This is a genomic window from Acidiphilium acidophilum (genome assembly GCF_033842475.1).
Lineage (GTDB): Bacteria > Pseudomonadota > Alphaproteobacteria > Acetobacterales > Acetobacteraceae > Acidiphilium > Acidiphilium acidophilum.
Genome location: NZ_JAWXYB010000018.1, coordinates 1125497 through 1180046, shown reverse-complemented (window position 1 = coordinate 1180046; position 54550 = coordinate 1125497). Strand labels below are relative to the sequence as shown.

The 54550-nt window shown below is 63.5% G+C and carries 61 protein-coding genes, 1 tRNA gene and 1 riboswitch (2 of these 63 cut by a window edge); of the genes, 21 read left to right on the top strand and 41 right to left on the bottom strand.

Going from position 1 to position 54550, the window contains the following annotated elements; genetic code table 11:
• Together SIL87_RS08325 and SIL87_RS08320 are read right to left on the bottom strand one after the other, a co-directional pair.
• A protein-coding gene (locus tag SIL87_RS08325; protein ID WP_319613710.1) for an HlyD family type I secretion periplasmic adaptor subunit crosses the window boundary here: on the bottom strand, positions 1 to 97 show its start. Its footprint begins 1355 nt before the window's first position; 97 of the gene's 1452 nt are visible here — the first part of the coding sequence; its start codon is at positions 95 to 97; its stop codon lies beyond the left edge, outside the window.
• Positions 63 to 2306: a peptidase domain-containing ABC transporter gene (locus SIL87_RS08320; RefSeq protein WP_319613709.1), complete on the bottom strand. Its 2244-nt coding sequence runs from the start codon at positions 2304 to 2306 to the stop codon at positions 63 to 65. The genes SIL87_RS08325 and SIL87_RS08320 overlap by 35 nt, the downstream gene beginning before the upstream one ends.
• Positions 2307 to 2629: 323 nt before the next feature.
• Between SIL87_RS08320 and SIL87_RS08315 the strand changes: the two genes are divergently transcribed.
• Positions 2630 to 3133 carry a GNAT family N-acetyltransferase gene (locus SIL87_RS08315; RefSeq protein ID WP_319613708.1) on the top strand — a complete coding sequence of 168 codons (504 nt, stop codon included), beginning with the start codon at positions 2630 to 2632 and terminating at the stop codon, positions 3131 to 3133.
• Positions 3134 to 3169: 36 nt separating this feature from the next.
• On the opposite strand, the gene motA is transcribed toward SIL87_RS08315, so the two are convergent.
• The 11 genes from motA to dapA form a co-directional block, all read right to left on the bottom strand.
• Positions 3170 to 4039, bottom strand: a complete 870-nt coding sequence (gene motA, locus SIL87_RS08310) for a flagellar motor stator protein MotA (RefSeq protein WP_319613707.1) — start codon at positions 4037 to 4039, stop codon at positions 3170 to 3172.
• Between the two features lie 39 nt (positions 4040 to 4078).
• Entirely contained in the window at positions 4079 to 5140 is a 1062-nt protein-coding gene (locus SIL87_RS08305) for a flagellar motor protein MotB (protein WP_319613706.1), read from the bottom strand.
• A gap of 68 nt (positions 5141 to 5208) precedes the next feature.
• Complete coding sequence (locus SIL87_RS08300) at positions 5209 to 6186, bottom strand: threonine ammonia-lyase (protein WP_319613705.1); 978 nt, start codon at positions 6184 to 6186, stop codon at positions 5209 to 5211.
• The gene (locus tag SIL87_RS08295) at positions 6183 to 7658 is read right to left on the bottom strand and encodes an ArnT family glycosyltransferase (RefSeq protein ID WP_319613704.1); all 1476 of its coding nucleotides are present in this window, start codon (positions 7656 to 7658) and stop codon (positions 6183 to 6185) included. The genes SIL87_RS08300 and SIL87_RS08295 overlap by 4 nt, the downstream gene beginning before the upstream one ends.
• The gene (locus SIL87_RS08290) at positions 7613 to 8707 is read right to left on the bottom strand and encodes a glycosyltransferase family 2 protein (protein ID WP_319613703.1); all 1095 of its coding nucleotides are present in this window, start codon (positions 8705 to 8707) and stop codon (positions 7613 to 7615) included. Before SIL87_RS08290 ends, SIL87_RS08295 begins: the two co-directional genes overlap by 46 nt.
• A gap of 10 nt (positions 8708 to 8717) precedes the next feature.
• Positions 8718 to 9203: a peroxiredoxin gene (locus tag SIL87_RS08285; RefSeq protein WP_319613702.1), complete on the bottom strand. Its 486-nt coding sequence runs from the start codon at positions 9201 to 9203 to the stop codon at positions 8718 to 8720.
• 33 nt (positions 9204 to 9236) lie between these two features.
• Entirely contained in the window at positions 9237 to 9758 is a 522-nt protein-coding gene (locus SIL87_RS08280) for a GNAT family N-acetyltransferase (RefSeq protein ID WP_319613701.1), read from the bottom strand.
• Between the two features lie 40 nt (positions 9759 to 9798).
• A complete protein-coding gene (locus tag SIL87_RS08275) occupies positions 9799 to 10473 on the bottom strand; it encodes a molybdopterin-dependent oxidoreductase (protein ID WP_319613700.1) in 675 nt (224 codons plus the stop codon).
• Between the two features lie 10 nt (positions 10474 to 10483).
• A complete protein-coding gene (locus SIL87_RS08270) occupies positions 10484 to 10939 on the bottom strand; it encodes a cupin domain-containing protein (protein WP_319613699.1) in 456 nt (151 codons plus the stop codon).
• 154 nt (positions 10940 to 11093) lie between these two features.
• Positions 11094 to 11576, bottom strand: a complete 483-nt coding sequence (gene smpB / locus SIL87_RS08265; protein WP_319613698.1) for an SsrA-binding protein SmpB — start codon at positions 11574 to 11576, stop codon at positions 11094 to 11096.
• Positions 11576 to 12454: a 4-hydroxy-tetrahydrodipicolinate synthase gene (dapA, locus tag SIL87_RS08260; protein ID WP_319613697.1), complete on the bottom strand. Its 879-nt coding sequence runs from the start codon at positions 12452 to 12454 to the stop codon at positions 11576 to 11578. The genes smpB and dapA overlap by 1 nt, the downstream gene beginning before the upstream one ends.
• A gap of 91 nt (positions 12455 to 12545) precedes the next feature.
• Between dapA and SIL87_RS08255 the strand changes: the two genes are divergently transcribed.
• From SIL87_RS08255 to SIL87_RS08240, 4 genes are all read left to right on the top strand, one after another.
• Positions 12546 to 14537 carry a lytic transglycosylase domain-containing protein gene (locus SIL87_RS08255; RefSeq protein ID WP_319613696.1) on the top strand — a complete coding sequence of 664 codons (1992 nt, stop codon included), beginning with the start codon at positions 12546 to 12548 and terminating at the stop codon, positions 14535 to 14537.
• Positions 14534 to 14992, top strand: coding sequence for a phosphatidylglycerophosphatase A family protein (locus SIL87_RS08250; RefSeq protein ID WP_319613695.1), 459 nt, complete (start codon positions 14534 to 14536; stop codon positions 14990 to 14992). Before SIL87_RS08255 ends, SIL87_RS08250 begins: the two co-directional genes overlap by 4 nt.
• Positions 14989 to 15462, top strand: a complete 474-nt coding sequence (locus SIL87_RS08245; protein ID WP_319613694.1) for a CinA family protein — start codon at positions 14989 to 14991, stop codon at positions 15460 to 15462. The genes SIL87_RS08250 and SIL87_RS08245 overlap by 4 nt, the downstream gene beginning before the upstream one ends.
• A gap of 105 nt (positions 15463 to 15567) precedes the next feature.
• Complete coding sequence (locus SIL87_RS08240) at positions 15568 to 16128, top strand: fasciclin domain-containing protein (protein WP_319613693.1); 561 nt, start codon at positions 15568 to 15570, stop codon at positions 16126 to 16128.
• On the opposite strand, the gene SIL87_RS08235 is transcribed toward SIL87_RS08240, so the two are convergent.
• Positions 16106 to 16912 (bottom strand): COG4705 family protein, encoded by an 807-nt coding sequence (locus SIL87_RS08235; RefSeq protein WP_319613692.1) that lies wholly within the window; start codon positions 16910 to 16912, stop codon positions 16106 to 16108. The genes SIL87_RS08240 and SIL87_RS08235 overlap by 23 nt on opposite strands.
• A gap of 133 nt (positions 16913 to 17045) precedes the next feature.
• On the bottom strand, positions 17046 to 17885 hold the full coding sequence (locus tag SIL87_RS08230; RefSeq protein ID WP_319613691.1) for an aldo/keto reductase: 840 nt from the start codon (positions 17883 to 17885) through the stop codon (positions 17046 to 17048).
• Positions 17886 to 18089: 204 nt separating this feature from the next.
• On the opposite strand from SIL87_RS08230, the gene SIL87_RS08225 reads away from it, so the two are divergent.
• On the top strand, positions 18090 to 18356 hold the full coding sequence (locus SIL87_RS08225; RefSeq protein WP_319613690.1) for a DNA ligase-like domain-containing protein: 267 nt from the start codon (positions 18090 to 18092) through the stop codon (positions 18354 to 18356).
• Entirely contained in the window at positions 18325 to 18942 is a 618-nt protein-coding gene (ligD, locus tag SIL87_RS08220) for a non-homologous end-joining DNA ligase LigD (RefSeq protein WP_319613689.1), read from the top strand. Before SIL87_RS08225 ends, ligD begins: the two co-directional genes overlap by 32 nt.
• A 5-nt stretch (positions 18943 to 18947) precedes the next feature.
• Here the strand turns inward: ligD and SIL87_RS08215 are convergent, their stop codons facing one another.
• The 3 genes from SIL87_RS08215 to SIL87_RS08205 all read right to left on the bottom strand — a co-directional run bounded on the left by SIL87_RS08215 (position 18948) and on the right by SIL87_RS08205 (position 20938).
• The gene (locus tag SIL87_RS08215; protein ID WP_456304840.1) at positions 18948 to 19124 is read right to left on the bottom strand and encodes a hypothetical protein; all 177 of its coding nucleotides are present in this window, start codon (positions 19122 to 19124) and stop codon (positions 18948 to 18950) included.
• 61 nt (positions 19125 to 19185) lie between these two features.
• Positions 19186 to 19953: a competence/damage-inducible protein A gene (locus SIL87_RS08210; protein WP_319613687.1), complete on the bottom strand. Its 768-nt coding sequence runs from the start codon at positions 19951 to 19953 to the stop codon at positions 19186 to 19188.
• A 7-nt stretch (positions 19954 to 19960) separates the two neighbouring features.
• Positions 19961 to 20938 carry a bifunctional GNAT family N-acetyltransferase/(deoxy)nucleoside triphosphate pyrophosphohydrolase gene (locus tag SIL87_RS08205; RefSeq protein WP_319613686.1) on the bottom strand — a complete coding sequence of 326 codons (978 nt, stop codon included), beginning with the start codon at positions 20936 to 20938 and terminating at the stop codon, positions 19961 to 19963.
• A 101-nt stretch (positions 20939 to 21039) separates the two neighbouring features.
• Between SIL87_RS08205 and SIL87_RS08200 the strand changes: the two genes are divergently transcribed.
• The 4 genes from SIL87_RS08200 to SIL87_RS08185 are packed head-to-tail and all read left to right on the top strand — an operon-like array spanning position 21040 to position 23835.
• Positions 21040 to 22290, top strand: a complete 1251-nt coding sequence (locus SIL87_RS08200) for a glutamate-5-semialdehyde dehydrogenase (RefSeq protein WP_405055220.1) — start codon at positions 21040 to 21042, stop codon at positions 22288 to 22290.
• Positions 22287 to 22886 carry a nicotinate-nucleotide adenylyltransferase gene (locus SIL87_RS08195; RefSeq protein ID WP_319615938.1) on the top strand — a complete coding sequence of 200 codons (600 nt, stop codon included), beginning with the start codon at positions 22287 to 22289 and terminating at the stop codon, positions 22884 to 22886. Before SIL87_RS08200 ends, SIL87_RS08195 begins: the two co-directional genes overlap by 4 nt.
• Positions 22887 to 22945: 59 nt before the next feature.
• Positions 22946 to 23389 carry a ribosome silencing factor gene (gene rsfS / locus SIL87_RS08190; protein ID WP_319613684.1) on the top strand — a complete coding sequence of 148 codons (444 nt, stop codon included), beginning with the start codon at positions 22946 to 22948 and terminating at the stop codon, positions 23387 to 23389.
• Entirely contained in the window at positions 23389 to 23835 is a 447-nt protein-coding gene (locus tag SIL87_RS08185) for a 23S rRNA (pseudouridine(1915)-N(3))-methyltransferase RlmH (protein WP_319613682.1), read from the top strand. Before rsfS ends, SIL87_RS08185 begins: the two co-directional genes overlap by 1 nt.
• Before the next feature lie 46 nt (positions 23836 to 23881).
• Here the strand turns inward: SIL87_RS08185 and SIL87_RS08180 are convergent, their stop codons facing one another.
• Positions 23882 to 24442 carry a hypothetical protein gene (locus tag SIL87_RS08180; RefSeq protein ID WP_319613681.1) on the bottom strand — a complete coding sequence of 187 codons (561 nt, stop codon included), beginning with the start codon at positions 24440 to 24442 and terminating at the stop codon, positions 23882 to 23884.
• Between the two features lie 269 nt (positions 24443 to 24711).
• Between SIL87_RS08180 and SIL87_RS08175 the strand changes: the two genes are divergently transcribed.
• Entirely contained in the window at positions 24712 to 26139 is a 1428-nt protein-coding gene (locus SIL87_RS08175; RefSeq protein ID WP_319613680.1) for a hypothetical protein, read from the top strand.
• A gap of 52 nt (positions 26140 to 26191) precedes the next feature.
• Positions 26192 to 28588, top strand: coding sequence for a glycosyltransferase 61 family protein (locus SIL87_RS08170; RefSeq protein ID WP_319613679.1), 2397 nt, complete (start codon positions 26192 to 26194; stop codon positions 28586 to 28588).
• Here the strand turns inward: SIL87_RS08170 and SIL87_RS08165 are convergent.
• The 3 genes from SIL87_RS08165 to SIL87_RS08155 all read right to left on the bottom strand — a co-directional run bounded on the left by SIL87_RS08165 (position 28570) and on the right by SIL87_RS08155 (position 31977).
• Positions 28570 to 30129, bottom strand: coding sequence for a glycosyltransferase family 2 protein (locus tag SIL87_RS08165; protein ID WP_319613678.1), 1560 nt, complete (start codon positions 30127 to 30129; stop codon positions 28570 to 28572). The genes SIL87_RS08170 and SIL87_RS08165 overlap by 19 nt on opposite strands.
• Positions 30130 to 30142: 13 nt before the next feature.
• Complete coding sequence (locus SIL87_RS08160; RefSeq protein ID WP_319613677.1) at positions 30143 to 31042, bottom strand: hypothetical protein; 900 nt, start codon at positions 31040 to 31042, stop codon at positions 30143 to 30145.
• A gap of 242 nt (positions 31043 to 31284) precedes the next feature.
• Entirely contained in the window at positions 31285 to 31977 is a 693-nt protein-coding gene (locus tag SIL87_RS08155; RefSeq protein WP_319613676.1) for a class I SAM-dependent methyltransferase, read from the bottom strand.
• Positions 31978 to 32948: 971 nt separating this feature from the next.
• Between SIL87_RS08155 and SIL87_RS08150 the strand changes: the two genes are divergently transcribed.
• Positions 32949 to 33215 (top strand): GIY-YIG nuclease family protein, encoded by a 267-nt coding sequence (locus SIL87_RS08150; protein ID WP_319613675.1) that lies wholly within the window; start codon positions 32949 to 32951, stop codon positions 33213 to 33215.
• 70 nt (positions 33216 to 33285) lie between these two features.
• Positions 33286 to 33360, top strand: a tRNA-Met gene (locus tag SIL87_RS08145).
• A 95-nt stretch (positions 33361 to 33455) separates the two neighbouring features.
• Here SIL87_RS08145 and metG read toward each other — a convergent pair.
• From metG to SIL87_RS08105, 8 genes are read right to left on the bottom strand one after another with little or no spacing between them, the layout of a single operon-like run.
• Positions 33456 to 34991 (bottom strand): methionine--tRNA ligase, encoded by a 1536-nt coding sequence (gene metG, locus SIL87_RS08140; RefSeq protein ID WP_319613673.1) that lies wholly within the window; start codon positions 34989 to 34991, stop codon positions 33456 to 33458.
• Positions 34988 to 35968, bottom strand: coding sequence for a DNA polymerase III subunit delta' (locus SIL87_RS08135; protein WP_319613672.1), 981 nt, complete (start codon positions 35966 to 35968; stop codon positions 34988 to 34990). Before SIL87_RS08135 ends, metG begins: the two co-directional genes overlap by 4 nt.
• A complete protein-coding gene (gene tmk, locus SIL87_RS08130; RefSeq protein ID WP_319613671.1) occupies positions 35965 to 36606 on the bottom strand; it encodes a dTMP kinase in 642 nt (213 codons plus the stop codon). Before tmk ends, SIL87_RS08135 begins: the two co-directional genes overlap by 4 nt.
• Entirely contained in the window at positions 36603 to 37517 is a 915-nt protein-coding gene (locus SIL87_RS08125) for a septal ring lytic transglycosylase RlpA family protein (protein WP_319613670.1), read from the bottom strand. Before SIL87_RS08125 ends, tmk begins: the two co-directional genes overlap by 4 nt.
• Positions 37514 to 38515, bottom strand: coding sequence for a lytic murein transglycosylase (locus SIL87_RS08120; protein WP_319613669.1), 1002 nt, complete (start codon positions 38513 to 38515; stop codon positions 37514 to 37516). Before SIL87_RS08120 ends, SIL87_RS08125 begins: the two co-directional genes overlap by 4 nt.
• A 54-nt stretch (positions 38516 to 38569) precedes the next feature.
• Entirely contained in the window at positions 38570 to 39232 is a 663-nt protein-coding gene (locus SIL87_RS08115) for a DsbA family oxidoreductase (RefSeq protein ID WP_319613668.1), read from the bottom strand.
• A gap of 50 nt (positions 39233 to 39282) precedes the next feature.
• The gene (locus tag SIL87_RS08110; protein ID WP_319613667.1) at positions 39283 to 41232 is read right to left on the bottom strand and encodes a putative bifunctional diguanylate cyclase/phosphodiesterase; all 1950 of its coding nucleotides are present in this window, start codon (positions 41230 to 41232) and stop codon (positions 39283 to 39285) included.
• On the bottom strand, positions 41222 to 41836 hold the full coding sequence (locus SIL87_RS08105) for a heme NO-binding domain-containing protein (RefSeq protein ID WP_319613666.1): 615 nt from the start codon (positions 41834 to 41836) through the stop codon (positions 41222 to 41224). The genes SIL87_RS08110 and SIL87_RS08105 overlap by 11 nt, the downstream gene beginning before the upstream one ends.
• 199 nt (positions 41837 to 42035) lie before the next feature.
• Positions 42036 to 42140, top strand: a riboswitch (TPP riboswitch).
• Positions 42141 to 42185: 45 nt separating this feature from the next.
• Here SIL87_RS08105 and thiC point away from each other — a divergent pair.
• The 6 genes from thiC to SIL87_RS08075 all read left to right on the top strand — a co-directional run bounded on the left by thiC (position 42186) and on the right by SIL87_RS08075 (position 46743).
• The gene (thiC, locus tag SIL87_RS08100; protein ID WP_319613665.1) at positions 42186 to 44006 is read left to right on the top strand and encodes a phosphomethylpyrimidine synthase ThiC; all 1821 of its coding nucleotides are present in this window, start codon (positions 42186 to 42188) and stop codon (positions 44004 to 44006) included.
• 4 nt (positions 44007 to 44010) lie between these two features.
• Entirely contained in the window at positions 44011 to 44178 is a 168-nt protein-coding gene (locus SIL87_RS08095) for a hypothetical protein (protein WP_319613664.1), read from the top strand.
• Positions 44175 to 45296, top strand: coding sequence for a glycine oxidase ThiO (thiO, locus tag SIL87_RS08090; RefSeq protein WP_319613663.1), 1122 nt, complete (start codon positions 44175 to 44177; stop codon positions 45294 to 45296). Before SIL87_RS08095 ends, thiO begins: the two co-directional genes overlap by 4 nt.
• Entirely contained in the window at positions 45293 to 45499 is a 207-nt protein-coding gene (thiS, locus tag SIL87_RS08085) for a sulfur carrier protein ThiS (RefSeq protein WP_319613662.1), read from the top strand. The genes thiO and thiS overlap by 4 nt, the downstream gene beginning before the upstream one ends.
• A 1-nt stretch (position 45500) precedes the next feature.
• Positions 45501 to 46265: a thiazole synthase gene (locus SIL87_RS08080; RefSeq protein WP_319613661.1), complete on the top strand. Its 765-nt coding sequence runs from the start codon at positions 45501 to 45503 to the stop codon at positions 46263 to 46265.
• Positions 46266 to 46341: 76 nt separating this feature from the next.
• Positions 46342 to 46743 carry an ArsR/SmtB family transcription factor gene (locus SIL87_RS08075; protein WP_319613660.1) on the top strand — a complete coding sequence of 134 codons (402 nt, stop codon included), beginning with the start codon at positions 46342 to 46344 and terminating at the stop codon, positions 46741 to 46743.
• Here SIL87_RS08075 and SIL87_RS08070 read toward each other — a convergent pair.
• The 11 genes from SIL87_RS08070 to SIL87_RS08020 form a co-directional block, all read right to left on the bottom strand.
• A complete protein-coding gene (locus tag SIL87_RS08070) occupies positions 46692 to 47171 on the bottom strand; it encodes a DUF6691 family protein (protein ID WP_319613659.1) in 480 nt (159 codons plus the stop codon). The two genes, SIL87_RS08075 and SIL87_RS08070, sit on opposite strands and share 52 nt — an antisense overlap.
• Positions 47171 to 47608 (bottom strand): YeeE/YedE family protein, encoded by a 438-nt coding sequence (locus SIL87_RS08065; protein ID WP_319613658.1) that lies wholly within the window; start codon positions 47606 to 47608, stop codon positions 47171 to 47173. Before SIL87_RS08065 ends, SIL87_RS08070 begins: the two co-directional genes overlap by 1 nt.
• A gap of 4 nt (positions 47609 to 47612) precedes the next feature.
• A complete protein-coding gene (locus SIL87_RS08060; protein ID WP_319613657.1) occupies positions 47613 to 48506 on the bottom strand; it encodes an MBL fold metallo-hydrolase in 894 nt (297 codons plus the stop codon).
• Between the two features lie 196 nt (positions 48507 to 48702).
• Complete coding sequence (gene serS, locus SIL87_RS08055; RefSeq protein WP_319613656.1) at positions 48703 to 49998, bottom strand: serine--tRNA ligase; 1296 nt, start codon at positions 49996 to 49998, stop codon at positions 48703 to 48705.
• A 143-nt stretch (positions 49999 to 50141) separates the two neighbouring features.
• Positions 50142 to 50945: a twin-arginine translocase subunit TatC gene (gene tatC / locus SIL87_RS08050; protein ID WP_319613655.1), complete on the bottom strand. Its 804-nt coding sequence runs from the start codon at positions 50943 to 50945 to the stop codon at positions 50142 to 50144.
• A gap of 9 nt (positions 50946 to 50954) precedes the next feature.
• Positions 50955 to 51362, bottom strand: coding sequence for a Sec-independent protein translocase family protein (locus SIL87_RS08045; RefSeq protein ID WP_405055219.1), 408 nt, complete (start codon positions 51360 to 51362; stop codon positions 50955 to 50957).
• 98 nt (positions 51363 to 51460) lie between these two features.
• Entirely contained in the window at positions 51461 to 52024 is a 564-nt protein-coding gene (gene scpB, locus SIL87_RS08040) for an SMC-Scp complex subunit ScpB (protein WP_319613653.1), read from the bottom strand.
• Complete coding sequence (locus SIL87_RS08035; RefSeq protein WP_319613652.1) at positions 52021 to 52812, bottom strand: segregation and condensation protein A; 792 nt, start codon at positions 52810 to 52812, stop codon at positions 52021 to 52023. The genes scpB and SIL87_RS08035 overlap by 4 nt, the downstream gene beginning before the upstream one ends.
• The gene (locus SIL87_RS08030; RefSeq protein ID WP_319613651.1) at positions 52799 to 53494 is read right to left on the bottom strand and encodes a site-2 protease family protein; all 696 of its coding nucleotides are present in this window, start codon (positions 53492 to 53494) and stop codon (positions 52799 to 52801) included. Before SIL87_RS08030 ends, SIL87_RS08035 begins: the two co-directional genes overlap by 14 nt.
• Complete coding sequence (gene nagZ, locus SIL87_RS08025; protein ID WP_319613650.1) at positions 53491 to 54420, bottom strand: beta-N-acetylhexosaminidase; 930 nt, start codon at positions 54418 to 54420, stop codon at positions 53491 to 53493. The genes SIL87_RS08030 and nagZ overlap by 4 nt, the downstream gene beginning before the upstream one ends.
• Positions 54417 to 54550, bottom strand: partial view of an SPOR domain-containing protein gene (locus SIL87_RS08020; RefSeq protein WP_319613649.1) — the final stretch only. The gene runs 661 nt beyond the window's last position; 134 of the gene's 795 nt are visible here — the last part of the coding sequence; the start codon falls outside the window, past its right edge — the gene reads right to left on this strand; its stop codon occupies positions 54417 to 54419. The genes nagZ and SIL87_RS08020 overlap by 4 nt, the downstream gene beginning before the upstream one ends.

Here is a 54550-nt window from a genome sequence, read left to right as displayed (position 1 = left end):
GGCTGGCCAAAGCCAGCCCCATGCCACCCCCAGCGGCGCCACCCCCGACCGGGGCGGCGCGATCAGTCCCCTTGCGCAAGCGTGGGAGTCGGGGCATTGCGGCCTCCTTCAGGGTTCATGTGACGGTTCTGCTGGAGCCAGAGATGGCGGTAGATCGCGCAGCGTTCGACCAACTCGCCGTGTTTGCCGAGATCGATCACCTGCCCCGAATCCATGACCAGGATCTGATCGCATTCCACGAGCGAGGCCAGACGATGCGAGATGATCACCATGGTCCGCCCCCGCGCGATGCGCAGCAGATTGGCATTGATGAGTGCCTCGCTCTCGGGATCGAGGGCGCTCGTTGCTTCATCCAGAATCAGCAGGCGGGGGTCGGCAATGAGGGCACGGGCGATCGCAAGACGCTGTTTCTGGCCACCGGACAGATTGGGCGATCCTTCCTGAATGAAGGTCTCATATCCCTGCGGCAGGCGTTCGATGAACTCCTCGGCACCGGCAAGCCGCGCCGCTTTGATCGCGTCCTCGAAGCTGAGGCCGGGACGACCTGCGATGATGTTGTCACGCACCGATCCGCGAAACAGAAAATTATCCTGCAGCACGACACCAAAACTCTTGCGCAAATGGCGCAGATTGATCTCGCGCAGCTCGGTATTGTCGATCTTGACCGCGCCGGTGTACTCGCGATTGATCCCCTGCAACAACCGCGTGACCGTCGACTTACCCGAGCCGGACCGTCCGACGATGCCGAGCATGGTGCCTTCCGGAATTGCGAAACTGACCTTGTTCAGCGCCGGTGTCTTGGTCCCTTCATAGGTGAAGGTCACATTCTCGAAAGCGACCGAGCCGACGAACTGAGGTCGCAGCCCCGTCGTCAGCGCACGCCGCTCCGTCGGCCGATTGAGCACCTGGCCCACGATGGCCACCGCCGCGCGAGCCTCCTGAGCGTCCTGAATCAGCCGGGCAAACGACACCAGTGGACCGGCGACCCGACCACCGAGCAGCATGAACCCGACCAGCCCGCCGAGAGCGAGGGGATTCTGGGAGGTCACCGCAAGATAGCCGCCGAGCAGCAGGACACCGCCCTGAGCATAGCGCTCGAACGGCAGCGAGAGCACGACCGGCCAGTTCGACAACCGACCCATCTGGAGATTGAGCCGGCTGGTTTCCGCGACCCTGGTGTCCCATTCGTTCGCACGAACTTTTTCGAGAGCAAGCGCCTTGACCGTCCGGATGCCGTAAACGCTTTCGACCAGTACCGCGCCCTTGGCACTTTCCGCCGCGATGATCTCGCCGGTGAGCCGCGCGATCGCGGGCAGGAACGCCGTGATGATCACCGCGATGATCCCCGAGGCGATCAGGATGGTCCAGGCCAGAAAAGCATCCAGATAGAAGAGGATCGGCATGATCAGCGCGACCATGAACATGTCGATGAAGGTGGATAACAGCCTGCCGGTGATGAAATCGCGCACACGGTAGATCTGGGTTGTTTTGTAGGCCAGTTCGCCGGCCTGGTTCTTCTCGAAAAAGTCGATCGGCAAGGTCATCAAGCGGTCGAAAATCATCAAATTCAACCGCGCATCGATCCGGTTCGAGAGAATGACCAGCATCATCCGTCGCCCCCAGGTGAGCAGAGCTTCCCAGATCACGCAGACCACGAAAATCAGGGTCACCAGTATCAGCGTGTTGATGCTGCGGTAAACAATTACGGTATTGAGCACCACCATGATCATCAGGATCGGCAGAACCTGAAGGATGGTCAGCGTGATCGAACTGATCGCGACATCCCTGAGGATACGCTTTTCGATCAGAACCATCTTGAGGAGCAGGGAGAAGTTGAATGGCGGTTCGACCTGCTGCCCGTCGCGCTCGCCGCGCACCAGCAGCACGGCGCCATCCCACACCTGGCGGAGCTGAATTTCATCGACGGCCACGGGAGCCGACCCGACCGGCGCGCGCGGATCGCGCAGAAACACGATCGACCGCCCGGGATCGTTCGCCACCATCAGGGCCGCGCCACCATCGCGCAGCAGCAGAACGACCGGCGCTGTCGTTTCCACCTTCATCAGTTGGCGGAAATTCATCATGATCCCGCGCACCCAAAGCCCGGAATCCCGGAGCCAGTCGACCAGATGCGGCGAAGACGGTGCCGGCTCCTTGGGATCGAGCGTCAAGGTCTCGATATCGAGATCAACGCCGTGAAACCGGGCTGCGGCTTTTACCGCCAGAATGCGGACGTGCAGGGATTCCGTGTCGTCGCTACCGCGTTTGGACGAGTCGGGGCCGGGACTGTCGTTCGGGTCATTCATAGGGCGGGCTATCCCTTCCATTGGCGCGGCGGTCGCGCGACCGGTCGCAGATATGCATGGGGTTTCGTTGCGGCGCATACGCTTTGCCGCGTTGCAACAAACCAGAGTTGATCACAAAATTCAACGAAATAGATAAAATTCTCCAAAACCTGCGCGTCCATAGCACATCGCACCCCGGCTTCTATAGCTGAATATGGTTAAGTTGGTCTTACCGGACCGGCCAATCCCGTCGGTTTGCACGGGATGGTCTTGCCGGAAAGCCCCGGTCGCGGCATCAGAACCGAGAAACCACCTTTTATCGACCCGCCCGGAGCAAGCCCCTGATGGACATCCGTCCCGCAACGACCGACGACCTGCCGGCATGTCAGGCGATTTATGCCCATCACGTGCTGGAAGGCACCGGCAGTTTCGACGAGGTGCCCCCATCGCTGGAAGCCATGACGGCCCGGTACCGGCAGATCGTCGAGGCCGGACGATCGTGGCTCGTGGCCGAGGACGAAACCGGCCTGCTTGGTTTTGCCTATTACGACCAGTATCGACCGCGCACCGCCTACCGGTTCACCGCCGAGAACAGCGTGTATGTGCGCGAAGATGTCCGCGGCCAGGGCGTGGGCAAGGCCCTGGTTGCCCGATTGATCCGCGACGCGCGATCCTCCGGCTTCCGGCAGATGCTCGCGGTCATCGGCGATTCCGAAAACATCGGCTCGATCGGCGTCCACGCCAGCCTGGGATTTCAGCGCGTCGGCACCATGCGAGATGTCGGATTCAAATTCGGACGATGGCTCGATGTGATCGTCATGCAACGGAATCTCGATGAGGACGGCTGACCCCGCCACACGCGGTCTATCGGGTCTTTATCGGCATCACGCCCCCACCTTGAGATTCTGTACCGACTCCTCGAGTTCTGCGAAGCTCGGCATATACATGTTGGGCACCATCTTCCGGCCGATCTCGACGCTGACCTGCGGTGCATTCCCATGCAGATGAGCCACCAGAACGGCCCTGATGACCTCGAAATAGCGCGAATCTTCCTCCACGACGCCGCGAATCCGGGTCGATAGCGGGGCTGCGACCCCATAGGCCAGAAGGACGCCGAGAAATGTGCCGGTCAGGGCTTCGCCAATCATCTCACCCAGAATTGCGGGCGGCTGATTGATGTGCGCCATGGTCTTGATGACGCCGAGTACGGCGGCGACGATACCCAGTGCGGGCAGACCATCGGCCATGATCTGAAGCGTATGCGCGCCGTGAAGCTCCTCGACCAGCGTCTTGCGTAACTCGCGCGCCATCACGTCCTCGATCTGATGCGGGTCATCGGCATTCATCCCGACCATGCGCAGATAATCGCAGACAATGGCCGTCGCGTGATGGTTTTTCAGGATACGCGGAAAATGCTGGAATACCGGGCTTTCCTCGGGGCGCTCGATATGCGCTTCCAACGCCATCGCTCCCTTGGTCGATGCGAGCCGCACCAGATAGAACAGCAGACACAGCAGGTCGGTATAGTCGGTTTTCCGGAACGAACCGCCCTTCAGGACTTTCTTGAAATCCGCCAGAGTGTGCTTGATGTCATGCAGAGAATTTCCGGCAATGAAGGTACCGATCGCGGCCCCTCCGATCGTGATGAATTCCATGGGCATGGAACTCATCAGCGGCCCGATCGCGCCGCCGGTGAAGATGAAAACCCCGAATACGCAAACGAGGAGAAACGCGACACCTCCCAAACTCAGCATAATTCACCAGACAATTCAGATCGTTCAGTCCTTGTCGGGTCATGGCGCGGGAGCCCCATGGTTTTTGACCCCAGTGTCCGGTGCGGGTCGCAGCACCAGAATTGCAACACGCCGGTTGGCCGCCGCCTTCGGCTGGGCCGGTATCAGCAGCCGCCGATCGGCATAGCCGGCAACGGCGCTGATCAGCACTTTCGGCAGGCCGGACTGTTCCATCAATTGCCGCGTCGCGTTGGCGCGATCGACTGAGAGATCCCAGTTGCTGTGACCGGGAATGAGATACGGCGTTGCATCGGTGTAGCCGGAGATCCTGATCCGGTCACCGAGCCGTGCCAGAATTGGAGTGATCTTGCGGATCAGATCCTGCGTCATCGGGTTGGGCTCCGCCGAACCGAGCCGGAACATCGGCCGCTTGTGCGCATCCATGATCTGGATTTCGAGACCGCGCGGGGTCTGGGTAATGCTGATCTGATGCGAGACCGGCTTCAGCGCCGGGTCGGCGGCGATCGCCTGCTTCATCGCGGTGGCGGCGGCGGTGAACCGGCGCTGGCCCAGATTGCCCGCGGCAAGCCCGCCCGCGGCCAAAGCCGCAGCCGACGCCGGTACCGGAGCGACCGGTGCCATACTCGCTTGTTCAGCCGGCCCGGCTCCGGGATGCTGCGTACCCGGCTGTGGTCCGGACTGGTTTTCGAGTTGATTACCACTGACCGTCAATGGCCGGATCTGCCGCCCCTGCGGCACGTGAGGAACTGTGTGCGAGACGGGATTATGACCCACAGTCACCCTCACCGCCCCGAGATCGGAGGTCAGCGCCCCATGATCGAACGGGGTCCGCCCGCCAAACGGCTTGCCTTCGCCGGAGGCACCACGATTGAGCACATTCGCCTGGCTGAAATAATCGGCGAGCCCGATCCGCTGAGCCTGGGTCGTCGCGTTGATCAGCCACATGAGGAGGAAAAATGCCATCATCGCGGTCACGAAATCCGCGTAGGCGACCTTCCATGCCCCGCCGTGATGCGGCGCATCGACATTTTCATGCCGGCGGATGATGATATTGACCGCCTGATTACCTGCCTTGCCGGTTCGTGATTTCCGTATCGCCATCGAGTCTGCTCCGCCTTCGCAGCGCAGTATCGCGGGAGAAGATTAACGAAGATTGAATCGGCGGCGGCTCAAGCGATTTTAAGTGCCCGGACGAGGACGGCAGGATCGATATTGCCCCCCGATAACACCACCCCCACACGGAGCCCCGCCAGCGGCACCGCCCCGGTGAGCGCCGCGGCCAATGCCACGCTACCGCCCGGTTCGACGATCAGTTTCAACTGACCAACCGCAAAGCCGATCGCGCGCAGAATGGCGGGTTCGTCCACCGCGACCATGCCCGCGAGACGGCGGCGGTTGATCGAAAACGTCAAATCGCCAGGCGCCATCGCCATCAAGGCATCGCATAACGGCGAGCCCGTGCCGTCATTGGCGACGATGCTGCCCGCGCGCAGGGAGCGGGCGGTATCGTCCCAGCCCTCGGGTTCCACGCCGATCAACCGCGTGCGCGACGAGACGGCTTCCAGCGCGAGGGCGCAACCGGCGGTCAATCCGCCGCCGCCGGTGCAGACGAGAACGAGGTCGAGCGCCATACCTGCCGCCTCGGCATCCGCCACCAGTTCGAGCGCCAGCGTCCCTTGCCCGGCGATCACGTCCGGATGCTCGAAGGGCGGGATCAGGGTTGCACCGGTCTTCGCCGCGATCGCCTGCGCAATGGCGGCACGATCATCGGTGCGGCGGTCGTAATCTACGATTCGCGCCCCCCAGCGCGCGGTGGCGACCCGCTTGATCGCCGGTGCGTCGCCCGGCATCACGATCGTTGCCGTCATTCCGAGCGCCGCCGCCGCGCAAGCGACCGCCTGACCATGATTGCCCGAGGAATAGGCCACCACGCCGTGCGCCCGCACCGCCTCGGGCAGGTTGAGCAGGGCGTTCGTCGCACCGCGCAACTTAAAGCTGCCCGTGCGCTGCAACGGTTCGGCCTTCACGAACACCTGCGCGCCGGTTGCCTCATCGAGCACCGGCGAGCGCAGCGTCGGGGTGCGCACGATATGCGGGGCGATCAGGCGATGTGCGCGCAGCACATCATCCGGCGTCGGCGGCGTCATCGGGAGGGTCGCATCACGGCGGAGGGTTCGGTCGGCATGAACATCGCCTCGTAGATGGAATAGGTTTCGATCACGGCACCATGACGCAGACGCCGGACCGATGCCAGCCTGACAACATCGGTGAAGTTCGGCGCATCCGGGCGGGGCATGTAGGATGGCGCGACCAGCAGCAGACGGGTCGGCGTGCGCAGCCCCGGTCGGCCAAAATACTGCCAGCGCGCGCCGGTACCGGCTATGGTGAGGGAAGGCGGCGCATCATGCGCGAGTTCCGCGACCAGTCCATAATCGGACGCCGCGACGATGGCGAGATGCTGTGCCCGCGCCTCTTCCCCTACCGCCGCCGCCAGATGCCGCCAGCCGGCAAGCTGCAACGCGGTCGGATCGCGCCGGACTGGTAACGGCAGCGGCGCCGCGATGGCCTGAACATAGACCAGCGCGGACACGGTCGCCCCCAGGGCCGCCGCCGGAACCAGATAGCGCCGGGTGATCCGTGTCGCGACACCCGCGGCAGCCAGAGCGGCACCGGGGATCATGATCGCGGGCCAGTTCGGTTGCACCGCGCCCGAAACGACATGCTCGGCGAACACCGCGCCCGGCACCACCACGCTCAACCAGACCAGACTCGCCGCCGCCGTGCGGGTGCGCAGCGCCGCGATCACGCCGATCGTCGCCAGCAGGAAAATCCCCGGCGTGACCAGCCCGATCTGCCCGCCGACCAGAGCGGCAAAATTAGCAAACGCGTCTTCCGGTGCGAGATGCGTCGTCCGCCCCCCCTGCTTGGCGAAGCTGACCCAGTGATGCACCGCGTTCCACCAGACCACCGGCATGAACAGCGCGATCGCGAGTGCCAGACCGCACCACGGCAACGGGCGGCGTAACGCGGCCCGCCCTTGGGCAGTCACCAGCAGCCAGAGGCCGACCGCGGCAAGGATCAGGACGCCGGTATATTTCGACTCGAACGCGAGTCCCGCCATCGCCCCGGCGGCGAGAAACCACCGGTCGTCCCTGCTCGCGTGCCAACGCGCGGCGGCGGCGATTGTCGCGGTCCAGAACAGCAGAAGCGGCGTGTCCGGCGTCGTGATCACGGCTCCGGCGTTGAGCACCAGCGTCGCGTTCAGCATAATCGCGGCGATCAGCCCGGCTTTGCGATCGGGAAACAAATCCTCCCCGGCGCGCCAGATCAGCAAGGTGCCGCACGCCGCGCCCAGGGGCGAGAGTAGACGAATGCCGAGCGGCCCGTTACCGAGCAGCGCGGTTCCGGCGCGAATCCACACCGCGATCAGCGGCGCGTCGTCATAATAACCGGGCTGCAGATGCTGCGACCACAGCCAGTAATACGCCTCGTCAGGCGCCAGCGGCACCAGCGCCGCCGCCAGCAGCCGGATCAGGGTGACGCCGGCGAGAGCCGCGAGCCAGCCGTTCCGTGTCACCGCGCGCGCCAGACCAGCGTCGCCGAGACCGCGTAATTCCACACCACGCCGATCGCGGACCCGACCGCGCTGGCCGCAAGACCTGCGGTATCGCCGCGATACAGCGCGCGCGCGATACCGATATTGGCGACCGCACCCAGGCCGCACACCAGCATGAACAGCACCAGCCCCCGCCAATACGCCCCGCCCCGCAAACGGATCGTGCGGTAAGTCAGGCGGTTGTTCATCTCGAAATTGCCGATCATGGCTACGATCGTGCCGATGGTCTGTGCCGTCGCGAAATGAACCCCGGCGCGTCGCAGGATCAGGGTCACCAGCAGGTTCACCGCCATGCCGAACGCCCCCACCAGGGCGAAGGCGAGAAATCGCAACGGCACCACCCCGCCCAGCGCCCGATCGATCAGCAACCCCGCGAACTGGACCAGAACCAGAATATCGAGCTTGCTTTCCCCGGCCTGGCGCGGGCGAAACCGGTAGGGGATCTCGACCACACGCAGCGGCGCGCGTGCCGCCAGCATCAGATCGAGCAGGATCTTGAACCCCTGCCCGTTCAGGCGCGGCGTCAATGCCTCGAAGGTCGCGCGACGCATCAGGAAAAAACCGCTCATCGGGTCGTTGATCGGCGCGCGGGCGAGCATCCGGGCCAGCCGGATTCCGGTTGCCGAGAGCCGCTCGCGCAGCGGCGATGCCAGGCCCGCCGCGTCGCCATCGCCGACATGGCGGCTCCCGACCGCCAGATCCGCCCCGCCGCGCACGGCATCGAGCATCAGCGGCAGACGGCTCTCGTCATGCTGAAGATCGCCGTCGATCACCGCGACGAATTCCGCCGATGTTGCCAGCGCACCCTCGATCACCGCCGAAGACAGACCGCGCCGCCCGACCCGGCGCAGGCAGCGCACCCGCCGGTCGGTCAGCGCGATCCGCCGCACCTCGTCGGCCGTGCCGTCGGGACTGTCGTCATCGACGAACATGACCTCCCAGTCGATACCGGCGAGAGCCACATCGAGCGACGCGATCATCGGCGCGACGTTGGGCCGTTCACGGTAGCAGGGCACGACGACGCAGAGCGTCGGCCCCGGCGCGTCATTCATGGTCGATGGATCAGGCGTCCAGTGCCTCCAGCACCGCCTCGGCACGGCTGACATCGAACCCGCCAGCCTGTTCGACCGCGAGATGCGTCACCACACCGTCCTTCGCGATCAGGGCGAAGCGCTGGCTGCGCACGCCGAGGCCGCGTGCCACGAGGTCGAGTTCGAGGCCGAGCGCGCGGGTGAACATGCCCGAACCGTCGGCCAGGAAGGTGATCTTGTCGCGCCCGTTCTGGCTCGCCGCCCAGGCCCCCATCACGAACACGTCGTTCACCGCAAGGCAGACGATCTCATCGACGCCCTTGGCCTTCAGCGCGTCGTATTGGTCGAGAAACCCGGGCAGGTGCTTCGCGCTGCAGGTCGGAGTGAACGCACCGGGCACCGCGAACATCACGACGGTCCTGGCCGCGAACAGATCACCGGTATCGATTTCCTGCGGCCCGTCGCTGCCCGGTGTCATCAGCCTCATCGCCGGAATCTTGTCGCCAACCTTGATCATGATGCGCTTTCCTGAAAATTGATTGAGCCTCACCTAGCCGAAGCGGGGCCGTTCGTGAAGCATGGGCGCCCGGTCCGACAAGGCGTATTCGAACTCGATGACGCGATGCACCCGCACGCCGATATGGTGGTCGGGTGCATCGCCGATGGCGCGAAAGCCCAGCCGCAACCAGAATGCCAGCGCCGGTGCGTTCGCCTCAACGACGCCGAGCCGCAACGAAGCCGCGCCCTGCGCCCGCGCATGCGAGGCTAGTCCATTCACCAGCGATCGACCCAGACCCTGTCGACGAAACTCCGGATGGATCAGCAAGAGCCCGACATACCACACCCCCGCATCCGGATAATCCATCACGACGTCGAGCAAGGCGATCAGCCTGTCGCGGTCATCGCTGATTCCGAGTTTGAGCATCGAGGCGGTCGTGCGCCCCGGTGGGAGATCGTCGAAAAAGCAATCACCGTCGCGCGAGGTCGGCGGCAGGCCGGTCACCAACTCGGCATAATCGGCGCAGGCGATGGACAAGGCAGCCACCCGCCCGCGATCGTCCGGATCGCGCAAGCGCCCTACCGGCCAAGATCCCGAGTGAAAGAGCATCGCGTCAGCTATAACGCTCCTCCAGCCACGGATCGGCGCGGTTGTTGTACCCGCGGGTTTCCCAGAACCCCTGATGATCGGCGGTCGCAAACGTGATGCGCCGGACCCATTTCGCCGATTTCCAGAGGTAATATTGCGGCACTATCACCCGCAGCGGTCCGCCGTGCTGGCGCGAGATCGGCTTGCCCTCCCACGTATGAACCAGATAACAATCCGCCGCCGTGAACTGTTCGCGGCTCAGATTGGTGGTGTAATCGTCATGGCTCTCGAACAGCACATGGGTCGCCTCATCGAGCGGCCGCACCAGATCGACGATCGCGGCAACCGGCACGCCTTCCCAATGATTGTCGAAGCGCGACCATGTGGTGACGCAGTGCATATCACTCACACTGCCCTGCTGCGGCAGGGCCATCAGCGCGTCCCAATCCAGCGTCACCGGCTGATCCACCGCACCGTCGATCACCAGCCGAAACGCCGCTTTGGGGATTTCTGGCTGAATGCCGAGGTCGAGCACCGGCCAGTCGCGTACCAGATGCTGGCCCGGCGGCAGGCGCTGCTGATGCGGTGCCGTGGTTCCGGTCAGCCCCCGCCCCTCACGCGACCATTCCTCCTTGCGGCCGATCAGCTTGTCCTTGATCTGGCCGAACCGGCTCACGCCGTCATCCCCCGCTTCGGTCATGTCCCGCCCCTCAATGCGAATGCCGATGGATCGGATCGACCCAGGCAACCTCGCTCGGGGTCTCGACCGGGTCGATATCGAGGTTGACGACCACCGCCTCGTTATCCGAGCGCACCAGCATGCATTCCAGCCGCTCGTCGCTGCTCGCGTTGATTTCCTGATGCGGCACATAGGGCGGGATGAAAATGAAATCGCCCGGCCCGGCCTCGGCCACGAATTCGAGGTGCTCGCCCCAGCGCATCCGCGCCCGGCCCTTCACCACGAAAATCACGCTTTCCAGCGCACCATGATGATGCGCGCCAGTCTTGGCCCCGGGATCGATCGTCACAGTGCCGGCCCAGAGCTTCTGCGCACCGACCCGCGCATGATTGATCGCGGCAGCCCGGCTCATGCCGGGCGTCTGCGGCGTGTTGGGATCGAGCTGATCGCCGGCGATGACGCGAACGCCGTTATGTTGCCAGTCCATGGGTGCTCCCTGCAGATAGACGGAAGAAAGGTCTTCTTTTTTGCAAAAAAGAAGCAAAAAACTCTTGCTCACCTAGGCCCGTACCGTTCGTGCGCCCCAGCTCCGGAGAAATGAAAGTTGTTTGGTTCTTTTTTACAAAAAAGAACTGCTTCCTTCACCGGTTCCTCAACAACCTCGCCTTGTCCCGATCCCAATCCCGCTTCGCAACCGCCGCCCGCTTGTCATGCTGCTTGCGCCCTTCGGCGATCCCGAGCGTGACCTTGGCCATGCCGCGCGGGTTGAAATGCACGTCGAGCGGCACGACGGTCGATCCCTGGCGGGCGACCGCGCCGATCAGCGTATTGATTTCCTTGCGTTTGAGCAGGAGTTTGCGCGGCCCCTTGGTGTCGAAGCGCGACAGCACCCCGCCCTGATATTCCGGGATGTACATGTTGAACAGGAACATCTCGCCGTCGCGCTCCCCGGCGAATGCCTCGGTCAGCGTGGCACGGCCCATGCGCAGGGATTTCACCTCCGCCCCGCGCAGCACGATCCCCGCCTCCATCGTGCTGAGGATCGTGTAGTTGAAGCGTGCCTTGCGATTCTGCGCGGCGATGCCGTGCGAAATCAGCATCGACTTTTTCTTGGGCTCCGCCATCAGTTGATCAGCCCGGCCGAAACCATGGCCCGATGCATCCGCTCCCGCGCGGCGTCGCTGAGCGGTGCGAGCGGCAGGCGGCATCGCGCCGCGCCGTAGCCGAGCAGGGAGGCGGCATATTTCGCGGGCGCCGGATTGGTTTCGGCGAACATCGCATCGTGAAGCGGCAGCAGGCGCGCCTGAATCGCCATCGCCCCCGCCAGATCCCCGCGCTGCCAGGAGTTATGCAGTTCGGCGCAGAGGCGCGGGGCGATATTGGCACTGACCGAAATGCAGCCATGCCCCCCGGCGGCCAGAAAGGCGAGTGCGGTGTGATCCTCGCCGGAAAGCTGGCAGAAATCGGGCCCGCAGGCGGCGGTGGTATGGAGAGGGCGGGTGAGGTTGGCGGTTGCATCCTTCACGCCTGCGATGTTGCGGTGTTGCGCGAGCGTCGCCATCGTCGCCACGCTCATGTCGATCACCGAGCGCGAGGGAATGTTGTAAATGATCACCGGAATATCGATCGCATCGGCGATCGCGGTGTAATGCAGGATCAGCCCGTCCTGGGTCGGCTTGTTGTAATACGGCGTCACCACGAGCACGCCATCGGCCCCGACCGACTGGGCATGACGCGCGAGTTCGACCGCCTCCGCCGTCGCGTTGGAGCCGGCCCCCGCGATCACCGGCACCCGCTTCGCCGCGATACGCACGGTCAGTTCGACGACGCGCTTGTGCTCCTCATGGCTGAGGGTCGGCGATTCGCCGGTGGTGCCGACCGGCACGAGCCCGTGGGTGCCCTCGGCGATCTGCCATTCGATGAAACGTTCGAGCGCCGCCTCGTCGATGCTGCCGTCGTCGTGCATCGGGGTGATGGTCGCTACCAGTGAGCCGTGGAACATATTTGTCTCCGCAATTGCCCGCAACCTATTCTCCGCAACGTGCGGCGACAAGGTATGGGAGTGCCGACCCAGTCCTGCTAAGTGAGCGCGCATGACGAGGCTGACCACATTGTTCGCGATGGTTCTGGCGCTGGCCAATGCCGACGCTCCGCTCGCCCGCGCCGCGATCGTCCCCGCCCCCCCGCAGCCCGATCCGGCGCTGGTCCAGATTATGAACGATGTCCGGTCGAACGACTGGTCGGATGCCCAGACCCTCGCCGCCGCGCAGCCGGACCGGCTGTTGGCCAAGCTGGTGACCTATTTTCGCCTCCTCGATCCCGGCGAAGCGAGCGAGGGCGAAATCAGCGCCTTCATGACCCGCAACCCGGACTGGCCCGAGCAGGGCGTGCTGGCGCGCCGGTGGAGCGAGGCGCTCGCCGCCGATCCCGACCTTGCCACGGTCCGCCAGCAATGCGCCCGGCGGATGCCGGTGACGGCGGCGGGCAATGCCGCGTGTGCCGCCGCGTTCAATGCGGTCGAGCCGGAAAAGGCCGGGCGTTTCGCGCGCCGGGCCTGGGTGGAAGGGTATGCGAACCCGGCCGATGCGACCGCGTTCCTCGGCCGGTTCGGGCCGCAACTGACGCCGCAGACCAGTTGGGAGCGGTTTCAGAACCTCGCTCTCGCGGGCAACGACGCTGCGGCGCGGGCGACGCTGCCCTTGCTCGACACCTCCGATCGGGTGATGGCATCGGCCTGGCTCGCCTATGCCTCCGGCACCCCCGATCCCGTTGCGCTGGCTCAGTTGACCAACGCGCAGCGCGCAACACCGATCCTGTTTTTCGCGGCACTGAACGCGGCACCCGATCCGGCCTCGAAGCTCGCCCTCTGGCAAAGCCTGGGCCCGATCGCGGAGACGCAGGCAAGCGGGCTGGCGCGGGCGCTGTTCTGGGGCAAGCAGCAATCGCTGGCGCGGGATCTGCTCGGGGTCAACAATTTCAAAGGCGCCTATGCGCTGGTCGCCGCCGCCCGTCCGGTCAGCAAGCCGCAAATGGCGAGCCGCGATTTTCTGGCGGGTTTCATCGCCTTGCGGTTCCTGAACGACCCGACCCTCGCCCGGCCCTGGTTCATCGCCCTCAGCCATGATTCGACCGCGGTCATCACCCGGGCACGGGCGTTCTACTGGCTCGCGCAGACCGAAAGCGGCACAGCGGCCACGGCGGATCTGGTCAAGGCCGCCGCCTATCCGGACACGTATTACGGCCAGCTCGCCGCCTTGCAGATGGGCATGACCCCGGCTGCCCTCGGCGCCCGCATCCGCGCGATCGCCAATCCGCCGGTCACCGTGGCTCAGGAGGCGGGATTCGCCGAGCGCGACCTGCCCCAAGCGGCGGTGCTGCTGGTCGAAATGGGCGCACCGCGCCGGGCCCGCGCCTTCCTGTTCCGGATGGCGGAAGTCTCGCCGGGGTTCGATGCGCGCTACCTCGACGCACGGCTGGCCGACGGCATCGGCCAGGTTTCGACCGCGGTGATGATCGCCCGGCTGGCCGGCGTCGCCGGGGATATGCTGGTCGGCCTCGGCTGGCCGATCCCGCCTGGTCTGGTGCCGCTCGATCCCCCGGCGGGTGGCGTGGGACCGAGCGTGATCCTCTCGCTGATCCGCCAGGAAAGCAGTTTCGATCCCGGTGCCATGAGCGGTGCCGGTGCCGAAGGGCTGATGCAGCTTATGCCCGGAACCGCGCGGATGATCGCCACCCAATCCGGTCTCGGCCTGCCCGCCGCTGGACTGATGGGCGATCCCTCGGCGAATATCGCCCTCGGCTCGGCCTATTTCTCGACGCTGATGAGCCGGTTCGGCAACTGCCTGCCGCTCGCGATCGCGGCCTACAATGCCGGGCCGCGCAACGTGGAGAACTGGATCGCGACCAATGGCGACCCGCGCCTGCCCGCCGGCAACGGCGGGATCAACATGATCACCTGGATCGAGCTGATCCCGTTTGCCGAAACCCGCAACTACGTCCAGCGCGTCACCGAGGGGATCGTGGTGTATCGCGCCCTTGAAGGCAAAGCCGCGCGTGACCCGATCAGCCGTTGGCTCGCAAAATGAGGCGGCTCGCCACGGTCGCATCCTCCGGTCTCGGCATCGGCTTCGCGCCGTGGGCGCCGGGCACGTTCGGCTCGCTGCTCGGCCTGCTGATCGGGTGCCTGCTGCTCGATCATGGTCACGCGCCGCTGGCCGCCGGGATCGTGATCGCCAGCGTGATCGGGCTGATCGCGATCCCCCGCACCGGGCGCGCCACCGAAGACCCCGGCTGGATCGTGATCGACGAGGTCGCCGGCCAGATGATCGCCCTGCTCGGCCTGCCCTACCTGACCGGATCAGGCGTGCTTCTGGCGTTCCTGCTGTTCCGCCTGTTCGACATCCGCAAGCCCTGGCCGATCAGCCTCGCCGATGCCCGGCACGATGCGCTCGGCGTGATGGCGGATGACTGGATCGCGGGGGTGTTTGTGCTCGTCATTCTGCTCGTGCTGCGCCAGATCTGGCCGGGAGTCGGGTTGTGAGCGCAAAGGCGCTGGTCGCGCTGGCCACCGCGCGGGGGCTGCGCATCGCAACCGCGGAAAGCTGCACCGGCGGAATGATCGCCGCCGCGATCACCGATATCGCGGGATCATCCGCGATCTTCGGCTACGGGTTCGTCACCTATGCCAACGAGGCCAAGACCTCGATGCTCGGGGTCGATCCCGATGTCATTGCAGCCGAGGGAGCGGTGAGCGAGGCGGTCGCGCGAGCGATGGCGGCAGGGGCTTTGCAGAATTCGGGTGCCGATCTGGCGGTGGCGGTGACCGGCATCGCCGGCCCGGATGGCGGTTCAGCGCTCAAGCCGGTGGGCACGGTGTGGTTCGGGCTCGCGAAGCGCGGCGCGGTCGGCATCGCAGAGCGCGTGGTATTCCCCGGCGATCGAGCCGCGATCCGCGCAGCGACGGTGGATCATGCGCTGCGACTTCTGATGGCAGCGATAACCGCAAGCTGAATCACCGTCACGAAACCGTTGCGGCACCGTTGCATCCGGAACCCCGCCGCGCGGGTATTCCCTGCGTGGTCGACGTTGGGTCGATCTTTTTTCCGGAGAGACACGATGAAATTACGTACCATGCTGATCGGCGCTGTCGCCGCGTTGGCGATCGGCGGCACCGCTCTGGCCGCCATGGCGACCGACACCGTGATGGTCGGCGGCGCCGCGATGTATCCGACCAAGAACATCGTCCAGAATGCCGTGAATTCAAAGGACAACACCACGCTGGTCGCCGCGGTCAAGGCAGCCGGGCTGGTCAAGGCGCTCGAAGGCAAGGGTCCGTTCACCGTGTTCGCACCGACCAACCAGGCGTTCGACATGCTGCCCAAGGGCACGGTGCCGACCCTGCTGAAGCCGGCGAACAAAAAGGAACTCGCCTCGATCCTGCTCTATCACGTTGTGCCGGGCGATTTCACCTTCGACACGCTCAAGGCCGACATCGCGGGCCATGGCGGCGTCGCGAAGCTGAAAACCCTCAACGGCGCGTACCTCACCTTCAAGATGAACGGGCCGCACAACATCGAAGTGACCGACGCCAAAGGCGGCACCGCCGACATCATCATCTATGACGTCAAACAGTCGAACGGTGTGATCCAGGTGATCAATCGCGTTCTGATGCCGTGAACGATCGCTGCCGGCCGGTTCCATCCGGCCGGCGCGTGATCGCGGCGACGAGGATGACGATGACAACGGTCAGGATCAGACTCACGGCGGGCGTACCGTAACCAAGGCCGCCGATCGCGCGCGGCTTGTCGGTCCAGTCGGCGAAGGATGCGCCCATTGGCCGCGTCGCGATATAAGCGAACCAGAACGCGAAAATCTCGTTCCAACCGAACCAGCGGTAACCGATCACCGGGATCAGGAACACGATGGTGAACAGCACCGCCGACATCTCATAGCCGAGGCCGAGGCTGGAGGCAGTGAAATCTCCCGCAGCCGTGCCGAGGGCGAAGGTCGCGACCACCGTGGCCCAGTAGAACAATTCACGCCGCGTCGTGCAGATCGTGTGGATCGAAAGGCTCGATTCCACCCGGTGCCACAGGATCAGCACGATCGCGAGCGTTCCGCCGAAACCAAGGGTGGTCAAGGCATAGGGCACGCCGAGCACGATGTGGATGACATCGGCAATCATCGTGCCGAATATACTGATCATCACCACGACCAGCCAGTAGACCGGCGCAATGTAGCGCCGCACCGCGAGTTGCAGGATCAATGCTGCGGCAAATCCCACAAAGCCGGAGATCACCGCGAGATACGGGTTGACGTGAAACACCAGAAAATCCGACGTCGCCTCCCCCATCGCGGTGCTGAGGATCTTGATGACCCAGAACATCAACGTGATCTCGGGCACCTTGGTCAGCATCGGGCGGCGGTACACGGGGCGCAAGGCGGCAGCGGTCGAACTCATGCGTGAGGATCTCCTTCGACGGTCGGTCACGGATGTGCCGGGGTGGATAGACCATCGATGCGCCGCTCGCTGCCCCCCGGCCCGAACCGCGCGATCAAGTTTACGCGAGGGCGATCCCGGTCAAAGCATCGGCCTACAGCATCGCCAGCCGCTCCCGCGCGTGCGGCGGGGGATGCGCCGCATCGATTTCGGCAAGGTCCTGCGCGGTCAGTTCGATCGCCGCCGCCGCCGCGTTCTCGCGAACATGCGCGACGCTCGAAGCCTTCGGGATCGCGATGATCTTGCCCGATCGCAGGGACCACGCCAGCGCAATCTGGCCGGGCGTCGCTCCGTGCCGCTGCCCCACCTTGCGCAGCGCCGCCGAACGAAGCAGCCGCCCGGCCTGCCCGAGCGGCGAGTAGGCCATCACCGGCATCGCATGCGCGCTGCACCAGGGCAGCAGATCGAACTCGATGCCGCGTTCATCGGGGTGATAGAGCACCTGATCGGTGGCGCAATGGCGTCCCGACTGCAGGTCGGCGAGTTCCGTCATGTCATCGGTATCGAAATTCGAGACCCCCCAGTAGCGGATCTTGCCCGCCTCCCGCAGGCGCTCGAACGCCTCAACGGTCTCCGCCAGCGGGTGCTGGCCCCGCCAGTGCAGCAAATAAAGGTCGATATGATCGGTGCCGAGCCGCTCAAAGCTCGCCGCGCATGATTTCGCCACCCCGGTCGCCGAGGCATTGTGCGGGTAGACCTTGCTGACCAGAAACACCCGGTCGCGCTGCTCCTCGATCGCCCGGGCAACAAGGCGTTCCGATTTTCCCTCGCCGTACATTTCGGCGGTGTCGATCAGCGAAAGTCCGAGATCGATCCCGGCCCGCAGCGTCGCCACCTCGTCAGCCGCCCTGGCCGGATCGTCGCCGATATTCCACGTGCCCTGGCCGAGGGCGGAAATTGCCGTGCCGTCCGGCAGATCGACCATAGGGATCATGAAGGCCTCCGTTCGTTGTCCCCGTCTCATATCGAGCCGCGCCCCGACCACGCCAAGCCCCGATTTAACCGGCATGGCCGGATCGCCCCCACGCCTTGCCCCGTGCCCTTGCGCTGACAAGATAGCAGGGCGAAAGCGAGGATCGCGTGGCATCACGGGCAAGCTGCAAACGATATCTGCGCGTCGCGGAACTGACCTGTCCGGTTGACCCGCAGGGGTCTCGACTGGACCCATAAATTCGGCACGAACGTACCCGATGCCCTGAAGGCACTCGCCGTCGATACCGCGATCATCGACGGGGAAATCGTGGTCGAAACCCGCACCGGTGCGTCCGATTTCTCGGCTTTGCAGGCCGATCTGCACGATCACCGATCGGATCGTTTCACGTTCTACGGGTTCGATCGGTGGATTCACCGTCTCGTCGGCCTCGGCAAGCGCGGTGGGCTCGCTTATTCTCGGCGTCTATCATGACGGCGATCTCACTCCGGTCGGCCGCGTCGGCACCGGGTTTTCGGCTTCGATCGCGCGCGATCTGTTCAAGACGCTCAAACGCTTGGAGACCGACGACCCACCCTTCGCCGCCCCCCTCACCGCCGATGATGCCAGACAGGCCCGTTATGTCCGCCCCACGCTCGTCGCCGAAGTCGAATTCCGCGCCTGGACCGCCGATGGTCATCTCCGCCACGCCTCGTTCCGCGGCCTGCGCGAGGACAAGCCGGCCAGCGAAATCGTCCATGAAGCGCCGCAGGATCAAGCCGCCGCGAAACCGCAGCGCCGTACCATCACCCTCACCCACCCCGACCGAATCTATTGGCCCGATGATGGCGTCACCAAGGAAGGGCTCGCCGATTACTATGCCGAAATATGGCCCAGCATCGCCCCGTACATTACCGGGCGACCGCTCGCCCTGCTGCGCTGCCCGACCGGCATCACCGGGCCGCATTTCTTTCAGAAACACGCTTGGAAAGGCCTCAACCGCAACATCCGCCAGTTCGACGACCCTGCCGCCCCCTTGCCCGCCACGGGCGACAAACCACCCCGCGCCCGCAAGCGCTGACCCGTTCACCTCTTGCGGCTGCGCTCCGAGGTTTCCGCCTTCATGCTCTGGCGCAGCGCATCCATGATGTTCACCACATTCCCTGCCGGTTCCGGAGCGGCTTTGGGCTTTGGCGCCCGTTTGCGGCCTTTCTGGCGGGCGGCGATGATCTTATGCAACCGCTCGTGCAGGGGAGCAGCCAAGCCGAAAAACAGCCCGGAAAACAGCCCGAAAAACAGGCGGGATATTCACCCTTGGCCGGGGTTAAGCCGCCCCGGGCTCGCCACGGATCGGCACGATCCCCTGCCCGGCGATCAGCGATTCGGCTTCGGCAATCGCGGCATCGAGGGCGGCATCGTCGGTTCCCTTGGCAACGATCGCCACGCCACTGCCCGAGTCGCGGTAGAACGGGTAGCTCCCCAGATCGAGCATTGCGAACCGCGCCTGGATTTCCCCCAGCCCCGCCGCGATACTGCCTTCCTTCACACCGATACCGTGCACGGCCCGCATCGAGATCGGCGCGCCCCGGCCCAGCGCGGGTTCGAGTGCGGTGAACATCGACTGCATGATCCGCGGCACGCCAGCCATGACATGGACATTCCCGATCGAGAACCCCGGCGCGATCGTCATGCTGGTCGGAATCGGCACCGCGCCACGCGGCAATGTTGCCATGCGCTGACGCGCCGCGTTGAAATTCTCCGGACCCAGATGCGTTTCCATCGCCTCCCAGGTCGGTTGGTGTTTCTCCCACGGCACGCCGAAGGCGGCGGCGATGCATTCGGACGTGATATCGTCATGGGTCGGCCCGATGCCGCCGGTGGTGAACAGATTGTCGTAGGCGGCGCGGAGTTCGTTCACCGCGCGGATGATCCGCTCCGGCACATCGGGCACCACGCGCACCTCTTCGAGCCGGTGACCGATCGCGGCCAGACGTCCGGCGATGAATTTGACGTTGATATCCTGCGTCCGCCCCGAGAGGATCTCGTTGCCGATGATCAGGATCGCAGCGGTCGGATTGGCGGGTTCGCTCATGATATCCTCACAGAAAATCGCGCAATAACGGGATCAGCGGGCGGTCCGCCGGCGGCATCGGATATTCCTCCAGCCGCGCGGGATCGACCCAGGCCAGCGCCTGACCCTCACGCGAGGATGGCACCCCCACCCAGCGCCGGCACAGATAGAGCGGCATCATCAGATGAAAACTCTCATAAGCGTGCGAGGCGAAGGCGAAGGGCGCGACATCCGCTGTCTTCACGGCAATCCCCAATTCCTCGTCGAGTTCGCGGACCAACGCAGCTTCAGGCGTTTCACCCGGAGCCAGCTTGCCGCCCGGAAACTCCCACAGCCCCGCCAGTTTCTTCCCCGCCGGGCGCCGTGCCAGGAGGATTTTGCCGGATCGGTCGATCAGGGCACAGGCCACCACCAGCAGCAAAGGTCGGGGTCCCTCGTTCATGCTGTCCACCGGCTCGCGAAATGCCAGCACCTCCCGGGTAATCTCGAAATGCCGCACCGCCTGGCGAATACCGGGCCGGCTGATGAATTTTTCATGACCCGTCCCCGTCTCGGTAAATCCAGCGCGGCGCAGTACCGCCAGCGAGGCGGCGTTGTCGTCAGCGACGGTCGCCACCACCCGATCGATCGCGAGTTCGGCAAACCCCCAGCGCAACATGAGCAGCACCGCCTGCCGCCCATGGCCCCTGCCCCATGCCCGCCGCGCCACCCAATAGCCGAGTGAGGCGGCCATTCCGGACTTGTCGAGGCGCAGCCCGGCACAGCCGATCATGGTGCCGGCATCGTCGGTGATCGCGAACTGGTAAGCGATTCCTGCCTCGCGATCCGCAATCGCGGCGGTGATCCAGTCCCGTGCCAGGTCCGCCGGGTAGGGAAACGGTGCCTCCGGCAGCAAGCGGCAGATTTCCCAGTCGTTGATCAACTGGTGCAGTCGCGCGGCGTCACCCGCTTCGATCGGGCGCAGCGCGGTTTTGACACGCGGTTCGGGGAGCAGGGTATCGGACACGGGACTCCTGAGCTTCAGTTCGTGATACCCTGGGATAGCCGCTCCACCGCCGCGCCGAAAGAGCGGTTGATTTGCTTTCGGCCCCGGCGCAAATCTCGGATATGGACATGCTGGCAGAACCGATCGACTCATGGCTCCGTAACGCCTGTCGGGAGGCGCGGGACGCCGGGCGGCAACTGGCGCAGGCGCCGGCGAGGCAGCGAGATGCGGCGCTGGTGGCCGTTGCGGGGGCGATCCGCCGTCATCGAGAGGCGATCATGATGGCGAATGCGCAGGATATCGCGGCGTATTCCGGGACGGATGCGTTTCGGGACCGTTTGTTGCTCACGGAGCCCCGAATTGAGGCGATGGCCGCCGGGGTGGAGATCGTTGCGGGGCTGCCCGATCCGCTGGGGGGGGCGCTTGCTGAGTGGGAGCGACCCAACGGGCTGGTGATCAGGCGGGTGCCGCAGCCGATCGGGGTGATCGGGATGATTTATGAGAGCCGGCCAAATGTGGGGGCGGACGCTGCGGCGATCTGTTTGAAATCGGGTAATGCGGTCATTCTGCGGGGCGGGTCGGAAAGTCAGCATTCGGCGCGGGCGATCCATGAAGCAATCAGCGAGGGACTGCAGGAGGCGGGATTGCCTGGGTCTTGTGTTCAGATCGCGCCGACGACCGATCGGGAATTCGTTGCTGCCATGCTGAGGGCGACCGGGATGATCGACCTGATCATTCCGCGGGGGGGCAAATCGCTGGTCGAGCGGGTGCAGAGAGAGGCGCGGGTGGCGGTTCTGGCTCATGCCGAGGGGTTGAACCATACATATGTCGATCGCGGGGCTGATCTGGCGATGGCACGGACGATCCTGGCCAATGCCAAAATGCGGCGGACCGGGGTTTGCGGGGCGACCGAGACGTTGCTGATCGATGGGGCGGTGGCGGAGGCGTGGTTGCCGGTGCTGGTGGGTGATTTGCGGGCGCTGGGGTGCGATTGCCGTGGGGATGAGCGGGCGCGGGCGATTGTTGCCATGGGGGAGGCGGAATTCGATACCGAATGGCTGGATGCGGTGATTTCGGTGGGGGTGGTCGATGGGCTGGAGGGGGCGCTGGCGCATATCGGACGGTATGGATCGTCACACACCGATGCGATCGTGACGGAGGATGCCGAGGTGGCGGGGCGGTTTCTGGCGGGGATCGATAGTGCGGTGGGGATGTGGAATGCCTCGACCCAGTTTTGCGATGGGGGGGAGTTTGGATTCGGGGCGGAAATCGGGATTGCCACGGGGCGGGTTCATGCGCGGGGGCCGGTGGGGCCGGCGCAGCTGACGACGTTTCGGTATCATGTGGTGGGGACAGGCCAGGTGCGGCCCTGAGCGATCCGGTTCCGCGATTCGGGGATCGGCGTGGTTTGCGGATCGGGTTGCTGGGGGGGAGTTTCAATCCGGCTCATGCTGGTCATTTGCATGTGGCGCGGGCGGCGATGAGGCAGTTGGGGCTGGATCAGGTGTGGTTGCTGGTTTCACCGGGGAATCCTTTGAAGGCGGGGATGGCGATGGGTTCGCTGGAGGATCGGCTGGGGTCGGCACGGGGGATTGCGGATGGGCGGCGGATTCTGGCGACTTCGGTGGAGGCGGCGTGGGGGACGCGGTTTACTGCCGATACGGTGAGGGAATTACGAAGGCGGTTTCCCCGGGCGCAATTTATCTGGTTGATGGGGGCGGATAATCTGGCGCAATTGCCGCGGTGGGATCGGTGGCGGGAGATCGTTCGGGCGGTGCCGGTGGCGGTTTTGCCACGGCCTGGGGAGAAGCGGGCGGCTTTGGCGGGGCGGGCGGCGCGGGTTTTGAGGCATTTGCGGGTGAGGCCGGGGCGGTTGACGGGGCCGGTGGGGTGGGCATGGTTGCCTGTGCGTGAGAATCCGCTATCAGCCACTGCGTTGCGTGCTTTATCATCAGGAGAGCCATCATAACCCGTCCGCCGAGCCGTACTTCGAGTCCCCCTGCCGCGCCGCGCAAGCGCAAGGCGCCGGTGGTTGCCGAGATTTTGCCGAAAGTTCCCGGATCGCCGCGCAAGAAGGCGGTGGTGGCGGGGCCGAAACCGCGGGTGCGGAAGTCGGCCGAGGGGTCGCCTGACCTACTGGAGCGGATGCAGAAGGCGATCGTTTCCAGCCTTGAGGATGACAAGGCCGAGGATGTCGTGGCGCTCGATCTGGCGGGGCGGGCGAGTTTTGCCGATCGGATGGTGATTGCGACCGGTCTGGCGGATCGTCAGATTGCGGCGATGGCTACTCATTTGATCGAGAAGCTGGCGGAGCTGGGGGTCAAGCGGGTGCAGACCGAGGGGGCTGGCGGGTCGGACTGGGTGCTGGTGGATGCGGGTGACATTGTGGTGCATCTGTTCAAGGCGGAGGCGCGGGCGATGTATGCGCTTGAGAAAATGTGGGGGCCGGAGCTGGACGAGCCGGAAGGCTGATGCGGCTGGTTGCGGTCGGGCGGGAGAGTTCCGGGCCGGCGCAGGAGTTGTTTGTTCGGTATGCGAAGCGGGTTGGGCTTGAGCTGATCGCGCTGGCGGATGGGGTTGGGAGTCCGGGCGAGATCAAGCGGCGGGAAGCTGCGGCTATTTTGGGGAAAATCGCGGGGTCTGATTTCGTCGTCGTGCTCGATGAGGGCGGGGTGATGCCTGACAGTATGGGGTTTTCGCGGCTGTTTGCGGGGTGGGCGGAGCGCGGGCGGGTGGTTTTCGTGATCGGCGGGGCCGAGGGGCTGGATGGGGCGGTGCTGGCGCGGGCGGGGGTTGTGGTTTCGCTGGGGAGGCTGACGTTGCCGCACATGCTGGCGCGGGTGGTTCTGGCGGAGCAGTTGTATCGGGCGAAATGTATTCTGGCGGGACACCCTTATCACCGGGCCGGGCGGCCCTGATATTTGTTGCGATATCGTAACTAATTGGATGTGGGCGGGTGGTGGTTCAGGAGTGGGTGGTTCGGGGTTTGATCCAGGGCGGCCAGAAGCGGTTGCCGGGGGCGAAGGGGGTTGGGCGCGGGAGGATGCCGTTATTTGGGGGTTCGGGTGGTTTGGGGGGTTTGGGGCGGTTGGGGCGGGGGGATTGGGTGGGGGTGATGTCGCTATCGAGGTAGAGGCTGCGGGGGCGGGCGAGGCCGAGGCTGCGGCAGAGGGGGCGGAGGATGCGCCCGATGGTGGGGTTTGCCGCGATCAGGGTGGTCATTGCCGGGTCATCGAGGAGGAAGGCGAGTTCGGCGCGCGCGAGGGAGGGACCGGCGAGGATGCCGGTGATGTTCTGGCCGAGCCAGTTGAAGGCGGTGGGCAGGCGGTATTCGGCTTGGAAGAGGGGTTCGGGGGTTGGTTTGCGGGGGCTTGTGCGCGGGCGCGGGGCGCGGGGGCCGCGGGCGATGAGGCGGTTGAAGCGCTGCGACAGGCGGCAGATGCGCGCCCACATGATGAGGATGAGGGGCCAGGCGATGCCCTGCTCGCGCCCCTGGACGATGATGCACCGGCACAGGTAGGCCATGATCGTTTTGAAACGATCGGTAGGCGTCGCGTCGGGTGGGTAGGGGGTCCAGGGCAACATCGCGCGGAGATAAGCACGATGGGTGGGGGGTGAGAAAGGGGTTTGTTTACGGTTTGTTCGGCACGATCTTCCGCAAACCAAAGCTCCAATAGGCAAACCAATCCGCTAGTTTCTGCCGGTTATTTTGAATTCAATCCGCGGCCGTGCTATGTTATTCCAAGGCTGGTTGGGGCGCTTCAGAAAACATTGGGGAATCAACAGGCCGTGAAATGAAGCTGGCAACGCCTAAGGCACCTTCGCTCGGGATAACGATGTACGTTCTTACCACTATTTTCGGCACTATATTGGCGTTTGACGGCAAAAAAATGGGACTGGTCCACTGCGATCTCAAGAAACTAGGTCGTGATATACAGCCGATTTACTTGGACCGTAATCCAAAACCGCGGTTATTGTTGAAACGAGCGTCTGGTTATTATAGCAATATTCATTTAGATGCTCCCACCGGCTTTCGTAGCCTGCCGGGCGATGTCTTAGAGACTGATAGCGGAAAGTTCGATCATAGTCTTTCAATTAAAGGATCATCCGGATATGTAACATATCGTCCCGATGGCGGCATCAACGTTGATACACTAGAAAAATCTGACTGGGAAAGTTTTTATCCGGTTGATTCAGAATTGTTTGCGTATTTGCAGGAAATATCTTGGCACGACTGGGTTTTCTCCGCGAATAAGCTGCTTGCTCGTTCGAGTGAAATAGGATTCTCGGGATCTAACAAATTTCGAATTTCAGAGCTTAATCTGGATCTTGCCCAAGACAATCAATTTATGTCGATACGAAGGGACCACATAGGCAATGGAATTTTGTCCCTTGATCTCAATTCGAATGTATGGCGCTTTGATCGACTTAAACGGTACAATCCTTTAGTTGTGTTCGTCTTATTTGGTTCCGGTGAAATCGAAAAGCAGTTTATTTCAGCCGTCACCAGCCTTGTGAGAATTGGAAACTACAACGATAAAATACTTCTTATTACTGATAAGACGCCGCATGATATTGAAACACTCATGATATTACTCGGAAAAATTAATATAATGATCAAAATCGTTTCTGCGCTTGACAGGACTGATCAGGTTTCAGCTAGATTGATGCTGGCTGAAATTGATGAAATATCTGATCATCAACCTATTTTATATGCTGATCTCGATATTATATTCGATAACGATATTGAAAAATTCTTAGTTGACCTGCTTTTTTCAGACAAAATGACTGCACAGCAAGAAGAATTTCAAAATAGATTAGATGGTGCTTCTGTCGGTGCGGAACTGTTCAATGACGATCCCATTCAGGTAGAAAACACATTTGGTTTTAATTCTGGGCTTATGGGATTTCCAAACATGGAAATTTGTGCCTCGATTTTGAGCTCAACAAAGAAGCTATTAACTGAATACTGTCGGATTCATGGAAGAAATGGCCTAACTTGGGCGGATCAGGCCGCTATAAATTACGTTGCTGCAAAATTCGATGCCTTTGATCCTGAACCACTAACTCGATTAACGAGAGTTCCGTTTCATCATGACCAGTTTGACCAAAATGATCGGAGAGGATTTGTTCACTTTTGGCACTTTGGGCCAAATAGAGCTATCGCGATGACTAGATACTTGCAGAGTCTTCTAATGTCTAGCGACGTTTATCCCGCTTAAACATTTGAATTTATCGCTTTATAAATCCTCAACCAAAAAGGTATAAAAATATATGGCTGGTCTAGATTTAGTTACCGAAGATATTTTGGAATATGCTAGCGTAGAAGAAATAACCACTATCGTTCCTAACGATCTGTTTTATAATACACCAAATTCCAGAACTTTATTTTATAAAAGGTCAACTTGCTCATTTCCAAATTCAAATCTTCTTAATATTCCAAATAAAGATGTTTTGTTAACTGGACCGTTTTATTTTTATCCGCATATTGGAGAAGTACCGTCTGGATTTCCCACTACAACGACTTCTCCAGACTTGTATCTGACTCGCATCTCAGATGTGACGTGTGCTCCCGGCCAACTTGCAATGCTTTTACCTAAAAACTCTGAAGATCGCGCACCCAAAATTATTGGTACATCACTCTCCGATGAATATAGCCGTGGCAGCGTGTCAATCAACAAAATTGACGACGTTAAGTTCTCTTTGAAAATTTCGATTTCAAACCCTGAGTATGTGAAAGGGACATACTTATATTTTGACTGTATGCACGGAGATCATTTTGGACATTTTATTGTAGATATTCTATCAATGTTCTGGGCGATCGATTTCGCGAGAGATTTAGGCTTTTCCGACCTTAAAATAGCTATTTCTCAAAATTTATCTCCATATTTTAAGGATGCGTTAGCGTGCTGGGGCGTTCCGCCGGACTCCGTTTATCAGATTGAGCGGCCAGTTATTTTTGAGAACGTTTTGTTTGCAACGCGATCGTTTTTTACGCAAGGATATACTACGGAAGTTGCTTGTAATATCTGGAAAAAGGTTCGTGACTACTATAATTTAAACACAGGCCCTTCGGCAATTTATATTTCGAGGTCGGGAGTTAATAGTCGAAAACTAAAAAATGAAATCGAGGTTGAGGAGATTTTTCGTCAAAAAGGTTTTGAGGTTATACATCCAGAAAATTTAACTTTTCCTGAACAAGTTAATTTATGGGCAAATGCCGAGACTGTAGCTGGTCCAGCCGGTAGCAATCTATATGGTCTCGCCTTCCAACTTAATTTGAAGTCCTCTTTTATAATTTGTCCACCAGACTTTGTTCATGTACAAGAACTCATGCTGCAATCTGGATATTCGTCAAATACTTTCTTTTATTTTGGTGACTATTCTGATGGAAGCATTCATGGTTCTTGGTCGGTTGATATTCCTAATATGGAACATTATATCAATCGGTGGCTTCAGGAGCATACTGTGTATGCGCCCAATAAATTTAGTACGAAGATTTCATCCGTGCGGATCGAATCTATGGGCGGTTTTGCTAATAAAATGATCCAGTTTATGGTAGGAAATCGCATAAGCGCGTCGGTTCCAAGGTGTAGGTTAGTTCATGACGCGCTACTGGAATGGGGTATTACGTCATCTGAGTTCGATGGTGCGATCTCTAAGTCTGTGAGGTTCGGTCCAGGACGCCATAGGCTGGATATTGTGGGCATTACTAGTTGCCTTAATCGTGGTATGATCGATACTGTCGTAGTTGATAGCTACGCACAGCATTTCGACAATTTTCCAGATGTCGCTACGGCGCGACGTTTGTTTGTGACACCGTCGGCGTTGGATCATGTGCGGGGGTTCGGTGCGGATCGGTTAGTGATCAGCATACGGGGTGGGGAGATACTGGATGGGCGGCATCCTGATTATATTTTGCTGCCGCCGTCCTTTTATGAGGGGTTGATCGAACAGACCGGATTAAAGCCGGTGTTTTTCGGGCAGATCGAGGATAATGCGTATTGTCTGGCGTTGCGGGCACGGTTTCCGCGCGCGGAGTTTGTTGCGGGCCAAGGGGTGATGCACGATTTCGCGGTGCTGCGGCGCTCCTGCCATATCGTGCCGAGCATCAGCACGTTTTCATGGCTGGCAGCATGGCTCAGCGAGGCCGAAAGCGTGCATCTGCCGGTCGCGGGGTTGTTTAATCCACGTCAGGCGCGGGCGCATTTTCTGTTGCCGCTCGATGATCCGCGTTACCGGTTCCATTTGTTTCCGCTGGCGTATGCTGTGGATGTCGCGAAGTATCCCCATCATTTCGCGACGATGCAGCGGGCGCTGGATGGGACGGCCCGGCTCGTTTCAGCGGAACGGCTGCGGGCGATCATCGAGGCTGCGCCACAGGTCAAACGGCGGATCGATGCGTATCTGGCGTTCTATGATGATGCGTTTTATTCGGAATCGCAGGGGGATATCGGGGCGGCGGTTCGGGATGGGCTATTGCCGAGCGCGTTGCATCATTACCTCGAACATGGATTCCGAGAGGAAAGACCGTGTTTCAAGCTCGACCCGTTTCATTACGCTACGAGATACCCGCTGGCTGCCGCTGAGGTGGCGCAAGGCGAATATCTGGATTTTGAGCATCATTATGTCGAAATCGGGCACCGGCGGGGTTATACTGCAGCGCCATGATGCAGATCGGGCTGGGTTGCCCTTGCTCTCCAATATGCCAGCCATCGGCGATTTGCGTTCGCGATGAAAACTGCGGAAGCCTGTGGGATTGGCAAAAAGCATTCCCATGCATTTTTTCTGGATACATGAAAATCAAGGCTACCGGGCTCGAACGCCGATGGTGCAGGGCGGGCTGACACGTAATCGCCGGATACCAAGTTCAGTGCAATTTCGTCGGTTCGTAGTCCTGCAACGACGTTGAAGGATGGCCTTTTGGCTGCATCAGCAAGTTCGCCGGTCAGTGGGTCGATAACTCGCTTTTGTCCATCGAGGTTGACAAAGATTTCGTCTGGATGATCCGGGTTCCATAACAGGAGCTGTTCCATTTCGATCTCGCCGGGTGATTGGTGGCGGAGTTTTCGCTGCTCTGGACTCCATGCGAGGAAGGTTCCGAATTCGGTCAGAAGGGCGCAGTTGCCCGTGGCTTGTTCCAAAGATGAGCGTGCTTTTTCGGTTTCTGGTCTCAGCGGAAGGTTTGGCGACGGTTCGGGGCTGGATTGCCGCGCTTCGCTCGCAATGACGGGTTGGGGTCGGGGGGTTGGGCCGGGCGGGGTTAGGGTTGGGGATAAAGGTTCTTTGCTTCTTTCTTGCAAGAAAGAAGGGCTTGCTGCTTTGGTTTCTGGTCTCGGCGGAAGGTCTGGCGAGGGTTCGGGGCTGGATTGCCGCGCTTCGCTCGCAATGACGGGTTGGGGTTGGGGGGGTGGGGTGCCGAGGTTCGCGAGGATTTTTCGGACGCGGGGAGTGAGGTCGCGGGCGCTGTCGTCGGGGATTTCGTTGCGGTCGTAGGCTTCGAATTCGGAATCCTCGCGGGATGTGTCGTGGTAGCCGCGCTGCATTTTGTCGGCCCAGTGGGCGCGGGAGCGGGTGAAATAGTGGTGGAGTTTGCCGAGGGTGTAGTCGGGGTCGGTGTCGAGCAATCCGCCCTGGGTGAAGGTGAGCGGTTTGCCGGTGAGGCTGCGGTACTGGCCGTCCATCGCGAAGGAATGGGCGTTGTGACAGTAGAGCATGTGTTTGGGGCGGATGATGGATTTGATGTGGCGGTTGGGGCCGAAGGAGGGTTCGGAGCGGTGGGTGAAGGCTTCGATCAGGAGGCCGTCCGGTTTTTCGGTGTGGCCGGATGAGCCGAACATGGCCCAGGGGACGCCGATGGCGGGGATGGCGGGGAAGAGATTGAGGATGGATTTGAGGTCGAAACCGGGATCGAGGACGAGGAATTCGTCGATGTCGAAGAAAGCGAGCCAGTCGAATTCATCGGTGTAGGAGCGGGCTGCGTGTTCGTAGCAACGGGTCTGGTAGTCCGGGGTGGTCATGGTCCATTCGTGGAGGCGGACGTCGTGATCAGGGGCGAAGGCGCGGATGCGGGCGGCGGTATCGTCGGTTGACTGGTTGTCGAAGACGATGACGGTGTCGAAGCCGATGGCGAGTTGGTAGGCGATCCATTCCGCGACGTGGTTCTGTTCGTTTTTGACGATGGCGACGCAGGCGAGGCGGAGATTGGTCATTCGCTATCCAGTTTCAGGCGGGCGGGTTGGGAAAGAGGGTGGTCATCCAGAGGGCGACGCCGGTTACCGAATAGGGGCTGGTTTCCGATCCGACCAGATTGATGAAGTTTTTCGGCCAAGGCAACGGATCGTAGTTTTCGACGACGTAGTTGGTGGGGATGGCGTTTCGTTTGCGGAGGTAAGCGACCATCAACTGTGTGTCGGACAGGAAGCGGCGGCGGGCGGTGTTGGGGGAGATAATCAGGATCGAGCGGAGATGGTTCTGGTTGGCCCATTGGATTTCGTGGACGATGAAATGGCGATAGTCCGGGGTGTACCAGAAAAAGAAGGAGGGTGGGGCGTCGATTGCGATGCCGCCGCCGATGAGGGCGCGGCGTTTGTTCTGGTCCCAGACGTGGCGGTCGATTTTGCCGTGGTGCCAGAGTTGGTTGACGTTGGGGGCGAAGACAGGGGCGAGGGTTTTCAGGCCATCGGCGCGGCCTCCGGCAACGTAGGCTCGCCATTGAGGGAGGGTGAGGCCACCTGCGCCGTTGATGTTGGCGATGTGGGCGATGACGCCGCGCGCGAGGTAGGTTTGTTTGTAGTAGGTGCCGAAATAGGCGGATGCGTTCGCGGATGCGCCGAGTTCGAGCATTGCGGGGCCGGTGCCCTTGAAGACGTTCAGGATTTTCTGACGGGTTGGGTTGCCGTGTTTCAGGCGGGTCCAGATGTAATCGTGAATGTAGAGGGAGACTTTGCAGCTTTTGCGGAGGATGGCGGAGTTGGCGGGATTGGCGAGGCTCGCGAAACCGTCCACGCCGCCGACGGCGATGGGTTTGGTGTGATCGGAGCAGGCCGATGCGGGCGAGACGGTGAGTGCTGCCGCCGTTATCGCGAGTCCGAATGCCGATAGGGTTCTGATCGGTCGGATCACGGCAGGGCGGCGAGGTTTTGCTTTTGCATCGGGTAACGGGAGCCTTGCGATTTTTTTCGTGGTTCTCTCCTATCCTATCCGTGGCGGTGTGGGCAATGCGTTTTGCAATCTATGGTTAGAAGGGGAGCGAAAGTTCTTTGGTTCTTTCTTTCAAGAAAGAACGGCTTGCTTTGCCTTTCCCTTTTACCCGCTACCGGGGGTGACGGGATTGGATTGCCGCGCTTTGCTCGCGATGCCGGGGCTCAGATGATGATGACGCCGGCCTGCTGGTGGGACGGGACAAATCCGAGGAACGAATAACTCCGTTTCGACCATGCGAGGAATTCGTGGAAGGCTTTGAATTCGTGGGTGCGCCAGCCGGGGTAGTTCCAGTATTCGTCGAAGACGATGATGGTGCCGGGTTTGATGCGGTGGCCGAGGATTTCGAAGATGGTGCGGGTGGAGGAGTAGAGATCGCAATCGATGTGAAGGAAGGCGACATCGCCGGGGTGGGTCTGGGCGAAGGTGGGGAGGCTCTGGTCGAACCAGCCGCGCACGAGGCTTGCGTTAGCGGGGGTGTCGGGCGGGTTCTGGGCGAACATGCCTGCGGGGAAGCCGGGACGCCATTGTTCGGGGAGGCCTTCGAAACTGTCGAACCCGAAGACGGGTTGTTTCCAGTGGTTGGCGATGGTGCGGAGGGTGCTGCCGGAGGCGACGCCGAATTCGAGGACGAGGCCATCGCGGGGGGCGCAGTCGAGCCCGGCGCGGAGGAGGTCGTGGTTCGAGGCGAAGCGGGCGGCATCGGCGGCGTGATCGGCGACGTAGGCGGCGGTGTCGAGGCTGGCGGCGAAGGGGATGAGGTGGTCGATGTTGAAGGTGTCGTAGGAGCGCCCGAGGAGTTCGTTGCGGGCGCGGTCGAGGATTTGATTGACGAAGGGGGCCTGGCTGAGGTCCATGGCGTCGCTCATGGGCTGAGTGGTGCGCTGGGTTGGTTGCTGGACATGGACCGGGCGCCTTTGGGTTGGGTTCGGTTACTTTCCTAGCGCATGGGTGGGGCACTGAGCAATGCGTTTTGCAATTCAAGGTTAGAGGGGCGCGAAAGTTCTTTGGTTCTTTCTTTCAAGAAAGAACGGCTTGCTGCTTTGGTTTCTGGTCTCGACGGAAGGTTTGGCGACGGTTCGGGGCTGGATTGCCGCGCTTCGCTCGCAATGACGGGTTGGGGTTGGGGGGTTGGGCCGGGCGGGGTTAGGGTTGGGGATAAAGGTTCTTTGCTTCTTTCTTGCACGAAAGAAGGGCTTGCTGCTTTGGTTTCTGGTCTTGGCGGAAGGTCTGGCGAGGGTTCGGGGCTGGATTGCCGCGCTTCGCTCGCAATGACGGCGTGGGGGTTGGGGGGTTGGGCCGGGCGGGGTTAAGGTTGTGGATAAAGGTTCTTTGCTTCTTTCTTGCAAGAAAGAAGGGCTTGCTTCTTCGGCTTCTGGTCTTGGCGGAAGGTCTGGCGAGGGTTCGGGGCTGGATTGCCGCGCTTCGCTCGCAATGACGGGTTGGGGTTGGGGGGTTGGGCCGGGCGGGGTTAGGGTTGGGGATAAAGGTTCTTTGCTTCTTTCTTGCACGAAAGAAGGGCTTGCTGCTTTGGTTTCTGGTCTCGACGGAAGGTTTGGCGAGGGTTCGGGGCTGGATTGCCGCGCTTCGCTCGCAATGACGGCGTGGGGGTTGGGGGGTTGGGCCGGGCGGGGTTAGGGTTGGGGATAAAGGTTCTTTGCTTCTTTCTTGCGAGAAAGAAGGGCTTGCTGCTTTGGTTTCTGGTCTCGACGGAAGGTTTGGCGAGGGTTCGGGGCTGGATTGCCGCGCTTCGCTCGCAATGACGGCGTGGGGGTGATTGCGATGATGGGATGGGGGGATGGGAGCTGAGAGGCAGCCTGCGGTTTATATGATGGCGAATCGGCGGAACGGGACGATTTATGTCGGGGTTACGTCCGATCTGGTGCGGCGGGTGGCGCAGCATCGAGATGGTGGTGGTGCCGGTTTTGCGGCGCGGTACGGGTGCCGGATGTTGGTATGGTTCGAGATGTGGGGTTCGATGGAGGGGGCGATCGTGCGGGAGAAGGCTATCAAGGCGGGGTCGCGGCGGGGGAAGTTGGCGCTGATCGAGCAGGGGAATCCGGATTGGCGGGATTTGGGGATGGGGCTGGTTTGATGGCGGGGTGGGCTCGGCGGCGGGCTGATTGACAGGGGTGGCGGTGGGCGCTACCTCGGCGGCACCGGTTGGCGGCGTAGCTCAGCGGTAGAGCAGGAGAATCATAATCTCTTGGTCGGTGGTTCAAATCCGCCCGCCGCTACCAGGTTTTTTCGGGAAAATTTGTGGGTTTTGGATCGTGCGGCTGGTGGGCCGCGCGGGGTTTCGTCGTGCGCGGCTGGTGGGCCGCGCGGGGTTTGGTCATGCGTCCGGTTCGATGAAGCGGGGGAAGAGGCCGGTGGGGGTGGGGAGCGGGGCGGCGGTCGGGAGGGGGGTTTCGAGGGCGGCGAAGGTGCGGGCATCGGGTGGGACGGCGAGCTGGTCGAGCAGTTTTGCCATGGTGTCAGGCATGAAGGGCTGGAGCAGGAGGGCAGCGATGCGGAGGGTTTCGCAGAGGGTGCGCAGGACGTGGTTCATGCGGGCGGGGTCGGATTTGCGGAGGGTCCAGGGCTGCTGGTGGTCGATATAGGCGTTGGCGGCGCGGATGAGTTTCCAGATGTCTTCGAGGGCTTCCTGGTAGGCGAGACGGTCCATCGCGGCGCGGAACCGGGTGGGGAGGGTTGCGGCGATGGTGTTCAGCGCGTGGTCGGCTTCGGTTTCGGGGCCGGATTCGGGGATGGCGGCGCCGGCGTTTTTCGCGATGAAGCTGAGGGTGCGCTGGGCGAGGTTGCCGAGGCCGTTGGCGAGTTCGGTGTTCAGGCGGGTGATGATGGCGCGGCGGGAGACGTCGCCATCGTTGCCGAAGGGGATTTCGCGGAGGAGGAAGAAGCGGACGGGGTCGATGCCGAATTCGGCGATGAGGGGCTGGATTTCGAGGGCGTTGCCGAGGGATTTGGACATTTTTTCGCCATCGACGACCCACCAGCCGTGGCCGAAGACGCGTTTGGGGAGGGGGAGGTTGGCGGCCATCAGCATGGCGGGCCAGTAGATGGCGTGGAAGCGGGTGATTTCCTTGCCGACGAGGTGGATGTCGGCGGGCCAGAACTGCATGGCGGGGGCTGAGAGGTCGGGGTAGCCGAGGGCGGTGAGGTAGTTGGTGAGGGCGTCGATCCAGACATACATGACGTGGCCGGGGGCGTCGGGGACCGGCACGCCCCAGGTGAAGCTGGTGCGGCTGATCGAGATATCGCGCAGGCCGGAGCGGACGAAGCTGAGCACTTCGTTGCGGCTGGAGGCGGGCTGGATGAATTCGGGGTGGGATTCGTAGAGGTCGAGCAGGCGGGACTGGAAGGCGCTGAGTTTGAAGAAGTAGGAGGGTTCGCGGACCCATTCGACCGGGGCGCCGTAGGGGGAGCGTTTGGTGCCGTCGGGCGCGGTGGTGAGTTCGTCCTCGTTGTAGAAGGCTTCGTCGCGGGTGGCGTACCAGCCTTCGTAATGGCCGAGGTGGATGGCGCCGGCGGCATCGAGCGCCTGCCACATGGCGGCGCAGGCGGCTTTGTGGCGGGGTTCGGTGGTGCGGATGAAATCGGTGTTCGAGAGGTTGATCGCGCTGGCCATGGCGCGGAAGGCGGCGCTGTTGCGGTCCGCGAGGTGCTGGGGGGTGATGCCGGCATCGGTTGCGGCTTTTTCGATTTTCTGGCCGTGTTCGTCGGTGCCGGTGAGGAAGGCGACGTCGTAGCCGTCGAGGCGTTTGAAGCGGGCCATGACGTCGGCCGCGATGGAGGAATAGGCGTGGCCGATATGGGGGGCGCCGTTCACGTAATAGATGGGCGTGGTGATGTAGAAACGCTTGGTCATGCGGGCCTCAGGCGGTGGAGGAGGGTGAGGATGGCGGCGCGGGGGTCGAGGTTGAGGCCTTCGACTTCGGCTTCGAGCTGGCCGAACTCCTGCCAGAGGGCGGCTTGGCGATCAAGGGATGGGGCGGGGGCGGTGCGGGCTGTCATGCGGGCCTGGGCGCGGGTGGTGGTGGCGAGGGCGGTGCGGAGGAGGTCGAGGAAGGTGGTGAAACCGTCTTCGGCGCGGGCGACCTGATCGGCGATGGCGGCGGCGCGGGTGGGTGGGATGGCGGTGGTGAGGGCTTCCTCGGCGAGGGATGCGAGGGCGAGACCATCGGTGCCGGCAAGGGACAGGGCGCGGCCGATCGAGCCTTCGGAGAGGGTGGCGAGGCGGGTGCGCTGGGCGGCGGTGAGGTCGGGCTGGGCGGTGGCGAGGAGGGTTTCGAGGGTGGCGGGGTCGAGCGGGGCGGCATCGAGCTGGCGGGTTCGGCTGCGGATGGTGGGGAGCAGGCGGCCGGGGGCGTGGCTGATCAGGAGCCAGATGGCGCGCGGGGGTGGTTCCTCCAGGAGTTTGAGGAGGGCGTTGGCGGCGTTGCGGTTGAGGGCTTCCGCGCCATCGACGATGACAACGCGCCAGCCGCCCTCGCCGGGGGTGAGGCGGAGGAATTTTCCGGCCTGGGCGACGGTTTCGACGACGATTTCGCCCTGCATGCGCTTTTTTTTCTCGTCATAGCGGCGCTCGATGACGAGGAGGTCGGCGTGGGAGGCGACGGCGACGCGGCGGAAGACCGGGTCGGTGGGGGCGAGCGAGAGGTCGGGCGTGGTGGCGCCAGCGAGGAGCCAGCGGGCGAAGCGGTAGGCGAGGGTCGCTTTGCCGATGCCGGGCGGGCCGGCGATCAGCCAGGCGTGGTGCAGGCGGGGGCCGGAGGCGGTGCGGTGGAGTTCGGCGATCGCGCGGTTCTGGCCGAGCAGGAGGGGGTTGGCGCGCGGGGCGATCATGCGAGGCGGGCGGTGACGGTGGCGGCGATGGTGGCGGCGATGGAGTCGATGCTGCCGGTGGCATCGATCAGGGCGCAGCGGGCAGGGTCGGCGGCGGCGATGGCGCGGAAACCGGCGGCGATCCGGGCGGCGAAACCGGCGTCGAAGCGTTCGTAGCGGTCGGGTCGGCCGGAGTGCGCGGCGAAGCGCGCGGCGAGGCGGGTGGCGGCGATTTCGGGCGGGGCGTCGAGGATGAGGGTGAGGTCGGGGGTGAGGCCGATCAGGGTGGCGAGGGTGGCGATGGTGGCGGGTTCGACGCCGAGGCCGTGGCCCTGATAAGCCATGGTGGAATCGGTGAAGCGGTCGCACAGGACGATGGCGCCGCGCGCGAGGGCCGGACGGATCAGGGTTTCGACATGGTCGGCGCGGGCGGCGAAGACGAGGAGGGTGTCGGCGAGCGGGGCGAGGCTGGTGGCGGGGTCGAGCATCAGGGCGCGGAGGGATTCGGCACCGGGCGTGCCGCCGGGTTCGCGGGTCAGGACGATCGTGTGTCCCTGCTGGCGCAGGGTTGCGGCAAGGCGGGCGATCTGGGTGGATTTGCCGACGGCCTCACCGCCCTCGAAGGTGATGAAGACGCCGGGGTGGTTGGCGCGGTTCAATGCACGGTGATTTCGGGGTCGGGGACGCCGCGGGCGAGGACGGCGCGCAGGGCGGCATCGGCGGCGGCGACGCTGTGGTAGGGGCCGAGTTTCACGGCGTAGAGGGTGCGGCCTTCGCTCGATTGCGGCACGACGCCGCCGGGCAGGCCTTCGAGGCGGTAGAGCGTGTTTTGGGCATCGCTGCCGGAGCCGAAGCCGCCGATTTCGACGTAAAGCGGGCCGGGATCGGGCGCGGTGGTGTGGACGATGCCGGACAGGCCAGCGGCGGTGGAGGGTGCGGCGGCGGTGACCGGGGCGTTGGTCGGACGGGTGGTTCCGGCGGAGCCGGCGGCGCCGGGCGGAGGCGGCAGGGCGCTGGCCTCGACGCCCGCGACCGGGGCCGGGGTGAGATGCGGGCCGGCACCAAGGGCGGATTGCAGGGAGGAGGAGCGCGATTCCAGCAGTTTGACCCGGATTTCGACCACGCCACTGGCGGGAAAGCCGAGGCGGCTTGCGACGGCGCGGGTGACCGCGATGATGCGGCCGGGGGTGGCGGGTCCGCGATCGTTGACCCGGACGGTCAGGGATCGTCCGTTGACCAGATTGGTCAGGGTGACCAGCGAGGGCAGCGGCAGGACCGGGCTTTGCGCCATCAGGCCGGATTGGTGGAAGGCTTCGCCATCGGTGGTGGCGGCCTCGTGGCCGGGCGGGATGACCGCCGCGAGGCCGGTTTCGTCATAGGCACCGAAGGCGCGCGGGTAGTGCCATTCGCCGCCGGCCTCAAAGGGGTAGCCGATCGTGTAGTGCGCGCCGGTCGGCGCGGCTCCGGGCCGGGGCGGTTTGTGGGCGCAGCCGGCGAGCATTGCGACGGTGGCGGCGGCGATGGCGAGGCCGGTACGATTGAGGCCGGGCCACGGGCGGGCCGGGTTCATGCGGCGATCAGGCGGCCGAGTTCGCCGACCGCGAGGGCATAGAGATCGGACGGGTTGTAGCGGCGGATCGAGGTGAAATTGGCGTAGGCGAGATAGGCGGCACCGGTCGGGCCGTCGGGCAGGAGCAGCGAGGCTTCGGTGGTGGGGGGCAGGATGGCGGCATCGGCAAGGCGGTGGACGCCGAGTTGCTGCCAGCGGGCGAGCGGGAGGCGATGGTCGCGGCCGGCGAGGCCAGCGTTGAACCCGGCGGGGATCAGGACCGGCTCGCTCGACGGCAGGCCCGGGATCCAGTGGGCTTTGTGGAGATAGTTCGCGATCGAGGCGAGGGTGTCGGGCACGCTGGTCCAGATATTGGGGGTGCCCTGGCCGGAATAGTTCACCGCCGTGGTGAGGTAGACGCTCGGCATGAATTGGGGCTGCCCCATCGCGCCGGCCCAGGAGCCGATCAGGCCGGGGAGCGGGGCGTCGCCCCGGGCGGCGATTTTCATCGCGGCGATCGCCTCGTTGGCGAAGAAGGTGCTGTTGCGGAACCAGGCGAGGGTGGCGAGCGAATCGATCACCTGGAAATTGCCCTGGATGACGCCGAAATCGGTTTCGATGCCCCAGATGCCCATCATGGGCGCGGCATCGACGCCGAAGCGGCGGCGGAGATTGGCGAAGATGGGGCGCAGAGCCAATTCCTTCGCGTGACCATCCTTGATGCGCGCCTGGGTGACGACGCGGGCGCTGTATTGCGCCCAGGTGAGGGTGAATTCGGGCTGGTGACTGTCGAGATGGATGACCCGGGAATCGGGCGCGAGGCCGCCGAGGGCCTGCGTCACGATGCTGTCGGGCACCCCCTGCTGGCGGGCGCGGTTGCTCAGCCCGGCGAGGAAACCACTGAAATCGGCGGGCTGGGCGGCTCGGGCGGTTGCGGGAGCGAAGGCCCCGGCGAGCGGAAGAGCGGCGAGCGGAAGGGCGGCAAGCGGGGCGGCGGCGAGGAGGGTGCGGCGTTTCATTTTCGCCTTGTGCCATGCGCCGGAGCGGCGCGGAAGGTGGTCAGGCGGAATTGATCAGAGCGGTGCCGCATCGCAGGCGGCGAGCTCGATCAGGCGTTCCAGCACATCGGGTTCCTGGGCACCGGCAATGGCGGAGACGCCGTTGACCACGAAACAGGGCACGCCGTTGATGCCGAGGCGGTGGGCGTGGAGATTGTCGGCATGGACCTGATCGACCGCGAGATCGGAGGTGAGGAACCGGCGGGTGACCGCTGGATCGAGCCCGGCATCACCCGCGATGCGGACCAGGGACTCGATCTGGCCGATATCGACCCCGGCTTCGAAATAGGCGCGGAAGATCGCGAGGATGAGGGGTTCGACCGGGCCGATGGTGGTGGCGAAACGGACGAGGCGATGGGCATCGACACTGCTGGGCGTGCGGCGGATGCGGGCGAAATCGACCGTGAGGCCTTCGGTGGCCGCGATGTCGGTGATGGCGGCGTAGAAGCGGCGGGCGCGTTCCTCATCGCCGAATTTGCGGGCGGCATAGTCGGTCCGGCTGATGCCGGCGCGGGGCATGTCCGGATTGAGCAGGAACGGCCGCCATACCGGCTCGATGGCGAGATCGCGGCGCTCGGCGCGGAGACGGGCGAAGCGATGGACGCCGAGATAGCACCACGGGCAGACGAAATCGTAGACGATTTCGACCGCGATGCGGGCCGGACGGGGGAGTACCATATTCACTGTCGTACCGGTCTAGCGCAGGTCGCTCGCGGGGCAAAGATGAATTATGAATGTCCGGCATTGCTGATCGCGATCCCCCCTGCCCTTTCGTGCGCCATCGGCGGGCTCAGGATGCAGGATGGCGGGGAAAGAGTACCGTTGGGATTGGTGATGGTGGTGAACCGTTCGATCGCGGAGGGGCGGCCGAGCAGGTAGCCCTGCATTTCATCGCAGCCGCAGCGGCGGAGGATGTCGGCCTGGGTCTGGGTTTCGACCCCCTCGACCACCACGGGCATGCGCAGGCCCCGGCCGAGGCCGAGGATGGCGTTGATGATGGCAAGCGATTCCGAGCCTTCGTCGAGATCGCGGACGAAGCTGCGATCGACCTTGAGTTTGTCGAACGGGAAGGCGCGGAGCGTGGCGAGCGAGGAGTAGCCGGTGCCGAAATCGTCGATCGCGATATCGACGCCGAGCGCCTTGATCTGACGCAGGGTTTCGAGCGCGCGTTCGGGATGACGGATCAGCATGGATTCGGTGACTTCGATTTCCAGCCGCCCGGGCGCGAGGCCGGTTTCGGCGAGGATATCCGCGATGGTCGCGGCGAGATTGCCCTGCTGGATCTGGATGGGCGAGACATTGACGGCGATTTTGAGCGGGTTGGGCCAGGTTGCCGCCTCCGTGCACGCGGTGCGGAGGACCCAGGCACCGAGCGGCCCCATGATGCCGATCGCTTCCGCGATACCGATGAAGATGTCGGGCGGGACCGGGCCGTGGAGAGGGCTGTTCCAGCGCAGCAGCGCCTCGAACCCTTTGAATGCGCCGTGATGGGCGCAGAGGATCGGCTGGTAGACCAGGGAGAACTCGTCACGCTGCAAGGCGAGGCGCAGATCGTGCTCGAATTTGCGACGGTCCTGGCCGGTGCGTTCCATCGAGCTGTCGTAACGGGCGAAATTGTTCGGACTGTCGCTCTTGACGATGTGGAGCGCGCGGGCGGCATGGGCGAGCAGATCGTCCGGGGTGGTGCCGTCCTCCGGGTAGAGGGCGATGCCGATCGAGGTGGAAAGGGCGATTTCGGCGTGGCCGCCGAGGACGACGCTGGTGCTGGCTTCGGTGAGCAGGCGGCGGGCGAGGCTGGTTGCGGCATCGGGCTGGTTGCCGCCGATCTGGATGACGACGAACTCATCGCCGCCGCTGCGGGCGAGGATATCGGTATCGCGGATATGGCGCGACAGGCGGCGGGCGATTTCACGCAGCACGTCGTCCCCCGCCGCGTGGCCGTAGAGGTCGTTGACGGATTTGAACCCGTCGAGATCGATGCAGAGCACAGCGACGGAGTCGCGGCGGCGGGCGGCGGCGGCGAGGATCGGGACGAGTTGTTCGCCGAGATGGGCGCGGTTGGACAGGCCGGTGAGCTGGTCGTGCCGGGAGAGGTAGCGGATGCGCTCGAACGCCGATTTGCGCTCGGTGATGTCCTGGCAGATGCCGCGGACGGCGAAAACCTCACCATCGCTATCGTGTTCGGGTTGCATGTCGATCCAGAACCAGCGGTCGGCACCGTTGGTCTCGTTGCCGCGCAATTCGATCGCGACGCCCTGACCACGGGCGACGACGTCGTGGAAGGCGGACTCGAAATCGTGCGCGTCGGGCGGGGCGAACAGGTGGATCATGGCATCGAACCCGGGGACGAAGCGATCGGGGTCGCAGCCGAACATCTCGTGCATTTCATCCGACCAGATCGTGTCGTGATGCGCGGTGAGAACCCGCCAACTGGCGATGCGGGCGATGCGGTGGATTTTTTTCAGCTCGCGGATGGACTCCGCCGAGGTGCGGGCGGCACGCCGGGCGAGGTCCAGCGAGAAATTGGCGGCGAGGGCGAATTTCTGGATCAGCGGGTGCCGGCTGGTGGCGACGATGGTACCGGCGCCGGGACGATCGCTCAGATTAAAGAATTGCTGGCAGATATCCTCGATATCGGCGGGGTCGATCCAAGGGGGACGGGCTTGATCATCCGGCATGGTGAAAGGCGTTTTCGAGAGCCGCCCCTTCCGGTTCGTGATGGGGTGATCGTGCCGCCTCACCCACCGCGACATCGAACACGCAGTAAACGGCATCGAGACCGCCGGCGACGATTTCAATGGCGATCGGTTCGTTGAAATGGCGCGCGACGGCCTTCATGAAGCTCGCGAAGAAGGCGGCGAAGCGCTGCTGGGACTGGTAGGTGACACGCAGATGGGAGCCGGCGGGACGGATCGTGACCAGATCGACCGCGCCGGGCAGGCCGGCCCCGGCGGCGGAACCGCCGAAACTGTTATAGATCGCGGGAAGGCGATGGAGAAACTGGGTCGTGTCGGTCGCGCCGGCGAACATGCCGCCGAGATGTTCGTGAATCCAGGCGAGGAAATGCGTGCCCAGCCGATCGTACAGATCGGGCAGCGGCAGGGCGATGCGGATCGCCATCGCGATGATGACGCGACGGCATAGATCGTCCTCGTAGAATTGGGCGATGCTGAAGCTGAAATCGGCCGGGAGAGATTCTGCGATCAGCACTTCGTTGCGCGCGGAACGGCCGCATTGACTGATCATGAAATCGTCGATGAGGAACGGGATCAGGCCGATCATGTGAATTCCCCCATGTTTCGCCGATGGTTCGGCGATTTTTGCCGATGGCGGGCCGATGACTTGAACGATTTCGACCCGTTGATGCTGATTTATATTCGACAAAAATGAACAACTGATGAATGAAAACCAGCAATCGGCGGGATCGCCGTGCGAAACTGCGATCGGTGCTTGACAGATGGGATGGTTCTCATCAGGTTCGGGGTATTCCGAGGGGTGCGCTGAGGCGCTGAGAGCTGGTTGGGTCCGGCAACTCTTTGAACCTGATCCGGGTTGCGCCGGCGGAGGGACGGGATTTGCCATTGTTGCACCGACCGACGCCTGCGTTGCCCTTGTTTTTGAGGAGCGCGCCATGAACGTCCAGACCAAGCCCGCCATTGTGACCACCGGCCCGATCGTGGGATCGCGCAAAGTGTATTCGGCGCCGGAGGATCGGCCCGATATCGCGGTGCCGTTTCGCGAGGTGGATTTGCATCCCACGGCCAACGAGGCGCCGTTCCGGCTGTATGATACGTCCGGGCCGTTCACCGATCCGCATTTTTCGCTCGATCTGGATGCCGGGTTGCCGCAGGTGCGCGGGGATTGGCTGGCGAAGCGGGGGCTCGATGCGGTTGCGCCGCGCGAGGTCAAGCCGGAGGATAACGGGTTTGCCCCGGCGGATCGGCTGGTGCCGCCCTGCCCGGCGGCGCGCGCGGTGCTGGCCGGGCGCGCGGGCGCGATGGTGACGCAGTATGAGTTTGCCCGCGCCGGGGTGATCACCGAGGAAATGATCTATGTCGCGCACCGGGAGAATCTGGGGCGGGCCAGGGCGGTTGCCGGGGCCGGCGAGCGGCGGGCGGATGGCGAGGATTTCGGGGCGGCGATTCCGGAGTTCATCACGCCGGAGTTCGTGCGGGCCGAGATTGCGGCGGGGCGGGCGATCATTCCGGCCAATATCAATCATCCCGAGCTGGAACCCGTGATCATCGGGCGGAATTTTCTGGTCAAGATCAATGCCAATATCGGCAATTCGGCGGTGACGTCGGGTGCGGCGGAAGAGGTCGAGAAGCTGGTCTGGGCGATCCGCTGGGGGGGCGATACCGTCATGGATTTGTCGACCGGGCGGAATATTCATAACATCCGCTCTTGGATCATGCGGAACGCGCCGGTGCCGATCGGGACGGTGCCGCTGTATCAGGCGCTGGAGAAGGTTGGCGGCGATCCGGACAAGCTGAGCTGGGAGGTGTTTCGCGACACGCTGATCGAGCAGGCGGAACAGGGGGTCGATTATTTCACGATCCATGCCGGGGTGCGGCTGGCCTATGTGCCGCTGACCGCGAAACGGGTGACCGGGATTGTGTCGCGGGGCGGCTCGATCATGGCGCGGTGGTGTCTTGCGCATCATCAGGAGAGTTTTCTCTATACGCATTTCGATGAGATCTGCGACATCATGCGCAGGTATGACGTGTCGTTTTCGCTGGGCGACGGGCTGAGGCCGGGGTCGATCGCGGATGCCAACGATGCGGCGCAGTTTGCCGAACTCGATACGCTTGGCGAGTTGACCAAGCGGGCCTGGGCGAAAGGCTGCCAGGTGATGATCGAGGGGCCGGGTCATGTGCCGATGCACAAGATCAAGGAGAATATGGAGCGCCAGCTCAAGGTTTGCCACGAAGCGCCGTTCTATACGCTCGGGCCGCTGACCACCGATATCGCGCCGGGGTATGATCATATCACCTCGGCGATCGGGGCGGCGATGATCGGCTGGTTCGGGACCGCGATGCTTTGCTATGTGACGCCGAAGGAGCATCTCGGCCTGCCTAATCGCGACGATGTGAAGGTGGGGGTGATCACCTATCGGCTGGCGGCGCATGCGGCGGATCTGGCCAAGGGGCATCCTTCGGCGAAATTGCGCGACGATGCGGTGAGCCGGGCACGGTTCGAATTCCGCTGGCAGGATCAGTTCAATCTCGGGCTCGATCCGGATACCGCGCGGCAATATCATGACGAGACGCTGCCGAAGGAGGCGCACAAGGTGGCGCATTTCTGTTCGATGTGCGGGCCGAAATTCTGCTCGATGAAAATCTCGCAGGATATTCGCGACGATGCCGCGCGGCTGGAGGGGATGGAGCAGAAATCAGCCGAGTTTCGCGAGGCGGGCAGCCGGATTTATGTCGATGAGGCCGCGGCGGATTGAGGTCGTGAAGCTCGGGGCAGGTCTTCTTTTTTGTGAACAAAAAAGAAGCAAAAAAAACTTTGTTAATTTGGACGGGGTTGGTGAAGCCGCCGCGAACCAAACTAACAAAAGTTTTTTGCTTCTTTTTTTCAAAAAAGAAGTCCTTCCTTCACTTCCACTGCTGCAATCATGAAAACCGCAATCATCGGTGCAGGCGTGATCGGACTGGCACTCGGGTGGCGACTCGCGCAACGCGGGGTCGCGGTCGAGATTTTCGAGCGCGAGATTGCGGGGTGCGGGGCGAGCCATGCTGCTGCCGGGATGCTGGCGGCGGGGTGCGAGGCGGAGCCGGGTGAGGCGGCGCTGGGCGTGCTCAGCCGGGAGTCGCTGGCGCTGTGGCCCGCGTTCGCCGCCGAGGTCGAGGCGGCTTCGGGGTGCGAGGTCGGGTTGCGGCGCGAGGGCACGCTGCTGGTGGCGCTCAATCGGGACGATGCGGCGAAGCTGCGGCACGATATGGCGTTTCAGCGGAGTCAGGGGATTATGCTGGAATGGCTGACGCCGGGCGAGGCGCGGGAGCGCGAGCCGTATCTGGCGCCGCAACTGGCCGGGGCGGTGTTTTCGCCGGATGATATTCAGGTCGATAACCGGGCGCTGGTGGCGGCACTGGTCGTTGCGTTTCGGCGCGCGGGCGGGATTTTGCATGAGGGATCGCCGGTTTCGCGGGTCGAGACGGGACCGGGCCGGGTCGCGGGCGTGGTGGTGGGCGAGGCCGTTCATGAGGCGGATGTCGTGGTCGTGGCGGCCGGGGCGTGGTCGGGCGGGATCGATCTGCCGGTGGCGCGGCCGCCGGTGCGCCCGGTGAAGGGGCAGATGCTGGCGGTGCAGATGGATGCGGCGGCACCTCTGGTGCGGCATGTGATCTGGGCGCCCAAGGCGTATCTGGTGCCGCGCGCGGATGGGCGGTTGATCGTGGGCGCGACGGTGGAGGAACGCGGGTTCGATGCGCGGATGACGGCGGGCGGGCTGTATGCGCTGCTCGATGGCGCATGGCGGGCGGTGCCGGGGATCGAGGATCTGCCGGTGATCGAGACCTGGGTGGGGTTTCGGCCGGGGTCGCGCGATGATGCGCCGATTCTGGGGCCAACCGCCCTGCCCGGCCTGATGTTGTGTTGCGGGCATCATCGCAACGGGATTCTGCTGACGCCGGTGACGGCGGCGGCGATGGCGGCGACGATTCTGGATGGAACGCCCGATCCCCGGCTGGCGGCGTTCAGTGCGGGGCGGTTCGAGCGGTTGAGGAGTGCGGCATGAGCGGCGGCGCGATCCGGGTGAACGGGGCGATGGAGGCTTTGGCGCCGAATGTCGCGGCGTTGCTGGCGGCGAAGGGACTCGATCAGGCCAAGGGGTTGGCGGTGGCGTTGAACGAGCGGGTGGTGCCGCGCTCGGCCTGGGCGGAGACCGCGTTGCGCGCGGGCGATGAGATCGAGATCGTGCGCGCGGTGGGCGGAGGTTGAGATGAGCTTTTCGATTGGCGGGGTTGCGCTGGAGTCGCGGCTTTTCATGGGCACGGCGGGGTATCCGAACCGGCAGGTGCTGCTGGATGCGCTGGAGGCGGCTTCACCCTCGCTGGTGACGGTCGCGATCCGGCGGATCAGCCTCGATGCTTATGGCGGGTCGTTGCTCGATGAGTTGGGCGGGCGGTATCGGCTGCTGCCGAATACGGCGGGTTGCGCGACGGTGCGCGATGCGGTGCTGACCGCCGAACTGGCGCGCGAGGCGCTGGGGACGGATTGGGTCAAGCTTGAGATCATCGGGGACCGGGAGACCTTGTATCCGGATGCGGAGTTTCTGTTGGAGGGGACCGCTGCGCTGGTGAAGGCCGGGTTCACCGTGCTGCCGTATTGCACCGATGATCCGATTTTATGCCGGAAACTGGCCGATCTCGGGGCGGCGGCGGTGATGCCGCTGGGCTCGCCGATCGGTTCCGGACTCGGCATCGCCAATCCCTATAATATCGAGCGGATCTGTGCGCAGAGCGCGGTGCCGGTGGTGCTGGATGCCGGGATCGGCACCGCGTCCGATGCGGCGCAGGCGATGGAGTTGGGGTGCGATGCAGTTTTGCTCAATACCGCGATCGCGCGGGCGCATGATCCGGTACGGATGGCGCGGGCGATGCGCGAGGGGGTTGTCGCGGGGTTCGATGCCCGCGCGGCGGGGCGGATTCCGCGCAAACTCCATGCCGAGGCATCGAGTCCGGAACTGGGGCTGATCGGCGCCTGACGTTTGCGGCAGCAAGGCTTGCCAAACTCCAGCCGATGCGTTCATACATATTTACATTTTGCGATGTGGAGTGGACATGAGCCAGTTGCGTGAGGAGATCGACGACGACGATATCGGACGGGCGGCACTGGATGGCGATGGCATGGATGAGGGGATCGAACTCGATGCCATGACCGCAAATGCCATTATGGCGACGCAGTTTTTACGCTGCATCGCCAATCCGCATCGGCTGATGGTGTTGTGTCATCTGACCCATGGCGAGGCGTCGGTGGGGCAGTTGGAGCGGGAACTGGGGATTCGCCAGGCGCATCTTTCGCAGCAACTGGCCCGGCTCCGTCAGGATGGTCTGGTGACCACCCGACGGGATTCCCGGACGATCTACTACGCGTTGGGCAGCAATGCCGCGCGTGAGACCGTCGGGTTGGTTTACCGGTTGTTCTGCACCGCGACGGCGGGAGTTCCGACCGGCAACGGTTGACGCTTGCCGGCTTCGGCCCGGGCCGCGAGGGTACGCACGCCCCACATTCCTGCAAGCATCGGGATGATGAAGACGATCACCCGTGTCGGGTCGAGTGGCAGGGCGACGATGGCTGGGCCGGGGCAGAGGCCGAGCAAGCCCCAGCCGGTACCGAACAGGGCCGCGCCCGCCAGCAGTTTCGCCGTGACGCCACCGAAGGGCAGGCTCGGGAAGCTGGTGCCGAACAAAGGATGGGCCATGCGCCGGGCGATGAAGAAGCCGACCGCCGCGACCGCGATACCGCCGACCATGACGAAGGCGAGGCTGGGGTCCCAGTGAACGGTGAAGTCGAGGAAGTTCAGGACCTTGGCGGGGTCGGCCATGCGGGAGAGCAGCAGACCGGCGCCGAACAGCAGGCCGGATGAGAAAGCGACAAGGGTACGACGCATTAGAAGCCACCATATGAACGGGTGAGGAAGACGACCAGGACGGCGACGGCCATGAAGGTCATGGTCGCGGTGATCGAACGGGGCGAGGCGCGGGACAGGCCGCAGATGCCGTGGCCGGAGGTGCAGCCGCCGCCGAGGGCGGTGCCGACACCGACCAGCAGGCCGGCACCGACCAGCAGGGCATCGGAGCCCTGAAGGTGGATGTCCGGCGCGACGCCGAGTGCGCGGGCGAGGATGCCGGAGAGCAGCAGGCCGGAGATGAAGGCGAGACGCCAGTCGCGCTCGGCGCGCTGGACCAAGCCACCGATGACGCCGCTGATGCCGGCGATGCGACCGATGCCGAGCCAGAGCACGACGGCGGAGGTGCCGATCAGCAGGCCGCCGGCGAGATCGAGACCGGGCGTGAAGGCGGTTGGGAAGGGTGCGGGAAGGAGCATTTTATCACATCGCGTTCAAAGGGATTTTCAGATAGCGCCGACCATTGCCCGAAGGATCGGGCAGGTCGCCGCCGCGGATGTTGACCTGCAACGAGGGCAGGATCAGCACGGGAGCCGCGAGGGTCGCATCGCGCTTCTGGCGCATCGCGACGAATTCATCCTCGGAGATGCCTTCGCGGATCTGGACGTTTTTGGCCTTCTGCTCGCCGACCGTGGTTTCCCATGCCGGTTCGCGGCCACCGGGCTGGTAGTCGTGCGCGGTGAACATGCGGGTTTCCGGCGGCAGGGTGAACAGGCGCTGGACCGAGGCGTAGAGCGCATGGGCGTCCCCGCCCGGGAAGTCGCAGCGCGCGGTGCCGTAATCGGGCATGAACAGGGTGTCGCCCACGAAGACCGCATCGCCGATCAGGTAGGACATGCAGGCCGGGGTGTGGCCGGGCGTGTATATGGCCTTGGCCTCGATGGTGCCGACCTTGAAGCTCTCGCCGTCCTGAAACAAATGGTCGAACTGGCTGCCATCGGTCTTGAAGTCGATGCCCATGTCGAACATGTCGGCGAAGTTGCTCTGGACCGGGGCGATCTGGCCGCCGATGCCGATGACGCCGCTGCCGATATGCTGCTGGAGATACTGGGCGGCGGAGAAATGATCGGCGTGGACGTGGGTTTCGACGATCCAGTCGATGGTCAGATCATGCGCCTTCACGGCGGCGATCATTTCATCGGCGGAGGCGGTCGAGACGCGGCCGGCCTTGGGGTCGTAATCGAGCACCGAATCGACGATCGCGGCATGTTTCGTCGCGGGATCGATCACGATGTAGCTGATCGTGTTGGTGGCCTTGTCGTAGAACGACAGGACCTCGGGGTGGTTGTTCGGCTGGGTGTTCCGTTGGGTGTTCATGGGTGCTGACTCCTGGGCAGCGAAAAACATTCGTTGGAGCGAATATGTAGTCGGGACACGGGGATGTCAATACATTTTAATTAGGCGAAGTATATAAGAGATCGGCAATGTTGAGGCAAAGCCACGCCTTGCCGAGGCGCCGGACAATCGACCGAATCCGCGGATGATCTGGTGCAAAGGCGGCGATGGGCTGGTTTCAGGACCGCCCGATGAGGCTGCGCCCGCCCATGTAAGGGCGGAGAATTTCCGGAATCGTAATGCTGCCATCCGGATTCTGATAGGTCTCCATCACCGCGATCAGGGCGCGGCCGACCGCGACGCCGGAGCCGTTCAGCGTGTGGACGAAATCGGGTCTGGCCGGTTTCGGGCCGGATTGCGCCGGGCGGTAGCGGGCGTTCATGCGGCGGGCCTGAAAGGCGCGGCAGTTCGAGCAGGAGGAAATTTCGCGATAGGCCCCCTGCCCCGGCAGCCAGACTTCGAGGTCGTAGGTTTTGGCGGCGGCGAAACCAGTGTCGCCGGCGCAGAGCAACATGCGGCGATAGGGCAGATCGAGGCGTTCCAGCACGGTCTCCGCACAGCGTGTCATGCGTTCGTGCTCGTCCGCGCTGGATTCGGGGGTGGTGATCGAGACCATTTCCACCTTCCAGAACTGATGCTGGCGCAACATGCCACGCGTGTCGCGGCCTGCCGAGCCGGCTTCGGAGCGGAAGGAGGGGGTGAGTGCGGTGAAACGGAGCGGGAGTTTGGCGAGATCGAGGATTTCACCGGCGACGATGTTGGTGAGGGGGACTTCGGCGGTGGGGATCAGGTAGCGGCCATCGGTGGTCTTGAAGAGGTCCTCCTCGAATTTCGGCAACTGGCCGGTGCCGAACATGGTGGCCTCGTTGACCAGCAGCGGTGGCGAGACCTCCGTGTAGCCATGCTCGGTGATGTGCAGGTCGATCATGAACTGACCGAGGGCGCGTTCGAGCCGGGCGAGGTCGCCCCTGAGGAGGGTGAAACGGCTGCCGGCGATTTTGCCCGCAGTGGCGAAATCCATCAGGCCGAGGGATTCGCCGAGTTCGAAATGCTGTTGGGGCGGGGAATCGTAGTTGCGGATGGTGCCGATGCGGGATTGTTCGACGTTGGCGGATTCATCGGCGCCATCGGGGACTTCGGGATCGAGGATGTTGGGGATTTCATGAACGAGGTCATGAAGGGTCTCTTGCGATGTAAGGCAATCAAAGCCCACCGAATCAAAAGCCGCTTTTATTTCGACCGCCTCTTTTTGCAGCAAGGTGGTATCCGCTCCGGATCGCTTGGCTGCCCCTATTTCTTTGGCATTCGCATTACGTTTAGCTTCAAGCGCTTGATACTCTTGGGTTTGACTTCTGAATGCAGCGTCGGCATCCAGAATGTTTTGAATCAGTTCACTGAGGTTCGCGATATGTCGCCGGGCCAAAGCCGCCTGAAAAGCGTCGGGGTTGTCGCGGATCGATTTGAGGTCATGCATAAGGGCGATGGTCCGGGATCAGGGAAGGAAGGAAAGCGGTTCTTTTTTGCAAAAAAGAACCAAAAAACTCTTATTCGTAAAGGAAGGGTCGCGCAGCGGAGCGAAGGTTTTTGCTTCTTTTTTCAAAAAGAAGCGCTTGCTTGCTACTCATCGACCACCACGCTCTTCGGCTGCACCAATTTCACCGCGAAGATCGAGATTTCGAACAGGGCGATCAGCGGGATGGCGAGGCCGGTCATGGTGAAGACGTCGGGCGGGGTCAGGATGGCGGCGACGATGAAGCAGCCGACATAGGCGTAGCGGCGGTATTTGCGCAGCCCGGCGGCGGTGATGATGCCGACCTTGCCGAGCAGGGTGAGCAGGACCGGGAGTTCGAAGCAGAGGCCGAAAGCGAAGATCAGCTTCATCACCAGATTGAGGTAATCGGAGACGCGGGGCATCACGTCGATCTGGAAATGGTGGTTGGCCGGGCTTGTCTGAAAACTCAGGAAAAACCGCCACGCGTTTGGAAATATGAAATAATATGCCAGAGCGCCGCCGCCGAAGAACAGGATCGGCGTTGCAATCAGGAAGGGCAGCAGCGCGCGTTTTTCCGAACGGTAGAGGCCGGGGGCGATGAACAGCCATATCTGCGAGGCGATCACCGGGAAGGAGACGAAAGCGGCGGAGAACACCGCGACCTTCACATAGGTGAAGAAGGCCTCGTAGAGGGCGGTGTAGATCAGTTCGGGCTTCTGGCCGCGCTCCTCCATGATGTGGACAAGCGGCTGGGCGAGAAAATAATAGACGTGCTTGGCGTAGTAGTAGGAGACCAGGAACGCGATGAGGAAGGCGAGCGCCGACCAGAGCAGGCGTTTGCGCAACTCGGCCAGATGGTCGAGCAGGGGCATTTCCTTGTCGTGGATCGGATCGTGCGGCGCGTCGGTTGCGGTCGGGTCGATATCCATGGCTCCGGTTTACCAGAGACGCGTGCCGGGGGGAATGAAGGCGGGCACGGCGCGGTGGCGGATTTCGTTGGGCGGGATGAAGGCGGGGGCATCGATGACGGGTTCGGGTTCCGGTTCGATCTCGTCGGCTTCGATCATGGTGTTGTCCATGTCGTGCGGATCGCCGCTCGCGGGATCGAAGGCGTGGCGGAAATCGCCTTGCGGGTCGATATGGCGTTCGGCGAGGCTGCCGAGGTCGAAATTGCGGATGCTGCGTAAATCATTGCCGATATCGGCGAGATCGGCCTCGCGCATCAGGTCCTGGACGTGGCCCTGGAAATCGCTCGCGAGGCCGCGCATCTTGCGGATCGCGGCGCTGGCGGTGCGGATGGCGACCGGGAGGTCTTTCGGGCCGATGACCACCAGCGCCACCATCATGATGACTAAAATTTCTGTCCAGGAAAAACCGAGCATCTTGACCTACGTTGACCGGCCTTGCTTGACCGGAGCGTGTGCTAGCAGAGGTCGGGCGCAGGTCAAAGTGCGGGGGGTTCCGGGGTGGGCGCGGGTTCGCTGACCGGAGCGGCGGGTTCGACCAGGAGATCGGTTCGTTTTGGCAGGTCGCGCAGGGATTTCAGGCCGAACTGGGTGAGGAAATGCGCGGTGGTGGCCCAGAGCGCGGGGCGGCCGGGGGCTTCCTTGTGGCCGGCGGGGGTGACCAGATCGGCTTCGAGCAGGGCATCGAGCGTGGTCTGCGACAGGCTGACGCCGCGCAGGTCTTCGATTTCGGCACGGGTGACCGGCTGGTGGTAGGCGATGATCGCCAGGGTTTCCATGGCGGCGCGGGGCAGGCGGCGGGGGATTTCGACGACGCGCTTGAGGTCGGGCGCGAGGTCGGGGGCGGTGCGGAACATCACGCCCTGCCCGGCTTCGACCAGCTCGAAGCCGCCGCCGGCATGGTGGGCGCGGATCGCGGCGAGGGTTTCGTCGAGATCGGCGGTGTCGGGCAGGAGGGTGGCGAGGGTGCGGAGCGGAACGGGGTCGCGGCTGGCGAAGATGACGGCTTCGAGCAGGCGCTCGGCGTGGGGGCGCGTGGTCATGATGCGGGGGTGGGTGTCGGGTGCGGGGATATTGGGGCGGCTTCGGTAGCGCGGAGCAGGATCGGGGCGAAATCCTGTTCCTGGCGCAAGGTGAGGACGCCGTTGCGGGCGAGTTCGAGGCTCGCGATCAGGGTGCTGGACAGCGCGGCGCGGTGGGCGAGCGGGGAGTCCGGGGAGTCCGGGAGGAAGCTCGCGAGGTCCGACCAGTCGGGGGTGGAGCCGATCAGGCGGGTGAGGCGTTCGAGCGCCTGTTGCACGGTCCAGTAGGTGACCGGTTTGGGCCGGTAACGGCGTTTCGCGCCGGAGCGGCGGCGGGCGGCGAGGTAGCCCGCGAGCAGAGCCGGGACGTCGAGTTTCAGGCGCGAGCGGTCGATTTCGGTGAAGTCTTCCGGGGTACCGCGGGGGAAGACGTCGAGGCCGAGCTGGGGGCGCTGGTTGAGCCAGGCGGCGGCGGCGCGGATGGCTTCGAGGGCGCGGAGACGGTCGGCCAGGAGATCGGCGCTGAGTTCGGCTTCCTCGATGGTTTCGGGGTCGGGCAGGAGGAGGCGGGATTTCAGCCAGGCGAGCCAGGCGGCCATCACCAGCCAGTCGGCGGCGAGTTCGAGGCGGATTTTGCGCGCGCCTTCGATGATGGCGAGGTATTGGTCGACCAGAGACAGGATCGAGATGGTCGCGAGGTCGAGCTTCTGGGTGCGGGCGAGGTCGAGCAAGAGATCGAGCGGGCCTTCGAAACCTTCGAACCGGACGATGAAGGACTCGGTGACGGGGGCGGGTTCAGTAACCGGCATGGACGCCCGCAACGTGGAGAAAGGCGGTGGCGACGCGGGGAACCCAGTTGTCGAGCACGTCGGAGACCGGGTCGAAATGGATGCCGAACTGGCCGAGGGCGGCGGGGAGGATGAAGATCAGGAACAGGATGACCAGGATGCCGAGACGTTCGACCTGCGCGAGGGCGCGGGCGGCGGCGAGGGGCAGGAGTCCGACCATGATCCGCCCGCCATCGAAGGGCGGCAGGGGGACGAGGTTGAACAGGCCGAGCAGAACGTTGAACAGCAGGAAATAGAGCAGGAAATCGGCGACGAAGCCGCTCGTGCCGATCGCGGCGAGGGCGAAGGCGGAGAGCAAAGCGAGGATGAAGTTCGAGGCCGGGCCGGCGGCGGCGACGATCGCCATGCCGCGCCTCGGGTTGCGGAAACCGGACGGGTCGATCGGGACCGGTTTCGCCCAGCCGAACATGTAGGCGATCCGCCCGATGGTGAGGAGCTGAAAGGCGATCAGCACGGCGGGGAGGAGGATGGTGCCGACGCGATCGACATGGCAGAGCGGATTGAGCGAGAGGCGTCCGGCGCGCTGGGCGGTGTGGTCGCCCATTGCGAGAGCGGTGAAACCGTGGGCGAGTTCGTGGAGCACGATCGCGAGGATCGAGGCGGAGACGCCGATGACGATGGTGCGGATGAGGTCGTTGTTCATGGCAGGGAGGGGGCTTTCAGCCGGGGGATCAGGCCGGGGGCGAGATCGGGGATGGCTTCGAGCACGGCGCGGTTGTCCGCGAGGTCGCCGGGGCAGAACAGCGCGATGTCGCACCCGGCGGCGAGGGCGCGAACCGCGCGGGACGCGGCAGGGCCGGTGAGCGCGTTCATCGCGAGATCGTCGCTGACCAGGATGCCGCGAAAACCGATGCGGGTGCGGATGATGGTTTCGATGATGGTGGGGGAGAAGGTGGCGGGGTTGGCCGGGTCGAGGTGATCGTAGACGATATGGGCGGTCATGCCCCATGGCAGCGCGCGGTTAGCGGCGAACGGGGCGAAATCGGCGTCGAGATTGGCGGCATCGACGTGCGGGAGGGCGTGGTGACTGTCGAGCGTCGCGCGGCCGTGGCCGGGGAGGTGTTTCATGACCGGCTGGATGCCCTGGAACAGCAGGCCCCAGGCGATGTCGGCCCCGAGGACACCGACCGCGACGGGGTTGGCGCTGATCGCGCGGTCGCCGATGACGGCGCTGGCTCCCTCGCTCGGCACGTCGAGCACCGGGGCGGTGACGATGTCGAACCCGGCTTCGCGGGCCATCGCGCCGAGGGCGGCACCGTGGGCGCGGGCGGCGTTGCGGGCGGCTTCGGGGTCGGTGGCGTAGAGGGTGCCGAGAGTGGCGGCGGGCGGGAGTTCGGGCCAGTGCGGGGCGCGCATGCGGGCAACGCGGCCGCCTTCCTGATCGATCATCAGCACGGCCTGCGGTGGCAGGGCGGAGCGGAGATCGTCGATCAGGGCGGCGAGTTGGGGTGGGGAGACGATGTTGCGGCCGAACAGGATGATGCCGGTGGGGGGGAGTTCGGCCAGCAGGGCGCGTTCGGCGGCGGTGAGGCTGGGTCCGGCGATGCCGAGGATGGCGGCTTTCATCATTTCGGAAGGTAGCAGGTGACGCCGCGCGATTTCAGCCGGGCGCAGAAGGTGCCAGCGGCTTTGGCGGTGGGGAAGCCTTCGAGGCGGAGGCGGTAGAAGGTGTTGCCGTGGACGAGGCCGGGGACGACCA

Excerpts from the sequence above, each read along its gene's own strand:
- SIL87_RS08320 (WP_319613709.1), bottom strand. The coding sequence starts at position 2,306 with ATGAATGACCCGAACGACAGTCCCGGCCCCGACTCGTCCAAACGCGGT.
- SIL87_RS08315 (WP_319613708.1), top strand. The coding sequence starts at position 2,630 with ATGGACATCCGTCCCGCAACGACCGACGACCTGCCGGCATGTCAGGCG.
- motA (WP_319613707.1), bottom strand. The coding sequence starts at position 4,039 with ATGCTGAGTTTGGGAGGTGTCGCGTTTCTCCTCGTTTGCGTATTCGGG.
- SIL87_RS08305 (WP_319613706.1), bottom strand. The coding sequence starts at position 5,140 with ATGGCGATACGGAAATCACGAACCGGCAAGGCAGGTAATCAGGCGGTC.
- SIL87_RS08300 (WP_319613705.1), bottom strand. The coding sequence starts at position 6,186 with ATGACGCCGCCGACGCCGGATGATGTGCTGCGCGCACATCGCCTGATC.
- SIL87_RS08290 (WP_319613703.1), bottom strand. The coding sequence starts at position 8,707 with ATGAATGACGCGCCGGGGCCGACGCTCTGCGTCGTCGTGCCCTGCTAC.
- SIL87_RS08285 (WP_319613702.1), bottom strand. The coding sequence starts at position 9,203 with ATGATCAAGGTTGGCGACAAGATTCCGGCGATGAGGCTGATGACACCG.
- SIL87_RS08275 (WP_319613700.1), bottom strand. The coding sequence starts at position 10,473 with ATGACCGAAGCGGGGGATGACGGCGTGAGCCGGTTCGGCCAGATCAAG.
- SIL87_RS08270 (WP_319613699.1), bottom strand. The coding sequence starts at position 10,939 with ATGGACTGGCAACATAACGGCGTTCGCGTCATCGCCGGCGATCAGCTC.
- smpB (WP_319613698.1), bottom strand. The coding sequence starts at position 11,576 with ATGGCGGAGCCCAAGAAAAAGTCGATGCTGATTTCGCACGGCATCGCC.
- dapA (WP_319613697.1), bottom strand. The coding sequence starts at position 12,454 with ATGTTCCACGGCTCACTGGTAGCGACCATCACCCCGATGCACGACGAC.
- SIL87_RS08255 (WP_319613696.1), top strand. The coding sequence starts at position 12,546 with ATGACGAGGCTGACCACATTGTTCGCGATGGTTCTGGCGCTGGCCAAT.
- SIL87_RS08250 (WP_319613695.1), top strand. The coding sequence starts at position 14,534 with ATGAGGCGGCTCGCCACGGTCGCATCCTCCGGTCTCGGCATCGGCTTC.
- SIL87_RS08240 (WP_319613693.1), top strand. The coding sequence starts at position 15,568 with ATGAAATTACGTACCATGCTGATCGGCGCTGTCGCCGCGTTGGCGATC.
- SIL87_RS08235 (WP_319613692.1), bottom strand. The coding sequence starts at position 16,912 with ATGAGTTCGACCGCTGCCGCCTTGCGCCCCGTGTACCGCCGCCCGATG.
- SIL87_RS08230 (WP_319613691.1), bottom strand. The coding sequence starts at position 17,885 with ATGATCCCTATGGTCGATCTGCCGGACGGCACGGCAATTTCCGCCCTC.
- SIL87_RS08210 (WP_319613687.1), bottom strand. The coding sequence starts at position 19,953 with ATGAGCGAACCCGCCAATCCGACCGCTGCGATCCTGATCATCGGCAAC.
- SIL87_RS08200 (WP_405055220.1), top strand. The coding sequence starts at position 21,040 with ATGGACATGCTGGCAGAACCGATCGACTCATGGCTCCGTAACGCCTGT.
- SIL87_RS08185 (WP_319613682.1), top strand. The coding sequence starts at position 23,389 with ATGCGGCTGGTTGCGGTCGGGCGGGAGAGTTCCGGGCCGGCGCAGGAG.
- SIL87_RS08180 (WP_319613681.1), bottom strand. The coding sequence starts at position 24,442 with ATGGCCTACCTGTGCCGGTGCATCATCGTCCAGGGGCGCGAGCAGGGC.
- SIL87_RS08175 (WP_319613680.1), top strand. The coding sequence starts at position 24,712 with ATGAAGCTGGCAACGCCTAAGGCACCTTCGCTCGGGATAACGATGTAC.
- SIL87_RS08170 (WP_319613679.1), top strand. The coding sequence starts at position 26,192 with ATGGCTGGTCTAGATTTAGTTACCGAAGATATTTTGGAATATGCTAGC.
- SIL87_RS08165 (WP_319613678.1), bottom strand. The coding sequence starts at position 30,129 with ATGACCAATCTCCGCCTCGCCTGCGTCGCCATCGTCAAAAACGAACAG.
- SIL87_RS08155 (WP_319613676.1), bottom strand. The coding sequence starts at position 31,977 with ATGGACCTCAGCCAGGCCCCCTTCGTCAATCAAATCCTCGACCGCGCC.
- SIL87_RS08150 (WP_319613675.1), top strand. The coding sequence starts at position 32,949 with ATGATGGCGAATCGGCGGAACGGGACGATTTATGTCGGGGTTACGTCC.
- metG (WP_319613673.1), bottom strand. The coding sequence starts at position 34,991 with ATGACCAAGCGTTTCTACATCACCACGCCCATCTATTACGTGAACGGC.
- SIL87_RS08135 (WP_319613672.1), bottom strand. The coding sequence starts at position 35,968 with ATGATCGCCCCGCGCGCCAACCCCCTCCTGCTCGGCCAGAACCGCGCG.
- SIL87_RS08125 (WP_319613670.1), bottom strand. The coding sequence starts at position 37,517 with ATGAACCCGGCCCGCCCGTGGCCCGGCCTCAATCGTACCGGCCTCGCC.
- SIL87_RS08120 (WP_319613669.1), bottom strand. The coding sequence starts at position 38,515 with ATGAAACGCCGCACCCTCCTCGCCGCCGCCCCGCTTGCCGCCCTTCCG.
- SIL87_RS08115 (WP_319613668.1), bottom strand. The coding sequence starts at position 39,232 with ATGGTACTCCCCCGTCCGGCCCGCATCGCGGTCGAAATCGTCTACGAT.
- SIL87_RS08110 (WP_319613667.1), bottom strand. The coding sequence starts at position 41,232 with ATGCCGGATGATCAAGCCCGTCCCCCTTGGATCGACCCCGCCGATATC.
- SIL87_RS08105 (WP_319613666.1), bottom strand. The coding sequence starts at position 41,836 with ATGATCGGCCTGATCCCGTTCCTCATCGACGATTTCATGATCAGTCAA.
- thiC (WP_319613665.1), top strand. The coding sequence starts at position 42,186 with ATGAACGTCCAGACCAAGCCCGCCATTGTGACCACCGGCCCGATCGTG.
- thiO (WP_319613663.1), top strand. The coding sequence starts at position 44,175 with ATGAAAACCGCAATCATCGGTGCAGGCGTGATCGGACTGGCACTCGGG.
- thiS (WP_319613662.1), top strand. The coding sequence starts at position 45,293 with ATGAGCGGCGGCGCGATCCGGGTGAACGGGGCGATGGAGGCTTTGGCG.
- SIL87_RS08080 (WP_319613661.1), top strand. The coding sequence starts at position 45,501 with ATGAGCTTTTCGATTGGCGGGGTTGCGCTGGAGTCGCGGCTTTTCATG.
- SIL87_RS08075 (WP_319613660.1), top strand. The coding sequence starts at position 46,342 with ATGAGCCAGTTGCGTGAGGAGATCGACGACGACGATATCGGACGGGCG.
- SIL87_RS08070 (WP_319613659.1), bottom strand. The coding sequence starts at position 47,171 with ATGCGTCGTACCCTTGTCGCTTTCTCATCCGGCCTGCTGTTCGGCGCC.
- SIL87_RS08065 (WP_319613658.1), bottom strand. The coding sequence starts at position 47,608 with ATGCTCCTTCCCGCACCCTTCCCAACCGCCTTCACGCCCGGTCTCGAT.
- SIL87_RS08060 (WP_319613657.1), bottom strand. The coding sequence starts at position 48,506 with ATGAACACCCAACGGAACACCCAGCCGAACAACCACCCCGAGGTCCTG.
- serS (WP_319613656.1), bottom strand. The coding sequence starts at position 49,998 with ATGCATGACCTCAAATCGATCCGCGACAACCCCGACGCTTTTCAGGCG.
- tatC (WP_319613655.1), bottom strand. The coding sequence starts at position 50,945 with ATGGATATCGACCCGACCGCAACCGACGCGCCGCACGATCCGATCCAC.
- SIL87_RS08045 (WP_405055219.1), bottom strand. The coding sequence starts at position 51,362 with ATGATGGTGGCGCTGGTGGTCATCGGCCCGAAAGACCTCCCGGTCGCC.
- scpB (WP_319613653.1), bottom strand. The coding sequence starts at position 52,024 with ATGACCACGCGCCCCCACGCCGAGCGCCTGCTCGAAGCCGTCATCTTC.
- SIL87_RS08035 (WP_319613652.1), bottom strand. The coding sequence starts at position 52,812 with ATGCCGGTTACTGAACCCGCCCCCGTCACCGAGTCCTTCATCGTCCGG.
- SIL87_RS08030 (WP_319613651.1), bottom strand. The coding sequence starts at position 53,494 with ATGAACAACGACCTCATCCGCACCATCGTCATCGGCGTCTCCGCCTCG.
- nagZ (WP_319613650.1), bottom strand. The coding sequence starts at position 54,420 with ATGATGAAAGCCGCCATCCTCGGCATCGCCGGACCCAGCCTCACCGCC.